The sequence below is a fragment of the Actinomadura sp. CNU-125 genome (assembly GCF_001942465.1).
In the GTDB taxonomy this organism is placed as follows: Bacteria; Actinomycetota; Actinomycetes; order Streptosporangiales; family Streptosporangiaceae; genus Spirillospora.
In genome coordinates, this window is the sequence record NZ_MKJY01000399.1 from 1 (window position 1) to 49,508 (window position 49,508).

General features: G+C 72.2%; 50 protein-coding genes and 4 pseudogenes. 20 read left to right on the forward strand and 34 right to left on the reverse strand.

All coding sequences use genetic code 11. The features are described from left to right. A partial coding sequence (locus BJF79_RS34765; protein WP_075903806.1) for a nitrate- and nitrite sensing domain-containing protein occupies positions 1–2,460 on the reverse strand: 2,460 nt, incomplete at its 3' end. A gap of 230 nt (positions 2,461–2,690) precedes the next feature. Here BJF79_RS34765 and BJF79_RS34770 point away from each other — a divergent pair. Next, positions 2,691–3,857 (forward strand): ABC transporter substrate-binding protein, encoded by a 1,167-nt coding sequence (locus BJF79_RS34770; RefSeq protein ID WP_075903808.1) that lies wholly within the window; start codon positions 2,691–2,693, stop codon positions 3,855–3,857. On the opposite strand, the gene BJF79_RS63020 is transcribed toward BJF79_RS34770, so the two are convergent. The 5 genes from BJF79_RS63020 to BJF79_RS34790 all read right to left on the reverse strand — a co-directional run bounded on the left by BJF79_RS63020 (position 3,743) and on the right by BJF79_RS34790 (position 9,033). Then, positions 3,743–4,375 (reverse strand): polyprenyl synthetase family protein, encoded by a 633-nt coding sequence (locus BJF79_RS63020; RefSeq protein ID WP_262403000.1) that lies wholly within the window; start codon positions 4,373–4,375, stop codon positions 3,743–3,745. The genes BJF79_RS34770 and BJF79_RS63020 overlap by 115 nt on opposite strands. A 10-nt stretch (positions 4,376–4,385) precedes the next feature. Further along, on the reverse strand, positions 4,386–4,964 hold the full coding sequence (locus tag BJF79_RS63025) for a polyprenyl synthetase family protein (protein WP_262403001.1): 579 nt from the start codon (positions 4,962–4,964) through the stop codon (positions 4,386–4,388). 109 nt (positions 4,965–5,073) lie between these two features. Continuing rightward, complete coding sequence (locus BJF79_RS34780; protein WP_262403002.1) at positions 5,074–6,459, reverse strand: family 2B encapsulin nanocompartment shell protein; 1,386 nt, start codon at positions 6,457–6,459, stop codon at positions 5,074–5,076. Between the two features lie 554 nt (positions 6,460–7,013). Beyond that, entirely contained in the window at positions 7,014–8,402 is a 1,389-nt protein-coding gene (locus BJF79_RS34785) for an MFS transporter (RefSeq protein ID WP_083734469.1), read from the reverse strand. Between the two features lie 64 nt (positions 8,403–8,466). Further along, positions 8,467–9,033, reverse strand: a complete 567-nt coding sequence (locus BJF79_RS34790) for a hypothetical protein (protein WP_075903812.1) — start codon at positions 9,031–9,033, stop codon at positions 8,467–8,469. A gap of 197 nt (positions 9,034–9,230) precedes the next feature. On the opposite strand from BJF79_RS34790, the gene lpdA reads away from it, so the two are divergent. Then, entirely contained in the window at positions 9,231–10,634 is a 1,404-nt protein-coding gene (gene lpdA, locus BJF79_RS34795) for a dihydrolipoyl dehydrogenase (protein ID WP_075903814.1), read from the forward strand. Positions 10,635–10,709: 75 nt separating this feature from the next. Here lpdA and BJF79_RS34800 read toward each other — a convergent pair whose 3' ends face one another. The 4 genes and pseudogenes from BJF79_RS34800 to BJF79_RS67685 form a co-directional block, all read right to left on the reverse strand. Further along, positions 10,710–11,564 carry a phosphorothioated DNA-binding restriction endonuclease gene (locus tag BJF79_RS34800; RefSeq protein ID WP_075903816.1) on the reverse strand — a complete coding sequence of 285 codons (855 nt, stop codon included), beginning with the start codon at positions 11,562–11,564 and terminating at the stop codon, positions 10,710–10,712. Positions 11,565–11,578: 14 nt separating this feature from the next. Beyond that, positions 11,579–11,710 carry a hypothetical protein gene (locus BJF79_RS63030; protein ID WP_262403003.1) on the reverse strand — a complete coding sequence of 44 codons (132 nt, stop codon included), beginning with the start codon at positions 11,708–11,710 and terminating at the stop codon, positions 11,579–11,581. A 171-nt stretch (positions 11,711–11,881) separates the two neighbouring features. Further along, a pseudogene (locus BJF79_RS67680) lies at positions 11,882–12,559 on the reverse strand (hypothetical protein); the annotation flags it as partial. 143 nt (positions 12,560–12,702) lie between these two features. Further along, a pseudogene (locus tag BJF79_RS67685) lies at positions 12,703–12,852 on the reverse strand (hypothetical protein); the annotation flags it as partial. Positions 12,853–12,941: 89 nt separating this feature from the next. Between BJF79_RS67685 and BJF79_RS34815 the strand changes: the two are divergent. From BJF79_RS34815 to BJF79_RS34835, 5 genes are all read left to right on the forward strand, one after another. After that, the gene (locus tag BJF79_RS34815; RefSeq protein WP_075903870.1) at positions 12,942–13,805 is read left to right on the forward strand and encodes an NAD(P)H-binding protein; all 864 of its coding nucleotides are present in this window, start codon (positions 12,942–12,944) and stop codon (positions 13,803–13,805) included. 71 nt (positions 13,806–13,876) lie between these two features. Further along, a complete protein-coding gene (locus BJF79_RS34820; protein WP_075903872.1) occupies positions 13,877–15,757 on the forward strand; it encodes a Na+/H+ antiporter NhaA in 1,881 nt (626 codons plus the stop codon). Between the two features lie 98 nt (positions 15,758–15,855). Next, a complete protein-coding gene (locus BJF79_RS34825; RefSeq protein ID WP_075903818.1) occupies positions 15,856–16,707 on the forward strand; it encodes an SDR family NAD(P)-dependent oxidoreductase in 852 nt (283 codons plus the stop codon). Positions 16,708–16,738: 31 nt separating this feature from the next. Then, positions 16,739–17,635 carry an RNA polymerase sigma-70 factor gene (locus tag BJF79_RS34830; RefSeq protein ID WP_075903820.1) on the forward strand — a complete coding sequence of 299 codons (897 nt, stop codon included), beginning with the start codon at positions 16,739–16,741 and terminating at the stop codon, positions 17,633–17,635. Positions 17,636–17,778: 143 nt separating this feature from the next. After that, entirely contained in the window at positions 17,779–18,735 is a 957-nt protein-coding gene (locus BJF79_RS34835; protein WP_075903823.1) for an NAD(P)-dependent alcohol dehydrogenase, read from the forward strand. 6 nt (positions 18,736–18,741) lie between these two features. On the opposite strand, the gene BJF79_RS34840 is transcribed toward BJF79_RS34835, so the two are convergent. Further along, positions 18,742–19,470 (reverse strand): class I SAM-dependent DNA methyltransferase, encoded by a 729-nt coding sequence (locus BJF79_RS34840; RefSeq protein WP_075903825.1) that lies wholly within the window; start codon positions 19,468–19,470, stop codon positions 18,742–18,744. 154 nt (positions 19,471–19,624) lie between these two features. Here BJF79_RS34840 and BJF79_RS34845 point away from each other — a divergent pair, with 154 nt between their 5' ends. Both BJF79_RS34845 and ddaH read left to right on the forward strand, forming a co-directional pair. Beyond that, positions 19,625–20,839, forward strand: a complete 1,215-nt coding sequence (locus BJF79_RS34845) for a hypothetical protein (RefSeq protein WP_075903827.1) — start codon at positions 19,625–19,627, stop codon at positions 20,837–20,839. Between the two features lie 201 nt (positions 20,840–21,040). After that, positions 21,041–21,880, forward strand: coding sequence for a dimethylargininase (gene ddaH / locus BJF79_RS34850; protein WP_083734473.1), 840 nt, complete (start codon positions 21,041–21,043; stop codon positions 21,878–21,880). Here the strand turns inward: ddaH and BJF79_RS63040 are convergent. Both BJF79_RS63040 and BJF79_RS67690 read right to left on the reverse strand, forming a co-directional pair. After that, positions 21,877–22,449: pseudogene (locus BJF79_RS63040) on the reverse strand (FAD-dependent oxidoreductase); the annotation flags it as partial. The gene ddaH and the pseudogene BJF79_RS63040 sit on opposite strands and share 4 nt — an antisense overlap. A 160-nt stretch (positions 22,450–22,609) precedes the next feature. After that, positions 22,610–22,954, reverse strand: a pseudogene (locus BJF79_RS67690) (FAD-dependent oxidoreductase); the annotation flags it as partial. Between the two features lie 50 nt (positions 22,955–23,004). Between BJF79_RS67690 and BJF79_RS34865 the strand changes: the two are divergent. Continuing rightward, positions 23,005–23,568, forward strand: a complete 564-nt coding sequence (locus tag BJF79_RS34865) for a TetR-like C-terminal domain-containing protein (protein ID WP_075903831.1) — start codon at positions 23,005–23,007, stop codon at positions 23,566–23,568. Here BJF79_RS34865 and BJF79_RS34870 read toward each other — a convergent pair. Together BJF79_RS34870 and BJF79_RS34875 are read right to left on the reverse strand one after the other, a co-directional pair. After that, on the reverse strand, positions 23,527–24,840 hold the full coding sequence (locus BJF79_RS34870; RefSeq protein WP_262403006.1) for an MFS transporter: 1,314 nt from the start codon (positions 24,838–24,840) through the stop codon (positions 23,527–23,529). The two genes, BJF79_RS34865 and BJF79_RS34870, sit on opposite strands and share 42 nt — an antisense overlap. A gap of 16 nt (positions 24,841–24,856) precedes the next feature. Then, complete coding sequence (locus BJF79_RS34875) at positions 24,857–25,432, reverse strand: helix-turn-helix domain-containing protein (RefSeq protein WP_075903833.1); 576 nt, start codon at positions 25,430–25,432, stop codon at positions 24,857–24,859. Positions 25,433–25,467: 35 nt separating this feature from the next. On the opposite strand from BJF79_RS34875, the gene BJF79_RS34880 reads away from it, so the two are divergent. Both BJF79_RS34880 and BJF79_RS34885 read left to right on the forward strand, forming a co-directional pair. After that, positions 25,468–26,430 carry an NAD(P)/FAD-dependent oxidoreductase gene (locus tag BJF79_RS34880; protein ID WP_075903835.1) on the forward strand — a complete coding sequence of 321 codons (963 nt, stop codon included), beginning with the start codon at positions 25,468–25,470 and terminating at the stop codon, positions 26,428–26,430. Positions 26,431–26,440: 10 nt separating this feature from the next. Next, on the forward strand, positions 26,441–27,466 hold the full coding sequence (locus BJF79_RS34885; protein WP_143220645.1) for a transcriptional regulator: 1,026 nt from the start codon (positions 26,441–26,443) through the stop codon (positions 27,464–27,466). Here the strand turns inward: BJF79_RS34885 and BJF79_RS63050 are convergent. Further along, a complete protein-coding gene (locus tag BJF79_RS63050; RefSeq protein ID WP_262403007.1) occupies positions 27,444–27,899 on the reverse strand; it encodes a WSD1 family O-acyltransferase in 456 nt (151 codons plus the stop codon). The genes BJF79_RS34885 and BJF79_RS63050 overlap by 23 nt on opposite strands. Beyond that, the gene (locus BJF79_RS34890; protein ID WP_262403008.1) at positions 27,896–28,924 is read right to left on the reverse strand and encodes a wax ester/triacylglycerol synthase domain-containing protein; all 1,029 of its coding nucleotides are present in this window, start codon (positions 28,922–28,924) and stop codon (positions 27,896–27,898) included. The genes BJF79_RS63050 and BJF79_RS34890 overlap by 4 nt, the downstream gene beginning before the upstream one ends. 244 nt (positions 28,925–29,168) lie before the next feature. Here BJF79_RS34890 and BJF79_RS34895 point away from each other — a divergent pair, with 244 nt between their 5' ends. Further along, positions 29,169–29,846, forward strand: a complete 678-nt coding sequence (locus BJF79_RS34895; RefSeq protein WP_075903839.1) for a uracil-DNA glycosylase — start codon at positions 29,169–29,171, stop codon at positions 29,844–29,846. A gap of 27 nt (positions 29,847–29,873) precedes the next feature. Here the strand turns inward: BJF79_RS34895 and BJF79_RS34900 are convergent, their stop codons facing one another. After that, positions 29,874–30,734: a hypothetical protein gene (locus BJF79_RS34900; RefSeq protein ID WP_075903841.1), complete on the reverse strand. Its 861-nt coding sequence runs from the start codon at positions 30,732–30,734 to the stop codon at positions 29,874–29,876. Positions 30,735–30,866: 132 nt separating this feature from the next. Here BJF79_RS34900 and BJF79_RS34905 point away from each other — a divergent pair, with 132 nt between their 5' ends. Further along, a complete protein-coding gene (locus BJF79_RS34905) occupies positions 30,867–31,637 on the forward strand; it encodes a lysophospholipid acyltransferase family protein (RefSeq protein WP_075903843.1) in 771 nt (256 codons plus the stop codon). Positions 31,638–31,743: 106 nt separating this feature from the next. Next, positions 31,744–32,937 carry a DUF5925 domain-containing protein gene (locus BJF79_RS34910; protein ID WP_083734470.1) on the forward strand — a complete coding sequence of 398 codons (1,194 nt, stop codon included), beginning with the start codon at positions 31,744–31,746 and terminating at the stop codon, positions 32,935–32,937. On the opposite strand, the gene BJF79_RS34915 is transcribed toward BJF79_RS34910, so the two are convergent. Together BJF79_RS34915 and BJF79_RS34920 are read right to left on the reverse strand one after the other, a co-directional pair. Then, complete coding sequence (locus BJF79_RS34915) at positions 32,934–34,115, reverse strand: trans-sulfuration enzyme family protein (protein WP_075903845.1); 1,182 nt, start codon at positions 34,113–34,115, stop codon at positions 32,934–32,936. The genes BJF79_RS34910 and BJF79_RS34915 overlap by 4 nt on opposite strands. A 298-nt stretch (positions 34,116–34,413) precedes the next feature. Continuing rightward, positions 34,414–35,019 carry a DUF2470 domain-containing protein gene (locus BJF79_RS34920; RefSeq protein ID WP_187357100.1) on the reverse strand — a complete coding sequence of 202 codons (606 nt, stop codon included), beginning with the start codon at positions 35,017–35,019 and terminating at the stop codon, positions 34,414–34,416. On the opposite strand from BJF79_RS34920, the gene BJF79_RS57540 reads away from it, so the two are divergent. Both BJF79_RS57540 and rpsD read left to right on the forward strand, forming a co-directional pair. Beyond that, complete coding sequence (locus tag BJF79_RS57540; protein WP_187357101.1) at positions 34,996–35,178, forward strand: hypothetical protein; 183 nt, start codon at positions 34,996–34,998, stop codon at positions 35,176–35,178. The two genes, BJF79_RS34920 and BJF79_RS57540, sit on opposite strands and share 24 nt — an antisense overlap. A 219-nt stretch (positions 35,179–35,397) precedes the next feature. Further along, positions 35,398–36,003, forward strand: a complete 606-nt coding sequence (gene rpsD / locus BJF79_RS34925) for a 30S ribosomal protein S4 (protein WP_075903847.1) — start codon at positions 35,398–35,400, stop codon at positions 36,001–36,003. 56 nt (positions 36,004–36,059) lie between these two features. Here rpsD and BJF79_RS34930 read toward each other — a convergent pair whose 3' ends face one another. From BJF79_RS34930 to BJF79_RS63065, 13 genes are all read right to left on the reverse strand, one after another. Next, positions 36,060–36,548 (reverse strand): MarR family winged helix-turn-helix transcriptional regulator, encoded by a 489-nt coding sequence (locus BJF79_RS34930; RefSeq protein ID WP_143220647.1) that lies wholly within the window; start codon positions 36,546–36,548, stop codon positions 36,060–36,062. 96 nt (positions 36,549–36,644) lie between these two features. After that, complete coding sequence (locus BJF79_RS34935; RefSeq protein WP_143220649.1) at positions 36,645–36,887, reverse strand: hypothetical protein; 243 nt, start codon at positions 36,885–36,887, stop codon at positions 36,645–36,647. A 62-nt stretch (positions 36,888–36,949) separates the two neighbouring features. Continuing rightward, complete coding sequence (locus tag BJF79_RS34940; protein WP_075903850.1) at positions 36,950–37,678, reverse strand: hypothetical protein; 729 nt, start codon at positions 37,676–37,678, stop codon at positions 36,950–36,952. Positions 37,679–37,691: 13 nt separating this feature from the next. After that, entirely contained in the window at positions 37,692–39,014 is a 1,323-nt protein-coding gene (locus BJF79_RS34945; protein ID WP_075903852.1) for an MCE family protein, read from the reverse strand. After that, a complete protein-coding gene (locus BJF79_RS34950) occupies positions 39,011–40,126 on the reverse strand; it encodes an MlaD family protein (protein ID WP_075903854.1) in 1,116 nt (371 codons plus the stop codon). Before BJF79_RS34950 ends, BJF79_RS34945 begins: the two co-directional genes overlap by 4 nt. Continuing rightward, a complete protein-coding gene (locus tag BJF79_RS34955) occupies positions 40,126–40,944 on the reverse strand; it encodes an MCE family protein (RefSeq protein WP_262403009.1) in 819 nt (272 codons plus the stop codon). Before BJF79_RS34955 ends, BJF79_RS34950 begins: the two co-directional genes overlap by 1 nt. After that, the gene (locus BJF79_RS63055) at positions 40,941–41,183 is read right to left on the reverse strand and encodes a hypothetical protein (protein ID WP_262403010.1); all 243 of its coding nucleotides are present in this window, start codon (positions 41,181–41,183) and stop codon (positions 40,941–40,943) included. The genes BJF79_RS34955 and BJF79_RS63055 overlap by 4 nt, the downstream gene beginning before the upstream one ends. After that, positions 41,183–42,211 carry an MCE family protein gene (locus BJF79_RS34960; protein ID WP_075903856.1) on the reverse strand — a complete coding sequence of 343 codons (1,029 nt, stop codon included), beginning with the start codon at positions 42,209–42,211 and terminating at the stop codon, positions 41,183–41,185. The genes BJF79_RS63055 and BJF79_RS34960 overlap by 1 nt, the downstream gene beginning before the upstream one ends. Further along, entirely contained in the window at positions 42,211–43,290 is a 1,080-nt protein-coding gene (locus BJF79_RS34965; RefSeq protein WP_075903858.1) for an MCE family protein, read from the reverse strand. Before BJF79_RS34965 ends, BJF79_RS34960 begins: the two co-directional genes overlap by 1 nt. After that, positions 43,287–44,405, reverse strand: coding sequence for an MlaD family protein (locus BJF79_RS34970; RefSeq protein ID WP_075903860.1), 1,119 nt, complete (start codon positions 44,403–44,405; stop codon positions 43,287–43,289). Before BJF79_RS34970 ends, BJF79_RS34965 begins: the two co-directional genes overlap by 4 nt. After that, positions 44,402–45,256 carry an ABC transporter permease gene (locus BJF79_RS34975; protein WP_075903862.1) on the reverse strand — a complete coding sequence of 285 codons (855 nt, stop codon included), beginning with the start codon at positions 45,254–45,256 and terminating at the stop codon, positions 44,402–44,404. Before BJF79_RS34975 ends, BJF79_RS34970 begins: the two co-directional genes overlap by 4 nt. Continuing rightward, on the reverse strand, positions 45,257–45,769 hold the full coding sequence (locus tag BJF79_RS63060) for an ABC transporter permease (protein WP_262403011.1): 513 nt from the start codon (positions 45,767–45,769) through the stop codon (positions 45,257–45,259). It lies immediately after the preceding gene. Next, a complete protein-coding gene (locus BJF79_RS63065) occupies positions 45,766–45,981 on the reverse strand; it encodes a hypothetical protein (RefSeq protein ID WP_262403012.1) in 216 nt (71 codons plus the stop codon). The genes BJF79_RS63060 and BJF79_RS63065 overlap by 4 nt, the downstream gene beginning before the upstream one ends. Before the next feature lie 417 nt (positions 45,982–46,398). Between BJF79_RS63065 and BJF79_RS34985 the strand changes: the two genes are divergently transcribed. From BJF79_RS34985 to BJF79_RS34995, 3 genes are all read left to right on the forward strand, one after another. Beyond that, positions 46,399–46,935 carry a MarR family transcriptional regulator gene (locus BJF79_RS34985; RefSeq protein ID WP_075903864.1) on the forward strand — a complete coding sequence of 179 codons (537 nt, stop codon included), beginning with the start codon at positions 46,399–46,401 and terminating at the stop codon, positions 46,933–46,935. Between the two features lie 484 nt (positions 46,936–47,419). Next, complete coding sequence (locus tag BJF79_RS63070) at positions 47,420–47,947, forward strand: lytic transglycosylase domain-containing protein (RefSeq protein ID WP_262403013.1); 528 nt, start codon at positions 47,420–47,422, stop codon at positions 47,945–47,947. A 105-nt stretch (positions 47,948–48,052) separates the two neighbouring features. After that, entirely contained in the window at positions 48,053–48,670 is a 618-nt protein-coding gene (locus BJF79_RS34995; protein WP_075903866.1) for a TetR/AcrR family transcriptional regulator, read from the forward strand. 11 nt (positions 48,671–48,681) lie between these two features. Here the strand turns inward: BJF79_RS34995 and BJF79_RS56230 are convergent. Further along, on the reverse strand, positions 48,682–49,508 hold an 827-nt coding region (locus BJF79_RS56230; protein ID WP_158079381.1), incomplete at its 5' end, for a hypothetical protein.

The following is a 49,508-nucleotide window of genomic DNA, read 5'->3' on the forward strand; positions in this document are numbered from 1 at the left end:
CCCCTCGGAGTGCGAACCCTCCGAGCGCCGCCCTCGGAACCCGAGCCCTCGGAGTACGGCCCCTCGAAGCGGTCCTCGGAACCCGAGCCTCGGAACCCGGGCCCTCGGAGTGCGGGGTTTCGGGGCGTGGACCTCGGGACGCGCCCCTTCGGACCACGAGACTTCGGGGCGCGGGCCTTCGGCTTGCGGGCCCTCGGGGGTCGGGAAGGCGGGGTAGGAGACTTCGGCGCTCGGGGAGTCGGAGGGTGCGGCGCGGCGGCGGCGGGGCAGCGGCGTCTTGCGGGGGGCCGCGGTCGGCGTCGTGCGTCCCGTCCGTGCCGAAGGTGTCCGCGTCGACCATCGTGGCGGGGAGGCGGAGGACGGAGCCGCGGTCCTCGGCGGGGAGCGGCGGGGCGGCGACCGTGCCCGCCGGGACGAGCGCCTCCTCCGCGCGGCGGGTGGTGATGGCGGGCGGCCGTCGGGGTCGTCGGGGTCGTCGGGGCGGACGACCAGCTCCTCGGGGATGAGGACGATCGCGGTCATGCCGCCGTACGGGGAGGTCCGCAGCGTGACCTTGACGCCGTGCCGGCGGGCGAGGCGGCCGACGACGAACAGGCCGAGGCGGCCGCTGTCGGACAGGTCGAACTCCTCGGCGGTCGCGAGGCGTTCGTTCGCGGCGGCGAGCGAGGCGGCGTCCATGGACAGGCCGCGGTCCTCGACCTCGATGCCGTAGCCGTGCGCGACGGCCTGGCCGTGGACCTGCACGGTCGTGTGCGGCGGCGAGAACACGGTGGCGTTCTCGATCAGTTCGGCGAGCAGGTGGATGATGTCGGCGACGGCGGGGCCGACGATGGCGGCGCCGGCCATCGGGGCGACGTTGACGCGGGTGTAGTCCTCGACCTCGGACGCGGCGGCGCGCGCGACGTCGACGACGGCGACGGGGGTGCGCCAGCCGCGGCCGGGCGGCCGCCCGGACAGGATGATGAGGCCTTCGGCGTGCCGCCGCATTCGGGTGGCGAGGTGGTCGACGCGGAAGAGGTCTTCGAGGTCGTCGGGTTCCTCGATGCGGCGCTCCATGGCGTCCAGCAGCTTGAGCTGGCGGTGCAGCAGCGTCTGGCTGCGGCGGGCGAGGTTGACGAACACCTCGCCGACGTTGCGGCGCAGCGTCGCCTCGGCGACGGCCTCCTGGATGGCGGTGCGGCGGGCGGCGTTGAACGCCTCGCCGACCTCGTCGATCTCGCGGGCGGCGAAGGCGAGCGGCGGGGCCTCGGCGGCGACGTCGACCTCCTCGCCGCGGCGGAGCCGGGCGACGACGCCGGGCAGCCGGACGTCGGCGAGGTCGATCGCCTCGCGGCGCAGCCGGGCCAGTTCGCGGATGATCGAGCGCGCCACCCACACGGCGATGACCAGGGACGCGACGACGGCGAGGACACCGAGCAGCCCGGCGAGGACGACCCGCGTGATGATCTCGTCGGAGATCGGTTCGGCGCGTTTCTCGGCGCCCGCGGCGAGCGACAGTTCGAGTCCGCGCATCCGGGTGAGGTTGGAGTCGACGGTGGTCTTCCACAGCCGTCCGGCCTCACCGGCGTTCGCGACGGCCTTGCGCGACCCGACGAAGTGCTCTTCGAGCGCGTGCAGCCGCCGGTACGCGGGGAACTGCACGACGCGTTCGTAGTACGCGCGCTCGTCCGGGCGCAGGTCGGCCGCCGCGTGCGCGTACAGGGTGCGCTGCGCGCCGACGAGCTGGACGAACGTGGAGTGCTCGCCGCTCGTCATGCCCCCGGCGGCGAGGGCCCCGGCGAGCCACGCGTTCTCCTGCGCGAGCGCCTCCCGGGCCTCGGACAGTTCGGCCTGGCTGCGCGCGTCCTTGGCGACCTCGGCGTTGTCGAGGGTGACGAGCGAGCCCTGCAGTGCGCCGACGTCGCCGAGCAGCGCGGTGTAGTCGGCGAACGCGCGCCGCCGGTCGATGGTGCCGGAGTCGATGGCGCGGCGCCGCTCGGCGAGGCCGTCGAGGGTCTGCAGGATCTTGTCGGCGAGCCGCCGCGTCCGTCCCGGCACGTCCTCCTCGTGGACGGCGAGTTCGCGGAACAGGTCGGCCTGCCGGTCGGTGACGAGCCGTCCGGACTCCATCGCGGCGCCGGCGGTGGTGTCGCGCCCGCCGAGGTACACCATCGAGAGCCGGCGTTCCTCCTGCAGTGCGCTGCCGAGGGCGCCCGCCGGGTAGGCGTAGTGGTCCTGGACGGTCTCGACGTGCCGCAGGTTCAGTCCCTCGCCGAGCGCGATGTTCGCGGCGAACGTCCACAGGAGTGCGAGCGAGACCACCGAGACGGTGACCATCAGCACGACCTTGAAACGGATGGAGCGGAACCGCGCGGCCTTGGGGCCGCGCCGCTCCGGCGCGGCCGGGGTCGTCTGTTCGGCCTGGTCGGACGGCTGGACGGCGGGGACCGCGGGGGCCGCGGAACGGCCTCGATGTGCCACTTTCAGGGGAACTTTCGGTTGTGCGGGATCTTGGGGGGAGCGTCAGGAGAGCCTAGGACGCGGCGGGCCGCGTGTCGAGATCATCACGGTAGGTATGTACGGACGCCCGAAAATACCTCTACGATCATCCGGCGTGATGCCCGAAATACCCCGCGAGTCCCCTACGCACCGTCCGAACGTCCGGCCGGCGCGCCCGTCCCGTCAGGCCCCGGCGCCGCCGCGGACGGTCCGTGCTCGCCGCGGGCGCGCTGGCGATCGTCGCGGCTGACGGCGCGTGCGTCGGCGGCGACGACGCGGCCGTGACCCCGTCGGCGCCGCCCGACCTGCCGATGCGGCAGGACATCGGCGAGGGCGAGGGGCGGCTCGACCTGGTGGTGTGGGCCGGGTACGCCGAGGACGGGTCGCACGATCCGAAGGTCGACTGGGTGACGCCGTTCGAGAAGGCGACCGGCTGCCAGGTCAACGCGAAGATCGCCGACACGTCCGACGCGATGGTCGCGCTGATGGAGACGGGACGCTACGACGGGGTGTCGGCGTCCGGGGACGCGAGCCTGCGGCTGATCAACGGGGGCCTCGTCGCGCCCGTCAACACCCGCCTTCTCCGCAACTATGGCGACATCGCGCCGTATCTGAAGAACCAGCCGTACAACTCCGTCGACGGCCAGATGTACGGCGTCCCGCACGGGTACGGCGCGAACATCCTGATGTACCGGACGGACAAGCTGCCGCGGCCGCCGGAGTCGTGGAGCGTCGTGTGGGAGGAGGACTCGCCCGCCGCCGGGCACGTCGTCGCCTACGACTCCCCCATCTACATCGCCGACGCGGCCCTCTACCTGAAGGCGCACCGGCCCGAACTCGGCATCGAGGACGTCTACGCGCTCGACGAGGAGCAGTTCGCGGCGGCCGTCGACCTGCTCCGGCGGCAGCGGCCGAACGTCAACCAGTACTGGCACAACTACCTGGACGAACTCCAGTCTTTCGAGATCGGCTCGAACTACGCGGGGACGGCCTGGCAGGTGACGGCGAACCTGGCGAAGGCGCAGAAGATCCCGATCGCGACCACCATCCCGAGCGAGGGCGCGACCGGCTGGTCGGACACCTGGATGCTGTCCTCGAAGGCCGAGCATCCGTCCTGCGCCTACCAGTGGATGAACTGGGTCACGACGCCGAAGGTGCAGGCGCAGGTCGGGCAGTGGTTCGGGGAGGCGCCGGCGAACCCGAAGGCGTGCCGGTACACCGCCGCGGGCTTCTGCGAGACGTACCGCGTCGGCGACCGGGAGTTCTACGACCGCATCGCGTTCTGGCGCACGCCGGTCGAGCAGTGCGGCGACGACCGCGGCGACGAGTGCGTCCCGTACGACCGGTGGACGCGGGCATGGACGGAGATCAAGGGCTGACCCCGTCGGGGAGACGCGGCCGACGCCGCGTCCCCTGACCGGCGCGCGGACGACGCGTCAGTGGTCGCGGTGGGTGAGCAGGTGCGCCAGGGCGCCGAGTTCGGCCGCCGCGGTCGGGGCGGGGTCGGCCGCGTCCAGGTCGGTGAGCGCGGCCGCGCAGAGGGCGTCGGCTTCGCGGGCCGCCCACTCGCGCGCGCCCGCGCTCGACGAGCGCGGCGAGCGGGCGGCGTCGCGTCGGCGAGCGGGGCGTCGCGGCGGTAGATCTCGGCGAGTTCGCCGCCCGCCGGGGTGCCGGACTCCAGCGCCGCGACCACCGGCAGCGACTGCTTCCGGTTGCGCAGGTCGGAGTGGACGGGTTTGCCGGTGACGTCCGGGTCGCCCCAGATGCCGAGCAGGTCGTCGGCGAGCTGGAACGCCAGCCCGACGCGTTCGCCGAACGAGCCGAGCAGCTCGGCCCGCCGGGCGGCCGCCTTCCGCGCCCGGCTGCGGCGCCGCCGTGCACGGCGCCGAGCGCGCACGCCGCACCGATCAGCGCGCCCGTCTTGCGGCCCGCCATCGCCAGGCATTCGGCGAGCGGCACCGCCGCGCGCCGCTCGAACGACAGGTCCTCGCCCTGCCCCTCGACCAGTTCGAGGACGGCGCGGCCGAGGGTCCGGACGGACGACGCCGGGGCGGGCCGCCCGCCAGGTTCGAAGGCGCGGCGAGCAGCGCGTCGCCCGCCAGGATCGCGGCGTTCGCACCGAACACCGTCCAGGCGGTCGGGCGGTGCCGCCGGGTGGCGTCGCCGTCCATCACGTCGTCGTGCAGCAGCGAGAAGTTGTGCGCCAGCTCGACGGCGACGGCGGCGGGCAGCGCCGCGGCGGCCGTCCCCCCGACGGCCGCCGCGGACAGCAGCGCCAGCGCCGGGCGGACGGCCTTGCCCGCGTCGCCCGCCGCGGGGCGGCCTTCGGCGTCCCGCCAGCCGAAGTGGAACTCGGCGATGTCGCGGGTCGCGTCGAGCAGCTCGTCGATCGCCGCGCGCAGCGCCGGATCGAGCAGCGCCCGGCTCCACGCCAGCACCTCGGCGGGCGGTCGCGGCGGCGCGTCGTTCCAGGAAGAGACTGACATGACGGGCCTTCCCTCGGCGGGGCGTGGGGGGCGCCGCGGATGCGCGCCCCTGTAGCGCACCCGCGGCCGGGACCGCGGCGTCCTCCGGCCGGGGACGCCCGGGCGGGCGTCAGGCTCCGTGCGCGATCTCGACGGACTCCAGCATCGCGAGCGCGTCCGGCACCAGGACGGCCGCCGAGTAGTAGGCGCTGACCAGGTACTTGATGAGCGCCTTCTCGTCGATGCCCATGAACCGCACCGACAGCCCCGGCTGGTACTCGTCCGGCAGGCCGGTCTGGTGGAGGCCGACGACGCCCTGGGCCGCCTCGCCGGTGCGCATCAGCAGGATCGAGCTGGTGCGGCGGCTGCTCACCGGAAGCTTGTCGGAGGGGAAGATCGGCACGCCGCGCCAGGCGGGGACCCGCTGGCCGAGGACGTCGACGTGCTCGGGGTAGACGCCGCGGGTGCTGCACTCGCGGCCGAACGCGGCGATCGCCTTCGGGTGGGCGAGGAAGAACGCCGGTTCCTTCCAGACGAGGGTGAGCAGCTCGTCCATGTCGTCGGGGGTGGGCGGGCCGCTGCGGGTGTGGATGCGCTGCGACAGGGCGGAGTTGTGCAGCAGCCCGAAGTCGCTGTTGTTGACCAGCTCGTGCTCCTGGCGTTCCCGCAGCGCCTCGATGGTGAGCCGGAGCTGCTGCTCCACCTGGTCCATCGGCTGGTTGTACAGGTCGGCGACGCGGGTGTGGACGCGCAGGACCGTCTGCGCGACGCTCAGCTCGTACTCGCGCGGCGCGGCCTCGTAGTCGACGAACGTGCCGGGCAGCGTCGGCTCGCCCGCGTGACCGGCCGACAGGTCGATCAGCGCCTCACCGTGCGCGTTGTGCGCGCGCGCCGGGGTGTTGCGGTATTCGTCGAGGTGGGCTTGGAGGGTCGGCGACTGCCCGAGCGTCTCCTGGAAGTCGGTCACGCTCATGGTGAGCAGCGTGCAGGATGTGACCGCCTTGACCGTGCTGTCCCATTCGGGCGATTCCTCCTCGCCGAGGAGGGCCTGGTCGCCGAAGAAGTCGCCGTCGGCGAGCGTCCCGTGCACCGCCTCGGTGCCGTACTCGCCCGCCGTCGTACGGCTGAGCTTGCCGTGCGCGACGAGGACGACCTTGTCGACGGCCCGGCCCTCCTCGACGATGACCTCGCCGGGCTCGTACTCGTGCTGGACGAACCGTCCGGCGAGGGCGTCGAGGGCCAGATCGTCGTCGTAGCCGCGCAGCGGGGGCAGTTCGCACAGCTCGCGGGGGATGACGCGCACGTCCGCGCCCGTCGTCACGAACGTCACCCGGCCGTCGCCGAGCGTGTAGGTGAGCCGCCGGTTGACCCGGTAGGCGCCGCCCTTGGCCTCCGTCCAGGGCAGCAGCCGGAGCAGCCAGCGGGAGGTGATGCCCTGCATCTGCGGGACGGTCTTGGTCGTGGTCGCCAGATTCCGTGCCGCCGAAGTGCCGAGGCTCAACTGCTGTTCCGTCACGTGCACACCACCGATTCGTCGCCGTTCGCTTCGGAAATGGTCGAACGGACATGGAAAGACGGGGTCGATGTTCGACCCGGTCTTTCCGCTGGCACCGTCCGCCCTGCCAACGGTGACGCTACCGACGGTAACGGCTTGGGCGCAACGTGCGATCACCTTCACCCTTGCTTTACCCCGGGGTCACAGGAGTCGAACCCCGCCGTGATGGCGTCCCGCCGGACGCTCGTCCGGACGTCCCGGCGAGCAGCGCGACGACCACCGGTTTTTACGATTCGCTCAGGTTTCGCCGCAGGTCAGGGCTCTCCAAAGTGGGACAAATCACCGGTTTCAACGGCCGTAGCACGGAAACATGGGGCGCATCCTGTTGTTGAGACTGGATGCGCAGCGGGTTCCGGCGAGAGGGACCCGGTGGAACCGAGAGGAGGCCCCCAGTGATCGTGTGGACCGCACTCGTAATGGAGACCGTCGCCGGCCTGGTGATCGCCGGCTCGCTGGTGGGCTGGGCCCGCCGGCATTTCGCCCGCTGACAAAAGCGGTAGATCACAAGAGAATGGTCATTTCACCCCGGAACTTTCGAGTTCCGGGGTGTCCTCGTTCCCGACCCGGTCGATCGGCACCCGCGCCGTCTCCGGGATCTTCAGGATCGGCACGAACGCCACCGCCGCCGCGAGCATCAGGTAGAACGCGGGCACGTAGTTCGAGTCCGTCACGCTGATCAGCGAACCGACCACGACCGCGGTCGTCCCGCCGAACAGCGACGTCGAGATGTTGTAGCCGATCGCGAACGCCCCGTACCGCACGTTCGTCGGGAAGATCGCCGGGAACGTCGAGCCGATCACCGCCAGCATCAGCACCAGCAGCCCGCCGACGATCGCGTACCCGGCCAGGACGCCCAGCGTGTCGTTCGTCTGCATCAGCGCGAACGCGGGCCAGGCCAGCACGAAGAACCCGACCGCCGCCGCGATCAGCAGCGGCTTGCGGCCGATCCGGTCCGACAGCGCGCCCAGCGGCACGATGAACAGGATCATCACCGCCTCTACCCCGATCGTGACCAGCTGCGACGACGTGTCGTCGTAGTCGAGGTAGTCGATCAGGTAGGACGGCATGAACGTCAGCATCGTGTAGTCCGCGATGTTCAGCAGGAACACGATGCCGATCAGCAGGAGGATCCGGCGCTTGTAGTGCTGCAGCGTCTCCTTCAGCGGCGACGCGGCCTTCTTGCCCGCCTCCTCCATGTGCTGGAACGTCGGGGTGTCCTCGATCCGCGTCCGGACGTACAGGCCGACGATGCCGAGCGGCAGGGCGACCAGGAACGGGATCCGCCAGCCCCAGTCGCGCATCGCCTCGTCGCCGAGCACGACCGTCATCAGCAGCACCAGGCCCGCGCCGAGGATGTAGCCGACCAGCGTGCCGAGCTCCAGGAAGCTGCCGTAGAACCCGCGTTTGTTCGTCGGCGCGTACTCGGCGATCATCGTCGCCGCGCCGCCGTACTCGCCGCCCGTCGAGAACCCCTGGATGAGCCGGACGCCCAGCAGCACCAGCGGCGCGGCGATGCCGATCACCGCGTAGCTGGGCAGGATCCCGATCACGAACGTCGCGCCGGACATCAGGATGATCGTGGTGGCCAGCACCCGCTTGCGGCCGAGCTTGTCGCCCATCGGGCCGAAGAACAGCCCGCCGAACGGACGGGCGAGGAACGCCGCCGCGATCAGCGCGAACGACCGCAGCGTCGCGCTGCCCGCCGAATCCTCGGGGAAGAAGACCTCCCCGATGATCGCGGTCATGACCCCGGCGCTGAACACGCCGAAGTCGAACCACTCGATGCAGTTGCCCATCGCGGAGGCGATCACGGCCTTGCGCACCGCCGCCTCGTCGACCTCCGCTTCGCCGCCCGCCGATCCCGGTTCCGGCTCCGCGGGCGCCGCTCCGGACTCAGAGCTCATCGGCACCTCCCGGCCCTGGACCCTGCCCGAAGATCGACAAAGCTAACTCCGGGGGGCGGACCGGTCACCCTCTGCGCGACTCCTCGATCGCTTCTTCGAGGTCCGCGGTGTCCCCGGCCGGGTCCGCGTCGCCGTCGAGGCCGTCATCGAGGTCGTCGTCGAGGTCGTCGCCGTCACGGTCGCGGTCGCCGTCGCCGTCCTCGCCCATGCCGAGCAGCTCGTCGGTCAGCTCGGGCAGGCTCCAGGTGCGCTGCGGGTCGTCGGACGCGTCCAGCAGATCGTCCTCCGGGATCGGGACGATCGCCTGCGTCTCCACCGCCTCCCGCGTGATCACTCCGCTGGCCATGACGTTGTACCGGTGCCGCAGCGCCCCGTTCTCGCGCAGCAGGTCGTCCACCTCGCGCCGGGCCCGCGCGACCCGCCGCGCCATCCGGCTGTGCATCATGTAACCGCCCGCGGACGCCCCGAGGACGAACCCCGCGACCGGCAGGCCGACGGCCGGCGGGACGAGCGCCGTCACCAGCGCCACGAGGACGAGCACCAGCACGACCAGCACGAACACGATCGCGAGTGCCCGCAAGTGCTGCTCCATCCAGTCCAGGACGGCGTTGACGCGCTTGGGGATCCGCACTCGTCTTCTCCTCCGGTTCCGGGCGGGACGAACATCTGCCGACAACGACCGGGTGGGCTCGCCCTGTTCCACACCGCCGGCGAGACAACAGTACGTGACCGTACCGTCCGCTCGGCGACGTCTCCCTCCCCACCGGGGGCCGTCTCACGCGCGACCAGGATGCGAGCACCGCCCGCGGCGGAATATCGTCAGTGGATATGAGCGAACACTTTGATGTCGTGGTCCTGGGCGCGGGCCCGGGTGGATATGTCGCCGCGATCCGGTCGGCACAGCTCGGGCTGAAGACGGCGATCATCGAGGAGAAGTACTGGGGCGGGGTCTGCCTCAACGTCGGCTGCATCCCCTCGAAGGCGCTGCTGCGCAACGCCGAGCTCGCGCACATCTTCACCCAGGAGCAGAAGACCTACGGGATCAACGTCGAAGGGCAGGTGTCCTTCGACTACGGCGTCGCCTTCCAGCGGAGCCGCCAGGTATCGGACAAGCTCGTCAAGGGCGTCCAGTTCCTGATGAAGAAGAACAAGATCACCTCCTATGACGGCCGGGGCACCTTCACCGACCCGAACACCCTGCAGGTCGCGAAGGCGGACGGTTCGTCCGACACCGTCACCTTCGACAACTGCATCATCGCCGCGGGCGCGCACACCAAGCTGCTGCCCGGGACGTCCCTGTCCGAGCGGGTCGTCACCTACGAGGAGCAGATCCTCAGCTCGGAGCTGCCGGAGAGCATCGTGATCGCGGGCGCCGGGGCGATCGGCGTCGAGTTCGCGTACGTCCTGCACAACTACGGCGTCAAGGTCACGATCGTCGAGTTCCTCGACCGGATGGTCCCGAACGAGGACGCCGACGTCTCCAAGGAGCTCGCCAAGCGTTACCGCAAGCTCGGCATCGACGTCCTGACCTCCACCCGCGTCGACTCCATCGACGACTCGGGCGACAAGGTCAAGGTGTCGATCACCGGCAAGGCCGGCGAGCAGCAGGTCATCGAGACCGACAAGGTCCTGCAGGCCATCGGCTTCCAGCCGAACGTCGAGGGCTACGGGCTCGACAAGGCCGGGGTGGGGCTCACCGAGCGCGGCGCGATCGACGTCGACGGCCGCTGCCGCACGTCCGTCCCGCACATCTACGCCATCGGCGACGTCACCGCCAAGCTGATGCTCGCGCACGCCGCCGAGGCCATGGGCATCGTCGCCGCCGAGACCATCGCCGACGCCGAGACGATGGAACTCGAATACGTGATGATCCCGCGCGCCACCTACTGCCAGCCGCAGATCGCCTCGTTCGGCTGGACGGAGGCGCAGGCGAAGGAGCAGGGCTTCGACGTCAAGGTCGCCAAGTTCCCCTACAGCGCCAACGGCAAGGCGCTCGGGATGGGCGAGGGCGACGGCTTCGTGAAGGTCATCAGCGACGCCAAGTACGGCGAGCTCCTCGGCGCCCACCTGATCGGCCCGGAGGTCACCGAACTGCTGCCGCAGCTCACGCTGGCCCAGCAGTGGGACCTCACCGTCCACGAGGTGGCGCGCAACATCCACGCCCACCCGACGCTGGGCGAGGCCGTCAAGGAGGCCGTGCACGGCCTCGCGGGGCACATGATCAACATGTGAGCGCGCGGGCGTGTCCGGCCGCCGGGCACGCCCCGCTCAAGCCGTCCCGGCCGGCGTCCCGGTCAGGCGGCCCGGTCACGCGGCCCGCGGCTCGCCGCGGAAGACCTCCCGCCCGTGCCACGCCACCCGCTCGGCGGCCACGGCCGGGAACGCCGCCTGCGGCGGGATCACCGGACGGCCCGCGAGCGCGAAGACCTGCGCCCGCGCGGCCTCGCCGCGCCCCACGAACATCGTCGACACGGTGATCCGGCCGTCCACGGTCATGCCGAGGACGCCCTTGTCGAACAGCTTGTGGTGCAGCGTGCACAGGCACACGCCGTTGGCGACGTCGTCGGGCCCGTTGAACGCCCACCACTGGACGTGCGCGGCGTCGAGCCCGACGGCCGTCCCCTCCAGGGCCCCGTCGAACCCGCAGAACGCGCACCGGGACTCGTAGGCGATCAGCACGAGGTTGCGGAAGTCCCGGTCGCGCCTGCGGGCCCCGTCGACCGCGAGGCCCACCTGCGCGCACAGCTCCTCGTGCAGCGACGGCTCGAAGTTCGCATCGAGGATCGCGCGGCCGAGCCGGGCGGCGAGGCCCGGATCGTCCCGCAGGTCCCGCACCAGTTCGTCGGTGAACCTCCCGGCGGCGTTCGACCGCCGCAGCGGCCCCACGTTCGGGCCGGGGCTGCCGCCGCCGTCGTCGGTCCGGACGTGCCACAGCCCGTCGTTCGTCAGGTGGTGGAACGGGTACGCGGGGCTGCTGCCTTTGCGCCAGAACTCGTCCAGCATGTGCCCGAGCCGGTCTTCGGCGTCGCGGTAGACGATCGGTTCGTCGCCGTGGTTCTGGAAGTGCCCCAGCGCGTACAGCAGCAGCAACGGCTTGTGCGGCGCTCGCGTGTCGCCCCGCCGCCACTGGTTAAGATTCGTGACCCGCTCCACCCAATCCACGGCGGAACATACTGTCAGTCGCGCTTGCGGTCGGGCCAGAGCGCGTAGGAGAGCAGGACGGCGGCCCAGATGGCGAGCGGCACCAGCGGCCAGTAGAACTCCCACTGCCCGTCGCGGACGGCGTCGACGGCCCAGATCGTCGTCATGATCAACGCGCCGCCGCCCCAGTAGCCCCACTCCTTGCGCCACTCGCGCTTGTCGGCCTCGGCTCGGGCGGCCTCGCGGGCGGCGGTCCGCCGGGCGAGCGCCGCCCGCGAGACCGGCAGGTCGGCGGTGAGGGGCCGCAGGTCGCCGACGGTGACGGCGGACGCGGCCCGCTGCAACCGGCGGTCGTACTCCGCCGTGTCGAGGGCGCCTTCGGCGAGGGCGTCGCCGAGGCGTTCGAAGCGCGTCGCGGTCGCCGTCGGACGCCCGCAGGTCCGCGCGCTCGGTATCGGGGACGGGTCGTGATTCCATCGTGGCTCCCGTGGAGTGCTGGTCTCTCCAGGGTCGCGGGCGGGAGGGCGCCCGTTCGTCCTCCACGGTGACGATCCCGAGTACATCGTTCGCACGATCCCGGCATCATCCGTCCGCGGCGAGGCGGTCCAGCCATTCCCGGAGCAGCAGCCGCTCGGCACGGCTGAGGGACGTCCGCTCGGGCAGCGCGGCGCGCAGCGCGGGCGGCTCCGGCGGCGCCCGCCTCCCGGACGGCCGGCCGTTCGGTGGTGACGGCGGTGACCATCGACTCCCGCAGTGCCGTCAGCAGGGCGGGGTCGCGGCGGTCCTCCGGCAGGGACAGCCAGGTCAGCACCGCGCCGCGCGCCGTGGCGTGGACGATCGTGGCCGCGAGGTCCTCGCCGACGCGGAGCCGCCCGGCGGCGGCGATGCGCCGGATCCGGCCCTTGAGGATCTCCATGCCGGTCTCGAAAGCGGCCGAGCCGGTTCTCGTGGGCTCGCTGTACATCACCGTGTACAGGGCGGGGTTGTCCAGGCCGAACTCGACCGCGAGGTCCCATCCGGCCGCCAGGTCCGCGACGGGGTCCGGCGGGGCGGGGTCGACGCGCTTGGCGGCGAGGAACGCGGCGAAGCCGTGCTCGGCCACCGCGTCCAGCAGCCCGTCCTTGTCGCCGAACAGCCGGTAGATGGCCGGTGGTTGCAGGCCCGCCGCGTCCGCGACGGCGCGGGTGGTGACCGCGTCGCGTCCGGCGCGCGCCAGCAGGTCGATGGTGGCCTCGATGACCCGCAGGCGGGTCTGCTCGCGCCCCGGGGGCGGGGAGGCGGGTTCGTCGCCGCTTGCACGTGGTGCCATGTATCAACGATATCGCGTTTGGAGTTCCAACGTTAATATCAGTGTTACGCTCAAACTGGTTCCACTGGAAACAACCGTTGGAGTACATCGTGATCATCGTGACCGGAGCCACCGGACGGCTCGGCCGGCAGATCGTCGAGAATCTGCTCGCCCGCGTCCCCGCCGACCGGATCGGCGCCAGCGTCCGCGACCCGCGGAACGCGCAGGAGCTCGCCGACCTGGGCGTTCGGGTGCGAAAGGGCGACTTCGCCGATCCGGCGGGCCTCGCCCACGCCTTCGAGGGCGCCGCCCAGGTGCTCATCGTCTCCGTCGACAAGACGGCCGACGAGGCCGTCCGGCTGCATCGCGCCGCGATCGGCGCGGCCGTCGCGGCGGGCGCCCGGCGCGTCCTCTACACCAGCCACATGGGGGCGAGCGCCTCGTCGCGCTTCCAGCCCTGCCGCGACCACGCCGCCACCGAGGACGCGCTCCGCGCGTCCGGTGTGCCGTTCACCGCGCTGCGCAACGGGTTCCACGCCGACAACGCGGTGCGGTTCCTCGAACCCGGGCTGGAATCCGGCGAGGTCGCGCTCCCCGCGGACGGGCCGGTCTGCTGGACCGCGCACGCCGACCTCGCCGCCGCGGCCGCCGCCGTCCTGGCCGACGAGGGACGCTTCGACGGCCCCACCCCGCCGCTCACCGCGGCGCGGGCGCTCACCTTCGACGACCTCGCCCGCATCGCCACCGAGGTCACCGGCCGCACCGTCACCCGGGTCGCCGCGCCCGACGACGCGTTCCGCGCCGGGCTGACCGGACGCGGCGTCCCCGCCCCGGCCGCCGACCAACTGCTGGGCATGTTCGCCGCCGCCCGCGACGGTGAGTTCGCCGCCGTCGATCCGACGCTGGCCGCGCTGATCGGCCGCGCGCCCGTCGGCATGGACACGGTGCTTCGGGGGCACATCTCCGGCGGCTGACCACCGCACCGCGTCCGGGGGCCATGCGGGCGACCCGGACGTCGACCGACCGCTCGAATGAGTACCCGACCATGGCCTTCGAACCCGCCGACTTCACGGGGCGGACGCAGTGCGGCAGCGGTTCGCGTTCACCGCTGCGCGACTTCCTGCGCACCGAGACCGGAAGCGCCGCCGTCCTCGTGGCGGCGGCGCTCATCGCGCTCGTGTGGGCGAACGCGGCGCCGTCGGCGTACGAGTCGTTCTGGGGAACCCACCTGTCCCTCCGGCTCGGCTCGCACGGGATCTCGCTCGACCTGCGCGAGTGGATCAACAGCGGCCTGATGACGCTGTTCTTCTTCGTCGTCGGGCTGGAGGCGCGCCGCGAGTTCGACATCGGTGAACTGCGCGAGCGCCGGCGGCTGGCCCTGCCGCTCGCCGCGGGCCTCAGCAGCATGATCGTGCCCATCGGTATCTACCTCGCGATCAACGCGGGCCACGGGACGGAGCAGGGCTGGGGCGTCGCGATGTCCACCGACACCGCGTTCGCGCTGGGCCTGCTGGCCGTCGTCGGCCGCCGGATGCCGCCCGGCCTGCGGATGTTCATCCTCACGATGAGCGTCGTCGACGACTTCCTCGCCCTCGGCGTCATCGCCGTCGCCTACGGCGACCGGCTCGCGGTGCCCGCCCTGGCGGTGGGCATCGCGGCGTTCGCCGTCATCCTGCTCGTCCGACGACTCGGCGTGCACGCGGGCGCCGTCTACGCGCTGCTGGGGGTCGTCATGTGGGCGGCGCTGCTCGACTCGGGGGTCGACCCCATCGTGACCGGCCTGGCCATGGGGCTGCTCACCTACGCCTACCCGGCCGGCCGCGCCGACCTGGAGCGGGCCAGCGGCCTGTTCCGGCTGTTCCGCGAACAGCCCACCCCCGAACTGGAGCGGCACCTGCGCGCCGGCATCGCCTCGACGATCTCTCCCAACGACCGTCTGCAGCGCATGTACCACCCGTGGACCAGCTACCTGGTGGTCCCGGTGTTCGCGCTCGCCAACACCGGCATCGACGTGGGCGGCGGCCGGTTGGCCGAGTCCTTCGCCTCGCCCATCACCCTCGGCATCGTCGCGGGCTACGTCGTCGGCAAACCGCTCGGCGTCGTCGCCGCGTCCGCGCTGACCACCGCCGCCTCGCGCGGGCGCGTCCGGCTCCCGGTCGGCTGGGGCGCCCTGACCGCCGGGGGCACGCTGTCCGCGGCGGCCTTCACCGTCTCCCTGCTCATCGCGACGCACGCCTTCGAGGGCGCGGAACTGGCGGACGCCAAGATCGGCGTGCTCAGCACGCTGCTGCTGTCGTTCCTGACGTCCCGCCTGGTCACCGCGGTGATCGCCGTGCTGCCGCCGTCGCTCCGCCGCCGGGCGCTGCTGGGCAAGGCGGAGACGATCATCGATCTGGCCGCCCCCGTCGACCCCGACGAGGACCACGTGCGGGGGCCGAGACACGCGCCGGTGACCATCGTCGAATACGGCGACTACGAATGCCCCTACTGCGGACGGGCCGAACCGGTCGTCCGCGAACTCCTCGCGGACTTCGGGGACGTCCGCTACGTCTGGCGCCACCTGCCGCTGACCGACGTGCACATCAACGCCCGGCTCGCGGCCGAGGCCGCGGAGGCCGCCGCGCGCCAGGGCCGGTTCTGGGACATGCACGACCTGCTGCTCGGCCACCAGGACGCCCTGCGGTTCGACGACCTGCTCACCTATGCGTCCGACCTCGGCCTGAACGGCCCGCGTTTCGAACGGGACCTGAACGAACACGCCGGCGCCCCGCGCGTCGCCGCGGACGTCGAGTCGGCCGATCTCAGCTCCGTGGCGGGCACGCCCACCTTCTTCGTCAACGGACGCAGGCACCACGGCGCCTACGACATCGCGAGCCTCTCGGCAGCGGTCCGCGCCGCCCGCGAGCGAGCCGCCCTCACCGAGTAGCGACCTGTGGCGCGGGTCACGGAACGGCGCCTGTCACAGGGAGCGGATCGCCGGTGTCTCGTGTTCGACAAGCGACAACGAATGAGCGGGAGATCAGCATGAGCAAGGTCTGGTTCGTCACGGGTTCGTCGCGCGGCCTGGGCCGCCGTTTCGTCGAGGCGGCGCTCTCGCGCGGCGACAGGGTGGCCGCGACCGCCCGCGACACCGGCGGTCTCGACGACCTGGTCGCCGCCCACGGCGACGCGGTGCTTCCGCTGCGGATGGACGTGACCGACAGGACGGCCGTCTTCGAGAGCGTGCAGCGGGCCGCACGGCACTTCGGCCGTCTCGACGTCATCGTCAACAACGCCGGGTACGCCCAGGTCGGTGCGGTCGAGGAGCTGACCGAGCGGGAACTGCGCGACCAGATGGAGACCAACCTGTTCGGGGCCGTCTGGGTGGTCCAGGCCGCGCTGCCCCACCTGCGCGAGCAGCGCTCGGGGCACATCGTCCAACTGTCCTCGGCGGCCGGGCTCATCGCCATGCCGCTGGGCGGCGCCTACCACGCCTCCAAGTGGGCGCTGGAGGGCCTGAACGAAGCCCTCGCCGGCGAGGCCGCGGCCTTCGGCGTCAAGGTGACGATCGTCGAGCCCGGCGGGTTCGCGACGCGGGACGGCAACAACCCGGACCCGCTCGCCAACGGCCACATGGCCGACACGAACCCGGCCTACGACGGTCTCCGCCGGCGCCTGGGCGAGGTCGCCGGAAAGCAGCCCGCCGGGGACCCGGCCGCCGCGGCACGGGCTCTCCTCAAGGTCGTCGACTCCGAGAACCCGCCCCTGCGGATCCTTTTCGGGCAGGGCTTCTACCCGATGGTCCAGCAGGCCTACGCCGACCGGCTCCAGACCTGGGCCGACTGGCAGGATCTCTCGGCGGAGGCTCACGGGGACCCCGCGCCCGCGGGCCGATGACCCCCGGACCGGCCGCACAGAGGACCGAGGAATGAACGACGGCACCGTCAACGCGGCGACGGAGGCGTTCGCCGCCGACCGCAACCTGCTCTTCACCGTCGCGTACGAGATGCTCGGATCGGCCGCCGACGCCGAGGACGTCCTCCAGGAGACGTGGCTGCGATGGGTCGAGGTCGACCTGGCGCAGGTGAGGGACCGGCGCGCCTATCTGGTCCGGATCACGACCCGGCAGGCGCTCAACCGGTTGCGCACGCTGAAGCGCCGCAAGGAGTCCTACGTCGGCCCCTGGCTGCCCGAGCCGCTGCTCACCGCGCCGGACGTCGCCGAGGAGGTCGAACTCGCCGAGAGCATGTCGATGGCGCTGATGCTGGTCCTGGAGACGCTGTCGCCGACCGAACGCGTCGTCTTCGTGCTGCGCGAGGTGTTCGACGTCGGCTACGACGAGATCGCGGCCGCCGTCGACAAGAACCCCGCGGCCGTCCGCCAGATCGCCCACCGCGCCCGCCGGCACGTCGACGCCCGCCGCCCGCGCCAGGCGGTCTCCCCGGGCGAGACCCGGGCCGCCGTGGAGGCGTTCCAGCGCGCGCTCGAAACCAGGGACCCGCAGGACCTCCTGGACGTGCTCGCCCCCGAGGTCGTCCTCGTGGCCGACGGCGGCGGCCTCAAGCAGGCCGCGCGGCAGCCGGTCACCGGCGCCGAGAAGATCGTCCGCTACATGCTCCGCGGCATCGGCAAGCACGCGCCCACGCTCACCGGAGAGATCACCGTGGTCAACGGCAACCCGGCCCTCGTCGTCCGCCTGGACGGCGAGATCGACGGAGTCATGGCGATCCGGGTCGAGGACGCCCGCATCACCGGCCTCTACTACGTCCGCAACCCCGACAAGCTGACCCGCGTCGGAGCCGAAACCCCGCTCACCCTGCGCTGACCCCCGCCGCCCCCGCAGAAGGACACGGGCGTCCGGCCGTCCGCCACCGGGGTCGGGAAGGTCGTGTGGGCGCTCATCCTGTGAGCGCGCGCCGCGAAGCGGTTACCCTCCACTCGGGCGATGCTTCCAAGTCGGGAGGCCAGATGCGGGCGGTCGTCTACGACCGGTACGGCTCGACGGATTCGCTCCGGGTGGAGGACGTGCCGACGCCGTCGCCCGCGCCGGGGCAGGTCCTCGTTCGCGTGGTGGCGACGTCGGTCAATCTGTCGGATTGGGAGACCTTGCGCGGCGCTCCGCTGTACTCGCGGATCGGTGGGCTGCGGAGGCCGGCGCGCAGGACGCTCGGTTCGGACATCGCCGGACGGGTGGCGGCCGTGGGCTCGGCTGTGACCCGCTTCCGCGCGGGAGACGAGGTGTACGGCGACAATCTCGATCTGAAGGGCGGCTTCGCCGAGTTCGCGGTGGCGCCGGAGTCGGCCCTCGCCCGCAAGCCCGAGCGGTTGTCCTTCGCCGCGGCGTCGACGATTCCGCAGGCGGGCGCGATCGCACTGCAGGGCACGGCTCCCGCCGGTACGGGGCACCGGGTGCTGATCAACGGGGCGGGCGGCGGCACGGGTTCGTTCGCGATCCAGTTGGCCAAGCTCGCCGGTGCCCACGTGACCGGTGTCGACAACGCCGCCAAGCTCGACTTCATGCGGTCGCTCGGCGCCGACGAGGTGATCGACTACCGGGAGCAGGACTTCACCCGGACGGGCGAGCGGTACGACCTCGTGCTGGATCTCGTCGCCACCCGCTCGCCAATCGCGTGCGGGCGGGCGCTGGCGCGCGGCGGCCGCTACCGGTGCGTGGGCGGGCCCGTGCCGGTGCTGCTCGGCATCGCGACGGTCGGCTCGATCGCCGCCCGGCTCACCGGCCGGAGGTCGGGGGTCCTCGTGGTGCGGCCGGGGCCCGGACGGTTCGGGCCGCTCGCCGACCGCTGCGTCGCGGGCGAGGTCGCCGTGCACATCGACCGCACCTTCGCGCTCGACGACGTCCCGGAGGCGCTGCGCCACGTCGGCGAGGGGCACGCCCTCGGCAAGGTGGTCGTGACGATCCCCTGACGCTCGTCAGCCGGGCTTGCGCCAGACGGAGACGTGCTTCTCGCTCTCGTTCGTGAACGGGTCGCGCGTCCACGTGGACCAGCGGTCGCGCAGTTCCATTCCGGCGATCCGGGCCATCAGGTCGAGTTCGGACGGCCACACGTACCTGAACGGGATCGAGCGGTACCGGCCGCGGCCGTCCTCGACGGCGACGTAGTTCGAGCTCATCGACTGGGTGGCGACGTCGTAGCGGTCGAACGCCCAGTCCGTCCGGCCGACGTGGAAGGGGACCATCGTCTGGCCGGGCGGGAGGCGGCGGAGGTCGGGGACGCCGACCTCGATGACGAAGTGCCCGCCGGGTCCGAGGTGGGCGGCGGCGTTCTCGAAGCACGCCACCTGCGCGTCCTGCGTGGTCAGGTTGCCGATGGTGTTGTAGACGAGGTAGGCGACCGCGAACGTGCCGTCCACGCGGGTGGCGGCGAAGTCGCCGATCGTCACGCCGACGGCGTCGCCGCCGGGCTTGGCGCGGAGCCGGGCGACCATGGCGGGCGAGAGGTCGATGCCGTGCACCGGGACGCCGCGGCGGGCGAGGGGCAGCGCGATGCGGCCGGTGCCGACGCCGAGTTCGAGGGCGCGGCCGTCTCCCGCGAGTTCGGCGAGGAGATCGACGGCGGGGTCGACGGCGTCCGGGGCGAACATCGCCGCCGACGTCTCGTCGTAGGCGGCCGCGACGTCCTCGCCGAAGTGATCGTCCATGTTCGGGACGGTAGCCGCGCCCCTGGGGCCGCGGCCAGGGATTTCCTTCCGAAATTGCCAACAAAGTTCGCGAGAAAGCTAATAGACCTCAATACCGGACATTGGCGACCGTCGTCACCATCGGTACCGATTCGTACCTTTGGAAGGAGTCGTCATGAGACTCAGGCGCAGGCTGGCGGCCCTGGCCGTCGGGGTGGCCGCGCTGCTGCCGGGGACGGTCGTCGCGTCCCCGGCGCAGGCGCTGCCGCCCGAGATCGTTCCGGCGGTGGGGGCCGACACCGGACGGTTCAAGCTGCCGATCGGCTGCACGATCACGCTGGGCGGCATCCCGGTGTTCTACCTTCCGACGGACGTCGACGTGCAGGGCGTCGCGCCCGTCCAGTTGGGGCCGGGCCAGGAGTTCTGGCTGACGCAGGGGTCCGGCAGCATCACGTTCCCGTCGTGGCTGACGTCGCTCGCACCCATCCTCGGGCTGGAGTCGGCGGACGCGCGGGTCACGAACCTCAGCATCGGCGCGACGAACGCGACGCCGGAGTCGATCAACATCGCCGACGGCGACCCGTTCGTGATCGACGACATCCCGATCGAGGCCGGAAAGCCGCTGAAGGTCGGGCTGCCGCTGGACGGGACGTTCGACGTCGGGCCGTACACGGCGCCGGACGACGGCGCGGTGACGTTCCGGTTCGACGGGGCGGTCGCGGAGGTCGACCTGAAGTCGTCCGCCGGGTTCACCATCCCGATCAAGGCCGACTGCAAGGCGAGTCGGGGCAACGCGCTGCTGCGGGTCGGGGTCGGCGGGGCGGCGGGGCAGCCGCCCGCGAAGATCCAGGGCGCGCCGCTCGACTTCGCCGAGCCGGACTCGAACGAGGTCATCGGCATCGTCAACGCGCCGTACGAGTGCAGCCTCGACGGGACGCCGCTGGACGTGGGCATCGCGGTCGGCGGCAACTTCCCGCTGTCGATGAAGCGCGGGTCGAGTTTCTCGTTCACCGACGCGTCCGGGGCGCTGACCATCCCGGCGGGGACGGTGAACCGGCTGATCGACATGGGGTACACGAGCGCGTCCGGTGAGGTGACGAAGCTCGATCTGAACGTCGAGGGCGGCTCACCGGCCGTCGACAACGTCGCCGAGGGGGGCATCGAGATCCCGACCGTGGAGCTCGTCCGCGATCAGAAGATCGTCCTGTCGCTGCCCGCGGACGGCGCGCTGACCGCGGGGCCGTACTCGGCGAACGCGGGCGCGGAGTCGGTGGCGGTGTCGATGGGCGACGCGGCCGCGAACTTCACGTTCGACGGCGCGACGACGGCGACGGCCACGTGCGAGACGCCGTCCCCGACGGTGTACCTGGTCGACACCCCGGTGACCTGACGGCGATGACCGGACGGCCGCGCGCCTCGCCCGGGCCCGGGAGGCGCGCGGCCTCGGGCGGACGCAACGAATCGCGCGTCCGGCGGGTCAAGGAGCAACGAAACGCCAGGTCAGCGCAAGGTTCGCGCATTGGATCGCAGGCTCGGTCTTTCTAAGCTTTCGATTAGTCGATCCTCTTTCGGAAGCCCTGTGGAGACGCGCATGACCGTCATGCCGGCGATGGAGCCAGCACCCGCGCGGACGGCGCTGCGGCGGCACTACCTGATGTGCCGCCCGGAGCACTTCGCCGTCACGTACGCGATCAACCCGTGGATGGATCCGGCGGCGGGCGCCGACGCCGGGCGGGCGGTGGCGCAGTGGGAGGCGCTGCGGGCCGCGTACCTCGGCCTGGGGCACGAGGTGAGCCTGATCGAGCCCATCGCGGGGCTGCCGGACATGGTGTTCGCGGCGAACGGCGCGCTGGTCGTCGGCGGGCGGGCGTACGGGGCGCGGTTCACGCACGCGGAGCGGCGGGCCGAGGGGCCCGCGTACGCGGCGTGGCTGCGGGCGAACGGGTTCGGGCAGGTGCTCGAACCGGAGCATGTGAACGAGGGCGAGGGCGATTTCCTCACACTCGACCACGTGATCCTGGCCGGGACGGGTTTCCGCACGCGGCTCGCCGCGCATCAGGAGGCGCAGGAGTTCCTCGGACGTCCGGTGGTGACGCTCCGGCTCGTCGACCCGCGCTTCTACCACCTGGACACGGCGCTGTTCCCGCTGGGCGGCGGCAACGTGGCCTACTATCCGGGCGCGTTCTCGCCGGGGAGCCGCGCGGTGCTGGAGCGGCTGTTCCCCGACGCCGTCGTGGCGTCCGGACGGGACGCGGCGGTGCTCGGGCTGAACGCCGTGTGCGACGGCCGGAACGTGGTGATCGACGCCGGGGCCGAGGGGCTGATCGGCGAGCTGCGCGCCCGTGGCTACGAGCCGGTTCCGGTGGATATGTCGGAGCTGCGCAAGGCCGGTGGCGGCCCGAAGTGCTGCACGCTGGAGTTGCGGGCCTAGAGGTAGTCGCTGGCCGAGACGAGCCAGTTGATGTAGGAGCGGGTCGAGAAGGCGTCGGGGACGAGTCCGGTCAGGGGTCCTTGGCGGGCGGGCATCTCGGCGGCCACCGTCCGGGCGACCCGGCGGACGGTCCCGGCGCGGGCGCGTTCGTAGGCGCGCGGGTCGCCGGGTGAGCGGGCCAGCGCCCAGGCGTCCTCGATCGCCTGGGCTGCGCCCATCGCCATGGCCGGGGGCATCGTGTGGGCCGCGTCGCCGAGGAGGGTGGTGGGCCCGCGGCCCCAGGTCGCCGGGACGCGGTGCAGGTGGTGCGGGTAGAAGTCGAGGGTTTCGGCGTGTTCGAGGAGGGTCGGGAACGGTTCCGGCCAGCGGCCGAAGCGGGCGCGCAGCCGGTCCGGGACGTCCGGCGCGTCGCTCCAGAAGCGGCTTCCGGGCTTGGCGCGCAGGTCGAACCACCACAGCGCGCGCCCGTGCCCGGCCGGGGCGACGCTGCCGAGCGCCCGCCCGCTGGAGATCATCATCGTCCGTCCCGCGTCGATGATCTCGGTGGGCAGGGTGCTGAACGCCTGCCAGGTGACCCAGCCGTTGAGCCGCGCCGCGCCGAGTCCGAGGGCGCGCCGGACGGCCGAGCGGCGCCACGGCGCCGACGAGCAGGTCGCCGCGCGCGGCCGTCCCGTCGGTGAAGGTGATCTCCGCGCGGTCGGGGTCGGCGGCGGCGACCTCGTGCCCGTAGCGGACGGGCACGCCGTCGGCGAGGCGCCCGACGAGTTCGCGCCTGGCGATGTGGAGCGAGGGCAGTCCGTCGAAGCGGCGTTCGACGGCGGTGAGGTCGATGGTGCCGAGGCGGCGGCCGCGCGTCGAGCGGCTCACCATCGCCTCCAGGCGGCGGCCCGCGCCGTCGAGGTCGACCTTGAGCTCGTGGAGGATTCCGGTGGTTGCGGGCCAGATGGAGATCGAGCCGCCTTCGGTGCGGAACTCCGGCGCCGCTTCGTACACCTCGACGTCGTGCCCTGCCATGGTCAGCGCGCGCGCCGCGCTCAGTCCCGCGACACCTGCGCCGACGATGAGTACTCTCATGTTCGACACCCATTCTGAGACTTGAAGTATCTGATACTAGGAGTATCACAATGACGGCTCGGGGACGCAAGCCCGATCCCGCGGTCGACGCGCGCATCAGGCGGGCGGCGGTGGAGCTGCTGGTGAGCAAGGGACCGTCGTTCACCGTGGACGAGGTGGCGGCCGCCGCCGGGGTGGGCCGGGCCAGCGTCTTCCGGCGCTACGCGACCAAGCGCGACATCATGCTCGACGCGCTCCGCCTCGCCATGGACGCCCAGGTGCCGGCCGTCCCCGACACCGGCTCCCTCGAAGGCGACCTGCGCGTGATCGTCACCGAGACGCTCGCCGCCTGGAACTCCCCCGAGATCGCCGAGCGGACGCGCGAGACGTTCGGCGAGGCGGGCCGGGACCCGGCGGTCGGCGAGATCCTCCGCACCGCCATGCGCGACCGGATGGCCCGGAGCTGGGCGATCTACGACCGGGCGATCGCGCGGGGCGAACTGCGGGCGGACGCCGACCTGTGGCTGCTGTCGGACATGTTCGTCGGCCTGGTCGTCTACCGCGGCCTCATCGACGTGCCGCAGCCCGACCCGTCAGGCGTGGTCCGCGCGCTCCTGCACGGCTTCGGCGGCTGACCGGCCGAGTTCGCGGCGGGCGAGGCGGCGGGTGCGCAGGACGCCGGCGACGCCGACCGTCCAGACGAGGGCCTGGACGGTCCAGGCGACGCGGAACGCCTCGGGCGTGTACTCCCGCCCGGACGATACGGCGTCGAGGACGACGCCGATCAGCAGGATCGTGACGAGCGCGCCCACCGAACCGCCGACGTTGACGATGCCGGTCGCGGCGCCGTGCCGTCCGGGCGGGTTGAAGGTGCGGACGTAGTCGAAGCCGATCATCGAGGCGGGGGCACCGAGCGCGACGCACAGGACGAGGATCACCAGCAGCCACGCGGGCGCGGGCGGCGGCCAGGCGAGGGTCGCCGCCCAGGCCCCGGCGTTGAGGCCGACGATGCCGAGGACGAGCCACGAGCGGCGCAGCGGGTGCCGCGCGACGAGCCGTCCGATGTAGGGGCCGGACACCATGTTGGCCAGCACGAAGACGGTGAGGAGGGTGGAGGCGGTCGAAGGCTTCATGCCCTGCCCGGACACCAGGTACGGATACCCCCACATGAGGGCGAAGGTGTTCGAGGTGAACTGGGTGACGAAGTGGGTCCAGAGGCCGAGGCGGGTGCCGGGCTGGCGCCACGCGGCGACGAGGTCGCGGCCGATCTGCCGCGCCGTGGGGGACGCGGGACGCGTCGCGTCCGGCGGGGCGTCGCGCAGCAGCGCCAGGGCGAGGACGCCGACGAGCACGCCGAGCGCGGCGGCGGACCCGAACGCGGTCCCCCAGCCGGGTCCGCGCAGCAGGGCGACGAGCGGGATCGCGCTGAGCACCTGGCCGACCTGGCCGAGCAGGCCGGTGAGCTGGGTGACGACCGGGACGCGCGCGGGCGCGAACCACGCGCCGACGATGCCGAGGACGCTGATGAACGTCATGGCGTCCCCGGCCGCGACGACGACGCGGGCGGCGACGGCGAGCGGGACGGACGTCGCGACGGCCATCAGCGCCTGCCCCGCGGCCATCAGCAGCGCGCCGCCCGCGATCATCCGGCGGGGGCCGACGCGGTCGAGCAGCAGCCCGACGGGGATCTGCAGCCCGGCGTAGACGAGCAGTTGGACGACGGTGAACGTGGCGAGGATCCCGGCGGACGCGTCGAAGCGGTGCAGGGCGTCCTCGCCGGTGACGCCGAACGACGTCCGGTGCAGGATCGCCGCGACGTAGGCGGCGATGCCCACGCCCCAGAGCGCCCACGCGATCGGGGCGGTCTTACGTTCGTCTACTTCCTGGGGGGTTTGGGCGGTCTGCACGGATAGTCAATGTATGTCACTTCCGTCGGGGCTGCGCGCGCATGTGCATGCGCTCGCCCTGCGGCCCCATCAGGCACAGCACCTCGGCGGACCCGCCGACCCCGGCGAACCAGTGCGGCAGCCGGGTGTCGAACTCGGCGGCCTCGCCCGGCTCCAGGACCAGGTCACGGTCGCCGAGGATCAGCCGCAGCCGCCCGTTCAGCACGTAGAGCCACTCGTAACCCTCGTGCGATTTCGGCTCGGGCTTCCCCGGACGTTCCGGGTGGATCATCTTGAACGCCTGGATTCCGCCCGGACGGCGCGTGAGCGGCATCACGATCAGGTCGCCCCGCTTCTGCGGCTGCAACCGGACGCGCGGGTCGCCGACCTCGGGCGCGCCCACCAGTTCGTCCAGCGGAACCTGGTACGCCTGCGCGAGCGGCAGCAGGAGCTCCAGGCTCGGCCGCCGCTTGCCGGACTCCAGCCGCGACAGCGTGCTCACCGAGATGCCGGTGGACTCCGCCAGCGCGGACAGCGTCACCTCCCGCTCCCGGCGCAGCCGCCGGAGCCGCTCGCCCACCCCCGCCAGCACGTCCTCGATCGGTTCGCTCATGCCCTCATTGCAGTTTCGGCAACGAGGTTTGTCAAATGCGCGAAGCGTCGCGCATCCTCGGCGACATGAGCGAACACCTGGGAAGCGAGCAGCGAGAAGTACTGATCATCGGCGGCGGCCCGGCCGGGCTGAGCGCGGCCCTCGTGCTGTCGCGGGCCCGCCGCAGCGTGACCGTGATCGACTCCGGCGAGCCGCGCAACGCGTCCGCCGGGCACATGCAGGGATTCCTGACCCGCGACGGGATGCCGCCCGAGGAACTGCGGAGGATCGGCCGCACCGAGGTCCGCGGCTACGGCGGCGAGATCATCGACGGCACCGTCGAGCGCACCGAGCGGACCCCGGACGGCTTCGCGGTCACCCTGCGGGACGGGACCGTCCTGCGCGGCAAGCGCCTCGTGGTGACCACCGGCGTCGTCGACGAACTCCCGGACGTCCCCGGCCTGCGCGAACGCTGGGGACGCGAGGTGCAGATGTGCCCGTACTGCCACGGCTGGGAGGTCCGCGACCAGAAGATCGTCGTGCTGGCGACCGGCCCCATGTCGGTGCACCAGGCGCTGCTGATCACCCAGTGGTCGAAGGACGTGACCCTCGTCGCCGCCGAGGCGCCGCAGGGCGCCGACGCCGACCGGCTCGCCGTGCGCGGCGTCACCGTCGTCGCGGACGAACCGGCGCGGCTGGTCGTCGAGAACGACCGCGTCACCGCCCTCGAACTGGCGAGCGGCGGCACCGTCGCGTGCGACGCCGTCTTCCTCGGCCCGCGCATGGTCTCCCGCACCGGCCCGCTGACCGACCTCGGCTGCGAGCTGGACGAGGACGGTTCCGTGCGGACCGACCAGTTCGGGCTGACCAGCGTCCCGGGCGTGTGGGCCGCCGGGAACGTGGCCAAGCAGCCGGGCCAGGTGATCACCGCGGCCGCCGACGCCGTCTGGACCGCCGGGCTGGTCAACATGGACCTCATCGAGGAGGAGATCGAGCGCGGCCTCGCCGCCCGTCCGTAGGGTGAAAGGCATGGTCGACACGGCGCGGTGGCGGGACGAGCGGGCGGAGCTGAACGCGGCGCGGGCGCGGCTCGGGGAGGTCGCGGACGGCCTGTACCCGGACGTCCCGCGCGTCGCGGGCACGCCGCTGCGGTGCGCGGACGGGTGGGTGCCGGACGCGCCCGTCCCGCTCGGCGACGTCCGGCTGGAGTGGGACCCGGCGCCCGCGCCGCCCGCCGTCGCCGACCCGCCGGACGGCCTGCCGCCGGGCTATCGGACCTACGCGGAGGCGATGGTGGCCCTCGCGCGTCCGAAGGTGTTCGAGAACCGGCCCGCGTACCGGCTCGTCGATGCCGGGCCGCCGTCGGTGCTGCGGCTGGCGCCCGCGCGATACTTCGACGGCGTCAACGTCGGCGAGTCGGTCGCGCACGAGCTGGCGGCGGGACGGTACGCGCTGCGCGAGCGGATCGGCGACCCGTGCGACCTCGCCCGCCGGACGGTCCTCCCGGCGATCACGACCGTGACCGTGACGGCGTCCGGCACGTACCTGCTGCACCGGCGGGACGCGGCGAAGGTCGCCCACGCGGGCGGCCTCTACCAGGTGCTGCCGGTCGGGGTGTTCCAGCCGCTCCGGGCGGCCGACGAGCGCCGCGACCTCGACCTGTGGCGCTGCATGGTGCGCGAGTACGCCGAGGAGGTGCTCGGCCGCCCCGAGGACTACGGCGACGGGTTCGACCAGGACGCGTGGCCGTTCCACCGCGCGCTGACCGGCGCCCGGCGGGACGGGCGGGTGCGCGCGTACCTGCTCGGGCTCGGCGTCGACCCGCTGACGTTCGCGCTGGACGTCCTCACCGCGGTCGTGTTCGACGACGACGCGTTCGCCGGGCTGCTCGGGGACGCGGTGGAGGCGAACGAGGAGGGCGAGGTGTCGCGGGCGCCGTTCGACGGGACGGTCCCCGAGCCGATGCAACCGGCGGGCGCCGCCGCGCTGCGGCTGGCCTGGCGGCACCGCGCGACGCTCGGGATCTCGCCGGTCAGTCCACGGTCAGGGCCCTGAGCTCGTCCAGTGCGTCTTCGAGGTGGTCGATGATCTCGGCCGGGTCGGGGACGAGGTCGCGGCAGGCCACGATGCCGATGTCGACGCGGCCGTCGTAGGAGAAGACGGTGATGTTGAGCCCGCCGCTGACGTCGGTGACCACGGAGATCGGGTAGTAGCCGAGGACGCGCGCGCCGCACAGGTAGAGCGGGAACTGCGGGCCCGGCACGTTCGAGACCACCAGGTTGATCGGGCGGAGCGAGACGGCCGCGCCGGCCTGCAGGACGAACCGCGTCAGCGGCCCGGCGACGGGCGCCGGAACGAGGCCGCTCAGCTCCCGCACCCAGTTGCCGGACGTGACGGCGAAGCGCCGCTTGACGAGGTCCATGTCGCGGCGGACGGCCGTGTACCGGACGGCCGGGTCGGGGACGTGGGTGGCGAGCGGCGCGGTCATGATCGAGACCTGGTTGCACGCGTCGGTGGACGACCGGCCGCCGCGCAGCGACACCGGGACCCCGGCGACGAGCGGGCGGTCGGGCAGTTCGCCGCGCTTGTCGAGCCACTGCCGCAGCGCGGTCGCGCACAGCGCCATGACGACGTCGTTGACGCTGCCGCCGAGGCCCCGCCCGATCTTCTTGATCTCGTCGAGGGGCAGTTCGCCGCAGGCGACGGCGCGGCGCGGCCGATGGGGCGGTTGAACGGCGTGGGCGGCGCGCTGGAGCGGGGCACGCGCGGCAGGCCCTCGCGGCGGAGCGCGCCCTGGACGAACGCGGACGCCAGGCCCACGCCGGGGATCGCGGCGACGCCCGGGATCTCGTCGACGTGCGGGACGGCCCGGGCCATCGACAGCGCGGCCTTCAGCGGGTGCAGGGCGGCCTTGAGCAGGCCGGTGCGGAGCATGTCGGCGGGCGCGGGCGCGCGCTCGGGCGTCCGCTCGACATCGGCTTCGGCGCCCGCTTCGGCGCCCCCGTCGGCGTCGGCGTGGACGTCGCGCGGTTCGGGGGTGAGGTCGAGCAGGGCGGCGAGGGTCTCGGCGGCCATGACGCCGTCGGTGGCGGCGTGGTGGACCTTGGCGTAGACGGCGGCGAGGCCCCCTTCGAGCCCCTGCACGACGACGATCTCCCAGAGCGGACGGGCGCGGTCGAGCGGCCGTTCGTGGAGCATGGCGACGACGTCGGCGAGCTGCCGCCGGGTGCCCGGCGCGGGCAGCCCGATCTCCGAGATGTGCCGTTCGGGCACGAAGTCGGGGTCGTCCTCCCAGTACGGGTGGTCGAGGGAGAACGGCACGTGGACGAGCCGCTGCCGCAGCGGCGCGGCGAGGTGCGCGCGCTCGCGGATCAGCGCGGCCACCAGCGGGACGGTGAGCCGCCCGCCGGGGCATCCCGCGGGATCGACGATGCCCACCCCGGCGATGTGCGCGTGGGTGTTCCCCGTCTCGGCGTGGAGGAAGGTCGCGTCCACGGTGGTCAGCTGCCCCATGCTCTGGTCCCGTCCGGTCGTCGTGCGACTGCCTACTTCTAGGAGTTATGTGCTTTCCGGGCGGCGGGTCAACATTGTGAGCGAGAAGAAATAAGGACTTAACCGAGCATTCCGCCCAATCGTCGGGGTGTTTTGAGGGCGTTTTTGGAAAGTTTTGATGGTCTTCCGTTCGACCCACGTCAGGAATGGTCACCCGGCCCATCAAGCCGCGAGGTGTCGGACCCGCTCGCTAAGGTGAGGCGCCATGACGGCACGCCCCCTCTCAGAAATCGTCGAATCCGGCTGGGCGAACGCGCTGCAGCCCGTCGCCGGAACGATCGCCGCCGCCGGGGACTGGCTGCGCGCCGAAGTCGCGGCCGGCCGGCGCTACCTCCCCGCCGGGAACCTGGTCCTGCGCGCGTTCACCCAGCCCTTCGACGACGTCCGCGTCCTGATCGTCGGGCAGGACCCCTACCCCACCCCGGGGCACGCGGTCGGGCTCAGCTTCTCGGTCGCGCCGGACGTGCGGCCGCTGCCTGCCAGCCTGGTCAACATCTTCCGCGAGTACTGCGACGACCTCGGCCACCCCGAGCCGTCCACCGGCGACCTCTCCCCGTGGGCCGACCAGGGCGTCCTGCTGCTGAACAGGGCGCTGACCGTGATGCCCGGCAAGATCCGCTCGCACAGCGGCAAGGGCTGGGAGCAGGTCACCGAGCAGGCCATCCGGGCGCTCGCCGCGCGCGGCCGTCCGCTGGTGGCGATCCTGTGGGGCCGCGACGCCCGCGACCTCAAGCCGATGCTCGGCGGCATCCCCTGCATCGAGTCGCCGCACCCGAGCCCCCGCTCGGCCGACGGCGGCTTCTTCGGCTCGCGGCCCTTCAGCCGCGCCAACGAGATCCTGCAGAAGCAGGGCGCCGCCCCCGTCGACTGGAAGCTGCCTTAGGGGGCGGAAGTTCTTGGGGGCGGGGGGCTAGTCCTCGTCGGGGAGGCGGCGCAGCAGCGCGGCGAACTCGTCGGAGCCGGACGGCGTGATGCGCGGGTCCAGGGGGGTGAGGCGGCGCTCGCCGTGGCTCCAGTAGACGCCCGGCGCGCACGGGTCGTCGGCGTCGTCGTGCATCTCGCGGACGACGTCGGCGAACACCGGCAGCACCTCCAGCACCGCCGTCGAGGTGATCGGGTAGAGCAGCAGCGTGCTGTGGCACGGGACGCCGACGAGCGCGCCGTGCTCGTTCGGCCACGGCAGGAACTGGTCGACCTCGCTGAGCAGCGCCGACACGTACCGGCTGCCCGGCTTGGCGACAACGCGGACGTCCCGGCCCGGCAGCAGCGGCTGCACCCTGACCTCGACGTCGGCCAGCTCGCGGTCGTGCGTGTTCGTCATCACGTAGCCGAGCTTGTGCAGGCCGAGCAGCCCGGCCCGCGCCTTGGTGAGCGGCCCCCCGTAGCGCGGGTGCTCGATCATCACCATCGCGTCGAAGTGGTCACCGGCGGGGACGACGACGAGGCCCTCCCGCTCGCGCGGTGCGAGCTTCGGCACGATCCGCAGCCGCAGCAGCTCGCGGACGTCCCCGAACAGCTCCATCTCGCCGACCGCGAGGAACGCGCGGTCCCCGACCTCGCGCACCCACTCGTCCACGACCTTCGGCCAGGCCGAGCGCGGCTCGCGGGCGCAGCGCTCCAGCACCGTCCAGCTGGAGGCGCGCGCCTCCGACCGCCCGACCGGCAGCACCACTTCCGAGGTGCCGGGATCGAACCACGCGGTCGGCGCGAGGTCCGGCAGCACGTCGCGGATGAGCGCGTGCACGTCCGCCGCCGCGTCCAACGGTTCCATTGCTCATCCCCTTCCACGGTTCACGGGATCACGTCACACCACAACCTTCTCAGAGACGGGCCCGGTTGTGCGATGCATCGCGGTTCCTCGCTCCGGCTCGCTGATCATGATGACCTCAAGTACGGTGCTGACATGGCCGAACACGTGTACCCGCCGGTGATCAAGACGGCTAAGGGTGTCTTCAAGGCACTGAACATCAAGTTCCGTCTGGAGGGGACCGAGCAGATCCCCGAAACCGGGGGCGCGGTCCTGGTCAGCAACCACGTCAGCTACCTCGACTTCATCTTCGCGGGGCTCGCGGTGCACCCGGCCGGGCGGCTGGCGCGCTTCATGGCCAAGAAGGAGATCTTCGACAACCGGATCGCCGGGCCGCTGATGCGCGGCATGCATCACATCCCGGTCGACCGCGAGGCGGGCGCCTCGTCGTACGCGGCGGCCCTGAAGGCGCTCAAGGGCGGCGAGATCGTCGGGGTGTTCGCCGAGGCGACGATCAGCCGCTCGTTCACCGTCAAGGAGATCAAGAGCGGCGCGGTGCGGATGGCGGTGGCGTCCAAGACGCCGCTGATCCCGATCGCCCTGTGGGGCCCGCAGCGGCTCTGGACCAAGGGCCGCAAGCGCCGCCTGTTCCAGCGCAACGTGCCGGTCACGATCCTGATCGGCGAGCCGATGTACCCCAAGCGCGGCGACGACTACGACGCGGTGACGGCCGAGCTGCACGCCCGGATGTCGGAGCTGCTGGAGAAGGCGCAGCGCGAGTACCCCGACGTCCCGAAGGCCGACGAGCGCTGGTGGCAGCCCGCGCACCTCGGCGGGACCGCGCCGACGCCGGAGGAGGCCGAGAAGCTCGACCTCAAGGAGGCCGAGGACCGCAAGGCCGCCCGCGAACTGCGCGACGGCTCCTGACCCCCGCGCCCCGGCCCGTGCCCCGACCCGTGCCGCGGCGGGACGATCCGGTCGGTTCGGCTAATTCGGTGGACGGCGTCCGCCGCGGGGCTCGATCATCGAACGCATGACCACGTCGCACGAGCCGTCGCAGGAGGTCGTCCACCTGATCAAGCCGAGGGAGCCCGGGAAGAACGTGAGCGAATCCGGGGCGGACGCGGCGATGCCCGTGGTCTTCCACCTCAACGACGGCAACTCCCCCGCCGACGTGATGGACGTGCTGTCGCTGCGGCCGTTCGCGTCCGGCGAGCAGCCGTGGTCGCGGTCGACGCGGCTCGCGCACGTCCGCCCGGAGGCGCCGCTGCGCCCCGACGACGCCCGGCTGGTGCGGGTCGCGCACGAGAAGGGCAAGGAGTCGGTGCTCGCCGAAGGCGACGGGTGGACGCTGCTCAGCAACAAGTGGACCAGCGGCATCGCCTACATCGCGGTGTCGGCGGTGAGCGACGAGCTGGCCGAGTCCGTCCTGGAGCGGTCGGTGCGGGACGCGACCGACCCGCCGAAGACCGACGAGACCAGCGTCGAGATGGGCTTCTGGCACCAGGCGCCGCACGGCCCGGTCCGGCAGGAGCGGGCCATCTCGGCCGATCCGTGGGACGAGATCCGCGCGAACTACACCGCGGCCGTCGCCGACCGCCTCGACGAGGTGATGAAGCTCGGCGCGGACGACGTGTCCGGACGGCTCCTCCTGCTGCACGGCCCGCCCGGCACCGGCAAGACGACCGCGCTGCGCGCCCTCGCCCGCGCGTGGAACGACTGGTGCGACGCCGACTGCGTCCTCGACCCCGAGTCGCTGTTCGGCACCCCCAGCTACCTGATGAAGGTGACGGTCGGCGAGGACGACGACGAGAGCCGGTGGCGGCTGCTGATCCTGGAGGACTGCGACGAGCTGATCCGCGGGGAGGCCAAGCAGTCCGCCGGGCAGGGCCTGTCGCGGCTGCTCAACCTCACCGACGGGATGCTCGGGCAGGGCCGCAACGTGCTCGTCGCGATCACGACGAACGAGGACCTCGCCAGGCTGCACCCCGCCGTCGTCCGTCCGGGCCGCTGCCTCGCGCAGATCGAGGTGGGCCGGCTGACCCGGGACGAGTCGGCCGAGTGGCTCGCCGGACCCGACGGCGCGGGCGACCCGGACGGCGCACTCGCGGCGGAGGTCGGCCCGGAGGGCGCGACGCTCGCCGAGGTCGCGGCGCTGCGCAAGGGCGAGCGCCGCCCGTCCGACCAGGACGGCCCGACCGGCACCGACACCGGCTTCTACCTCTAGGACGCTTTGGCGAGCGCCTGCTCGATGTCGGACCACAGGTCGTCCGGCGCCTCCAGGCCCACCGACAGGCGGACGGTGCCCTCGCCGATGCCCGCGGCGGCGAGGGCGGCGGCGTCGAGCTGCCGGTGCGACGTGCTCGCCGGGTGCATGACGAGCGACGCGACGTCGCCGAGGGACGGGCCGAGCGAGATCAGCCGCACCGCCTCGCTGAAGGCGCGGCCCGCGTCCCGTCCGCCGGTCGGTTCGAACGACAGGACGCCGCCGTGGCCGTCCGGCAGCAGCCGCTTCGCCAGGTCGTGCTGCGGGTGGTCCGGGACGGACGGGTGGTGCACGCGCGCGACGGACGGGTGCGCGGCGAGGCGTCCGGCGAGGTCGCGGGCGGTCGCGCTCTGCCGCGCGATGCGCATCGGCAGGGTGGCGAGGCCGCGCACCGCGAGCCACGCGGCGAACGGGTCGGCGGTCGAGCCGAGTTCGACGGAGTGCTCCCACACGCGGCGGTGCAGTGCGGCGTCGGCGAACACCGCGGCGCCGCCGAGGATGTCGCCGTGCCCGCCGATGTACTTCGTCGTCGAGTGGATCACGATGTCGGCGCCGTGGGCCAGCGGCGCGAACAGCAGCGGCGCGAACGTGTTGTCGACCACGGTCGCGACACCGGTGCCGTCGAGCGCGGCGGTGAAGGCGGGGACGTCGGTGACGTGCGTGGTCGGGTTGGAGATCGTCTCCAGGTAGAGCAGCCGCGTCGTGGGGCGCAGCGCGGCGCGCACCTCGGCCGGGTCGTCCCCGCCGACGCGCGTGACCTCGACGCCCCACCGGTCCGCGAGGTCGGTCAGCAGCGCGTGCGTCCCGCCGTACAGGGAAGCCTGCGCGATCACGTGGTCGCCGGACCGCAGCAGCCCCGTCAGGACCGCGTTGATCGCGCCCATCCCCGACGCCGTCGCCAGCGCGCGGGCACCGCCCTCCAGGTCGGCGACGGCCTCCTCCAGCGCCCGCACGGTCGGGTTGCCCATCCGCGAGTAGAAGAACGCCTCGTCCGGCCCCTGGAACGCGGCGGCGAGCTCCGCGGCCGAATCGAACCCGAACAGGTGCCCCTGGTAGATCGGGACGCCGAGCGGGCGGCTCCCGGCGGGAACGGGGACGGGCGGGTGGACGGCGCGGGTCTGCGGGTCGCGTGCGGTCATGGTCCCAGCGTGCGGGCCGCGCCCGCGCCCCGGTAGGGCCAATCGGACCGAGTGGCCCGGACCGCCGTGGAGGAGAGGCGGTCGCGGGCGCGCCGGCACCCGGGAGACCCCCGGGGCGGACGGCCGTCGCCCGCCCACCCACCCCGCGAGGACGGGCGGGCGATCGGATCCGCCCCCGGCCGGACCGCGTTCCCGCAGCTCCCGACCGGTGCTTCGAGCATCACCCCGTTCCGGCCCGTCCCGCATCCGGGAGACCACTGCCATCGGTACGGGTTCGCGGTGTACGGGGTGGCGGCGACTACGGGTTCGCGCGGGCGAACAGGGTGCGGTAGGCGTGCCGGAGACCGTGGATATCCCTGACGGGCTCGGGGAACGGCAGCCGCAGATCGCAGGTCACGGACCCGTCCGCAACCGGCATGCGGCAGCGCAGCCACAGCCCGTGCCGGTCGAGCGCCAGCGGACGGACGGCGTCGCACGGCCCCGTCGCGTCCGGTTCGTCCCCCGCCGGTTCGTCCCCCGCCGGTTCACCGTCGCCGGGCAGGACGGACTCGGGCAGCAGGCCGGTCAGCTCGGCGCGGTGGCAGGAGTCGAGGTGGGTGAGCATCCCGGCCTCGATGGCGACGAACGGGTCCGGCGCGGCGTCCGCGTACTCCTCGGGTTCGAGGGTGGCGCTGCCCCACGCGTCCTGGATCTCGACCTGCGCGACTTCGAGGGCGAGGATCGTCCACTCGCTGCCCTCGTCGGCCTCGCCGCCGCCCGCCGCGTCCCGCTGCGGGGGGACGGGCGCGGCGAGGTCGAGCAGTTCGGGACGCGGGTGCGGCCGCGACAACCGCAGCGCGGCGGCGCGCAGTTCGGCGGCGGGGACCTCGGTGAGCCAGCCGTGCAGCCAGGCGCGGCCGCGCACCCGGTCGGGCAGCGGGACGGGCCGCGACCGTCGCAGATCCGCAGCGTGGCGGGCAGGTCGGGTTCGCCCGCGAGCGCGGCGACGATCGGCGAGGTCGCGGGCAGGAGCAGCAGCGGCCGCCCGTCGAGGTCGGTGGTGTGCGCCGGGACGGGCGCGTAGGGGACGCCGGGCGCGACGAGCACGCCGTCCGCATGCCGTAGGCGAGGGTCCGCGCCCGCTCCGCCGGGGTGGGCCCGGACGGGGCCCCGGCATCGGCGGCGCCGGTGCGGCGTGGAACGCCGGTCTCCTGCTGGTCGGTCTCCGCTCGTCGCACCATGCCTCCTTGCTATGTTGGTTAGGCTTGCCTAACTTAGGTCTACCTAACCACTTGGAGCCGCCATGAACAACCCCCGTCCGAAGGTCCGGATCTCGCGGGCGCTCGGCATTCCGCTGACGCCCAAGGCCGTGAAGTACTTCGAGGCCCGCCCGTACCCGCCCGGTGTGCACGGGCGCGCGCGCAAGAACGAGTCCGACTACAAGGTGCGGCTGCGCGAGAAGCAGCGGCTGCGGGCGCAGTACAACATCCGCGAGGCGCAGCTGCGCAACGCGTTCGAGAAGGCCGCCAAGTCCGGGGGCAAGACCGGCGAGGCGCTGCTGGTGGACCTCGAACGGCGGCTGGACGCGCTCGTCCTGCGGGCCGGTCTCGCCCGGACGATCTACCAGGCGCGGCAGTTCGTCGTGCACCGGCACGTCCTCGTGAACGGGCGCCGCGTCGACCGTCCGTCCTACCGGCTGAAGCCCGGCGACGTCATCACGATCGCCGAGCGGAGCCGCACGATGGACGCGTTCCGCATCGCCGCCGCGGGCGGGCACACCGAGAACGTCCCGCCCTACCTGGACGTCCGGCACGACGCGCTCGTCGCGCGGCTCGACCGGCTGCCGGAGCGGCGCGAGATCCCGGTCGTCTGCGACGAGCAGCTCGTCGTCGAGCACTACTCGCGCTGAGCACGGCGGCGGCGCCGGACGTCACGCCGGACGTCACACCGGACGCGCGGCGGACGTCAGCGCAGGTCGAGTTCCGCGCGGGCGTGCTCGCGGAGCGTCCGCAGCGACTCGACCAGGTCGCGGCGCCCGTCCTCGGGGAGCGGCCCCGCGAAGTGGCGCCGCAGCGTCTCCGCGTGCACCCGCATGGCCTCGTCCAGCTTCGCCCGGCCGGCGCCGGTCAGCTCGACGCGACGGCCGCGCCGGTCCCCGGGCGCGGCGCGGCGCGCGACGAGCCCGGCGTCCTGCATCCGGTCGACCAGCCGGGTCATGCCGCCGCTGGTCAGGATCAACTCGTCGGCCAGCTCGCCCATCGAGACGGGCCGGTCGGCGGCCGACAGCCGCAGCAGCACCTCGAACGCGGCGTGCCGGATCCCGCAGCGGCGCTCCAGCTCGCGGCCCGCGATGCGCTCCAGCAGCGTGACCGTGCTCAGCAGGACCCCGAAGTCGCCGAGCACCCCGTCCGGCGCCTCGGGGAGGCCCGGCTCGCTCGTCCGCGGATCCGTCATCGCCGCCATCATGCCCGCCTTCGTCCGTTTTCTCAGCAGAACGCGCCGCGCCCCGCCCGGCTTCCGCCGTGCGGGGCGCGTGCGCGATCGGACGTTCTAGTTCCCCGGCTTCTCGCTCGTGTCGGGGCTCGGCGCCTTGGACGAGCCGCCGCCCGCGCCGCCGGACGTGCCGCCCGTGGGGGTGCCCGTCGGGAGCTGCCCGGCGGTCGAGTCGTCGGTCCCCGAGGCGTACTGCTTGGTGACCTTCCACTCGCCGTCGATCTTGCCGAGGGACAGCCGCAGCAGCGTGCCGGGCGCCGCGGTCTGGCCCTCGCTCGTGGTGATGTCGATGTCGACCATCACCACCGCGGTCGCGAAGCGGCCGTTGACGCTGCCGACGAACGTCTGGTTCGTCTTGGAGGTCAGCGCCAGCTTCGGGTTGTCCTTGAAGGTGTTCCCGAGGTTGGGGAGGGTGCTCTCTGCTTGAAGCTCTCCAGCAGGTCGCCGCCCATGAGCTTCTGCGCCTTGTCCATCTGCGCCTGGTAGTTCGTCGCGTTGTAGTTCAGCGCGACGTCCCCGTACGCGGACGCGACGTCCGCGACCTCCGCTCGCTCGTCCGCCTCGGACGCCGCCCCGCTCGCGCTGCGCCACTGCCAGATGGCCAGGGTCGCGAGCAGGGCGACCAGGACGACGACCACGATCAGCGGCGTCCGGCGCATGCCGAGGTACGTCGGCTCGGCCGGGTCCGCGGCGGCGGGCTTGCGGAGGCTCGGCTTGGCGCGGGGCTTCGCCGGTTCGTCGTCCGCGACGGCGTCGTCCGTCTCGTCCGCTTCGTCCTCCGGGGGTTCCAGCCGGGCGGGACGCGGCTTCGGCTTCGGCTTGGTCGCCGCGGACGCCTTGGGCTTCGCCGGTTCGGCGGACGCCTCGTCGGCGTCCTCGACCTCGACGTCGGCGTCTGCGTCGGCGTCCCCGGCGTCCTCGGCGTCGAGGGCGTCGAGCACCTCGTCGAGGTCCTCGTCGTCGATGACCTCGATGACCCGCACCCGCCGCTTGCGCTTGCCCGGACGCGCGGCCGGACGTTCCGTCCGCTCGTCCTCCGCGGCCTCCGGGGCCTCGTCCGTGCCGACCTCGTCGACGTCCCTGCTGGACATATGGGGTAACTCCTTAGGCTCTCAGTCCTTGTCCCGGCGGCGCAGCCGGGACAACCGGGACACTACGGGCACCGAGCCCGCCATGACCCTGATCAGCACCATCAGCGCGATCACCGGAGGGATGTACATCAGCCACGGCGGCGGGCCGCCGCCGGTGTCCTCCCGCGCCGCGGCCTGCTGCGCCTTCAGCTCTTCCTCCCGGCCGATCGACGTCGTGCGTCGGGATCGTCTCCCCGGGGTCCTTCGCCTTGAAGGGCGCCTGCTCGGTGTCGGCCGGCATCCGGCCGCCCGGGCAGGTCGGGACCTTGTTCACCACCGGCTGCGGCAGGGGGTACTTGTACTCCAGCGCCGCCTGCTTCTTCACCGTCAGCATGAAGATGACGTTCAGGATGGGCGCCTCTTCGGTCCCGCCGATGATGTTGTCCAGGACGACGCCGAGCTGCGGGGCCTTCGCGAGGGTCTCGTTCAGGTCGGAGAGGATCGCGGGGTTGTGCCGCTTCAGGCCCCAGTCGCCGAGCGACTGCATCGTGCACTCGAAGTCGGGGCCGGTCTTCTCCAGCAGCGTGTTGACGGTGTCGAGCAGGACCGGGCCGCGGTCGCGCAGCTCGGCGATCTCACCCTTCACCTGCCCGAGCGCCGCCGTCAGCGCGGCCAGGTTGTCGACGCCCGCGCCGAGGCTCCCCCGGTTCTGGTTCAGCACGTCGGTGATGCGGCCGAGGTCCTTGGTGAGACCGTCGAGCAGCTCGCTGTTCTGCTGGAACGTGGTGGTGAGCTGGTCGGAGCCGTTGATGATCTGCCGGAGCGAGTTCTCCCGGCCCTGCCACCCGGCGGCGAGCTCGGAGGTGAGGACCTTGGCGTCCTGCGGGTCGACGGCCTTGAGCGTGTCGATCACCGACGCGAACAGGTCGCTGTACTTGGGCGGCACCGACGTCTGCGACACCGGGATCACCGCGCCGGACTCCAGCGGCTTCGCGGCGGCCGACTTCGGGCCGGGCGTCAGCTCGACGACCGGCTCGCCGACCGCCGACTTGCGGGCCGCCGCCGCCGTGACGCCCTCGGGGACGTCGACGTCGCGCTCGATGTCGAGCTTGACGACGACCTTGTCCTCCACCAGCTCCACCGAGTCGATCTTGCCGATCCGGACGCCGAGGTAGTCGACCTCGAAGCCCGGCTGCAGTCCCGGCGAGGACTCGAACTCCACGGAGATGTTGTACGGCCGCTCGATGAAGTCGAACTTCACGACGTTGCCGAACGCCCACACCACCATGACGACGGCGAGGACGGCGAACGCCAGCAGGTTGACCGTGACGCGGTTGAACGCGAAGCGTCTCTTCATCGCTGCGGCTCCAAGAGCTTCTTGAGGTCCGGCAGCACGCCTTCGAGCCCTTCGGGCAGCTGCGGGGAACCGGCCTTCTTCTCGTTCCCGCCACCGGCGGAACCGCCGCCTCCGCCACCGCCGCCGCCGGACGAGCCGGAGCCGCCGACGCCCGGGATCACCGGCGTCCCGTCCGGCCAGACGACCTCCAGCAGCGGGTACAGCAGCAGCTGGCCGTCATAGGTCGCGAGCGGGATCTTCGTCTCGAACTCGACCATGCCGTCCACCAGGTCGGTCAGCCGCCGGCGGCTGCTGCCGAGCTGCGCGAGCACCGGATCGATGTCCTGCAGCAGCTCGCGGAACCGCCCGATCCGTCCGACCAGCACCTTGTTGTTCAGCTCGCCGGCGGCCTTCGTCAGCTCGTCCACCGCGCTGATGATCTTCTCTTTGTTCTCGTCCAGCAGCCGCGTCGTCCGTTCGATCTGCCCGGGGGCCTCGCTCAGGACGTCCTCGCGCTCGGCGAGGTCACGGCCCAGCTTGGCGAACTGGTCCACCGACTGCGCGAGCGCCCGCCGCTGGTCGGCGAACACCTGCACCAGGTCGGACGCCTGCGCGATCGTCTTGTTCAGCTTCTCGCCGTTGCCGTCGAGGGCCGTCGCGCCCGCGTTGACCACGGTCGCCAGGTCGTCCCCCGCGAGGGCCTTGATCAGCGGCCCGGCCTGCCCGACGACGTCCTCGAACGCCGGCTGCACCCGGGTGTCGCCGATCTTGCCGCCGTCGGCTAGGAACGGCCCGGCGTCCATGCTCGCGCCCGGCGGCATCTGCAGGTCGACGAAGTTCTCGCCGAGCAGCGACGTCACCTTGATCTCCGCGCGGGTGCCCTGCGGGATCCGGTAGGCGTCCTCGATCGACAGCGTCACCTCCGCCCGGTATCCCTCGACGAGCTCCACCTTCACGACGCTGCCGACCTTGATGTCGGACATCTGCACGCTGTGCCCGGCCACCAGGCCCTGGACGTCGTCGAACCGCGCCGTCAGGGTCAGGTCGCCCTTCGGCGCGCCCGCCGTCCGGTACGAGCAGCCGGACACCGCGACCGCGACGACCGCGGCGAGAACGAGGATCAGCCGGCGCATCAGTTGCCTCCCCCGTTATCCCAGGGACAGTTCGAGTTGGGCGCGGGCAGCGGGCAGCCGACCTCGTCGGTGTCCATGAGCCCCTTCAGCCAGGTCCGCAGGAACGCGTCCGTCGCGAACCGGATGTACAGCGCCTTCGTCTCCGGGTCGTAGCCGCCGATGAGGGCGTCGCTGATGCCCGGCAGGACGTTCACGAGCTGGGCGATCTCCTTGGAGTTGCCCTTGAGGACGAGCGCCGCCCGGGTCAGCACCGCCAGGTCGTACGGAAGCTGGCCCTTGTACTTGTCGAGGAGTTCCTGGCCGTTGTCGGCGAGCACCAGCATGCCCTTGATGAGCTCCTGCAGCTCGCCGCGCTCGGAGCTGAGCACCCGCGTCGCCTCGCCGAAGTTGCGGATCAGCGTGCCGAGCACCTGCTCGCGTCCGCGCACCACCCCGGCGAGCCGGTCGAGGTTCTCGGCGACCTCGATCAGCTCCTGGTCCTGCCCGGCGACGTTCTCCACCAGGCGGGCGCTCTGCTCCAGGGTGGCGTTGAACTGGCGGCCGTTGCCCTGGACGGTCCCGGCGGCGGTGCCGAGCGCCGACTGCATCTTCGTCGGGTCGAGCGCGTCCGCGAGGTTCGTGAACGCGCTGAGGGCGTCGTCCACCTCCACCGGGACGTGGGTGCGCTCGATCGGGATCTCGTCGGCCTGCTCCTTCGGCTGCCCCGGCGTCCACGCCGGATGCAGGACGAGGTTGCGCTCGCCGATCAGGTTCAGCGGGACGATCGACGCCTGCACCCCCTTCGGGAGCGGGACGTCGTCGCGGATCCGGAACGTCACCTTGATCTTGTCGCCGATGTTCTGGACGGTCTCGACCCGTCCGACGTCGCGCCCATGACCTTGACCTTCGACTCGGGGTAGAAGGAGCGGGCCTTCGGGAAGTAGACGGTCATCGTGCGGTCCTCGCCGGGCCCGGGGGCGAGCGAGCAGCCGCCCGCGGACGCGGCGAGGGTCAGGCCGAGCACGGCCGCCAGCGCCTTGCCTCTGGCGAGGACGGATCGGGGGAAGCGGCGGGACATCAGTTGCCTCCCTGGCCGGCGGGCCGCCGGGTGGAGATCGGCCCGGGCGGCTGGATCGGGCCGAGGCCGGTGAGCAGCCCCTCGATCCACCGGCCGTCGCCCTTGAGGTTCGCGACCTGCTGGAACGTGGGCCCGAGCAGCGAGAAGTCGGCGTTCAGGGCGTCCATGTTGGGCGCGAGCCGGGTGGTCAGCAGGTGCAGGTCGTCCAGCAGCTTGTCCAGTTCCTTCTGGTTGCTGTCGATGACGTTCGACAGCGTCCGGACGGTCCGGCTGCCCTGCCCGATCGTCGCGGCCAGCTCGTCGCGGCGCCGCACCAGCGTCTGCAGCAGCACCTGGCTGGAGTCGATGATCTCCCGGAGCTGCTGGTCCTTGCTCGCCAGCGTCCCGGTGATCTTCTTGCTGTTGTCGATCAGCTTCTCGATCTGCGGCGCCTGGTCGTTCAGCATCTGCGACACGTCCCGGAGGTTGACCAGGATGCGGTTCAGCTTCTTCGCGCCCGGCGACTCGATCTCGTTGATCTGGGTGAGCAGCCTGTCGATGTTCTCCGGGTCGAGGCTCCCGACGATGTCGTGCGCGCCCTCCAGCGCCTCCGGGACGGTGAACGGGACGCTCGTGCGCGACTGCGGGATCCGCCGCTGCGACTCCGGCAGTCCCGACAGGTACGGCTCGGCGACCGGGCCCGACAGCTTCAGGTAGCGGCCGCCGAGCAGCGTCGTCGTGGTGACCTCCGCGCGGGTCTGCTTGCCGAGGTCGATCCCGGCGTTCACGTGCCAGGTGATGATCACCCGGCCTTTGCCGAAGTCGGGTTCGACGCCGGTGACGCGGCCCGCCTTCACTCCGGCGACCCGCACGTCGTCGCCCGTCTTGATGCCGGCCACGTCGGCGAACTCGCCGCTCATCGTGTAGCCGCGGTCGAACAGATGCAGCTGCCCGACGGCGAACGCGAACGTCACCGACGCGCCGAGCACCGCGAGCGTGACGATCGCGACGAGCTTCTGGTTGATGTCCCGCAGCGACTTCAGTGCCATCAGTCGCCCCTCTTCGTCAGCATCGCCTGCAGCTTGTCGAGCTCCTGCTGCGTGGGCTCGTCCGTTCCGGGGGCCTTCGGCAACTGCATCTCGAACGGGCAGGGCCCGATCTGGATGTTCAGGCAGAGCGCGTTGGTGCGCAGGAAGTGCCCGCCGTTGGCGGCGGAGAACAGCTGCCGCAGCGTCAGCGGGAGCTTCTGCACCATCTGTTCGAGCTGGTCGACGTTCAGCCGGAACGTCTCGCTCAGCTCGCCCAGGTTCCGGATGATCCGCGCGAGCTGGGCGTCGTTGCCGCCGAGCACCCGGTTCAGGTTGGTGGTGACGCCCGAGATCTGCACGGTCGCGTTCTCCAGCAGCGCCCGGTTGTCGGCGAACACCTTCACGAGCGATTCGAGGTTGTCGATGCTCGCCGCGATCTGCTTGTCGCGGGTCGAGACCGCACCGCTGACCGTCTCGTAGTCGTCGATCATCTTGCTGATCGTGTCCTTGCGGGACGCGAACGTCTGCAGGAGCACGTCCAGGTTGTTCGTCAGCACCGAGATGTTCTGCTCGTTGCCTTCGAGCGCCTGTGAGAACGAGAAGAGGATCTTGTTGAGCTGCTCGGGGTCGAGGTTGCGGGTCAGCGGCCCGAGGCTGTTGACGATCGCGCCGAGGTCCACCACCGACTGCGTGTGCGGCACCCGGTCGCCGTCCTTGAGCATCTCCTTGCTCGCGCCCGGCTCCAGGTAGATGACCCGCTGGCCCATCACGTTGCGCCAGCGGATCGCGGCGGCCGAGTCCTTCGGGATCTTCAGCTCGGTGTCGACGGCCATCTCCACGACGGCCTTGCCGCGCACCACCTCGATGCCCTCGACGCGGCCGACCGGGGTCCCGGCGACCTTCACCTGGTCGCCCTCGACCAGGCCGGTGACGTCGTCGAACTTCGCCGACAGCCGGTACCGGTCGGCGAACGACGTGCCGAGGATCTGCTGCCCGATGAAGAACGTGAGGACGCCCGTCACGGCGACGAACACGACGAACTTCAGCAGCGTCCGGTAGTCCGGCCCGCGCGCGGTCTTGCCGCGCAGCAGCCCGCTCACGGCTGCCTCCCGTTCGTCCCGTTGGTCTTGTTCGCGCCGTTGGTCTTGTTCGTGCCGCCGGTGCCGTTCGACGCCCCGCCGCCGAACGACGTCTCGAACGACGTCGTCGGGCACAGGTCCCGGATGATGCCGCAGATGTCGAGCGGCAGCCGGTTGGACGCCTGCGCGATCATCGTGCCCTCCGGGCCCGGGATGCGGATGATCTGCGCGAGCAGCCGGAAGAACCCGTTCAGGCTGTCGATCATCACCGGCACGTTGCGCAGCTGCCCGTTCGCGACGTCGGCGACGTCCGCGGCTCCGTCGATGACGTCGCCGACGTTGCCGCCCTGCCGCTGCAGCGTTCCGCCGACCCGGTTCCCCAGCTCGCTCGCCTCGTCCAGCAGCCGCGTCACCTTGTCCGGCTTCGCGTTGATCACCTCGGACAGCTCGTTGAAGTCGCCCGCGACGCCCGTGACCTCGTCACCGCGCGTGCCGAGCGTCTGCGAGACGCCCGTGAGGTCGTTCAGCAGCGACCGGATCACCTCCCGGTTCCGGTGGGTCGCGTCGATGATCTTCGCGCCGTTGTCGATCGTCCGGCGCAGCGCCGGGCCCTGGCCCGACAGCCCCGCGCCGAACGTGTGCAGCAGCGTCGCGACGTCGTCCGGGTTGATCGCCTGCGTCAGCTCGTAGGTCGGCCACGCCGTGTCGGCGAGCTCCTGCGGGTCGTGCGTCTTGGCGATGTGCCCGCCGTCGTCGAGGTAGGGGCCCGACAGCTCGTGCGCGCCGAGGTTCAGGGTGAGGTCCTTCGGCCCGAACACCGACACCGGCTCGATGGACGCCACGGTCGTGTCGGGGATCTCCACGCCCTCGTCCAGTCTGAGCCGCACGCTCACCCGGCCGTCGTCGCGCAGCTCCAGCGAGGCGACCGTGCCGACCTCGATGCCGCGGATCTTCACTTCGGACTTCTCGGGGTCGAGCCCCTGCCCGGCCGTCCCGAACTGCGCGGTGTAGTAGGTCGAGCCTTCGTGCGACTGCGTGGCGCCGACCGCGATCAGCGCCGCGGACGCCGCCAGGACGCCCGCGCCGACCAGCCCGAAGATCGTCCGGGAGCGGGCGGAGAGTGTCTCGTCGCTCATCCGGTCAGCTCCACCGTGCTCCCGTGGCCCCAGAAGATGTACGACAGGACCAGGTTCATGAGGATCATCAGGATCGTGGACTCCCGGATCGCGCGGCCCGCGGCGACGCCGACGCCGACCGGGCCGCCGGCGGCGTAGTAGCCGCGGTAGCAATGGACGAACATGATGATGAACGCGAAGATCGCCACCTTGACCACGCTGTAGAACACGTCGATCGGCGGCAGGTAGAGGTGGAAGTAGTAGTCGTAGATGCCGGGCGAAAGCCCGAAGTACTGGATCGTGATGAACCGCGTGGCGAAGAACGCCATGAACAGTGACACCAGGTAGAGCGGGACGAGCGCGATCACGCCCGCCGCGACCCGGGTGCACACCAGGTAGGCGAGGGAGTTGATCCCCATGACCTCCAGCGCGTCGATCTCCTCGGAGATCCGCATCGCGCCGATCTCGGCGGTGAAGCCGGTGCCGACCTGCGCGACCAGCGCCACCCCCGCGATGATCGGGGTGACCTCGCGGACGTTGGAGTAGCTGGAGATCAGCCCGGTGAACGCCTCGGCGCCGATGCGCTCCAGGCCCGGGTAGCCCTGCAGGCCGACCATCGCGCCGGTCGCCAGCGACATCGTCGCGATCACGAAGATCATGCCGCCGCCGATGACGAGCGCGCCGACGCCGACGGTGATGTCGCTGACGTGCTTGGCGAGCGTCTTGCCGTACTTGCGCTTGAGGACGATGTCGAAGAACAGGTGGTAGAGGACCCGGCCGAGGAAGACCGGCAGGGCGGCGGAGGCCGTGAGGCCGGCCGTCCGGACCTGCACGGCCCGGCCCAGCTTGCGTACGGGGGAAATGGCGACCATCTAGAACTTCCGGGGGACGAGGACCTGGTAGACCATCTCGACCACGTAGTTGATGGCGAACACCACGATCGAGGTGACCACCACCGCACGGTTGACCGCGCGGCCGACGCCGACGGGTCCGTAGTCGCAGTTCATGCCCATGTAGCAGGCGACGGCGGCGGCGACGAAGCCGAACACCCAAGCCTTGAACAGGGTCACGACGAGGTCCGAGAACTGCAGGAGGGTCGTGGCGCCGTCGAAGAAGGCGCCGGGGCTCACGCCCTGCTGGATCACGTTGAAGTAGAAGCCGCCGAGGACGCCGGCCAGGATCACCACCGAGCACAGCAGCGCCGAGACGGTGCTCGCCGCCCACAGCCTCGGGGTGACCAGGCGGTGGATGGGGTTGATCCCCATGACCTCCATCGCCGCCAGCTCGTCGCGGATGTTGCGGGCGCCCATGTCGGACGTCATCGCCGATCCGCCCACGCCGGAGACCAGCAGCGCCGCCGCCAGCGGCGCGACCTGCTGGATCATGGCGGCGACGAGCAGCGCGCCGGTGCCGGACGCGGCGCCGAGCTGCCGCGCGATGTCCCGACCTGCAGCGAGATCGTCGCGCCGAGCGGCACCGCGATCAGCATCACCGGCACGGCGGTCACCCGCGCGAGGAACCAGCACTGCTCGATGAACTCGCCCCACCACTGGCGCAGGTCCCAGGTGCGGCGCAGCCCTCCAGGAGGGTCACGCACAGCAGCCCGGTCTCGTCGAGGGTGCGTTCGACGCGTCTGCGCGCCAGATCCGGAGCCCGGGTAAGACTCAGGGCCATCAGCCGGCGACCTCCCCCTGGGGGGCGGGGCGAAGGGTCATACCAGCCTCCTTCGTTCTCGGACGTCCGCGCTCATCCGATACGTCGGCTCTCCGCCGTCCCGGAATTGGGCGCGCGACATCCAGTTCTCCGTACGCGCGCCTTCCGATCTCGGCCGAGATCCGGTACCACAGGGGGCACGCACGGCTCGTGAGAGCACGCAGGCACCGCCTGTGATCTGGAGCACTCTATTAGAAGAAGGTCTAAGAAGCGAGTACTTACATGGGTCTTTGTCCGAAGATACGATCACCGGGTGCGAAACCCGCCACATCAGGACACAGACGCGAACGGGAGTGACGGCGTGGACCCGCTGGTCACCGGCATCAGGGACCGCTGGGACGGGCAAGGTCTCCGCGGCACCCCGGGCCCATTCATGACGATCTGCTCGGTGGAGCGCCTGCACCAGTTGCTGAAGAAGGCGCTGGACGAGGAGCTGGGCAGGTTCGATCTCAACCGCACCGGCTACACGATCCTCACGGGCCTCACGCTCATCGCCTCGGGCCGGGCCAGCCTGAGCACGCTCGGCCGCTGGCTGCTGGTGCATCCGACCACCGTCAAGCTCGCCGTCGACCAGTTGGAGGACGACGGCCTGGTGGAACGCATCCCGCACCCGACCGACCGCCGCACGACGCTCGTCCGGATCACGCTCGGCGGCCGGGAACGTGCCAATGAGGCCAACCTCGCCCTGGAAGCCCCCGGCGGCCCCTTCGCCGGGCTCGCGGGCGGCGGCCAGGACAACCTGCTCAGGTCGCTCCAGTCGGCGCGCCTCGCGGTGGGCGATCTGGAGTTCTTCGGCCCCGTCGAGGACGCTGATCCACACGGCGCGGCACACCCGTAAAATCGACGAACCGGACACAATCCTCCGCCGATAAGGCAGTCTTCTCCTATGCCCCAGAGTCACGGCACCCGCAGACGCCCCAAGCAGTCCTCCCGTTTCGCCCGTGGGAAGCAGGGCGAACAGGCGCGACCGGACGAGCCGCAGTACGGTCCGCAGGCCCCCGCTCCCGACGTCCCGTACGGCGCGGAGCCCCCGGCGGAGTTCTCCCCGGACTTCCCCGCGGACTCCCCGGCGGACTTCCCGGCGGACTCCCCGTACGGGCCCGACGGCGCCCCGCCGTCCGGACCGGCGCCGGCGGCGCGACCGTCCGCCGAGCGGTTCAAGCCGAGCCGCGGGACGGTGGTGCGCGTGCTCACGAGCAACCTCACCATCACCGCGGTGTGCCTCGGCGCGATCGCGGCCTTTCTCGTGTTCGTGCCCATCGGCGGCGACGACGAGCGGCGCGCCGCCGGAGATCGCGGCCCAGGGCATGTCGGCCAACGAGATGCTCGAGATGATGCGCGGGTCGGAGATGGACCCGGTGGCCGCCGACGCGATGGCGACCGCCAAGAAGCGCGCCTACGAGAAGCAGCAGGCGGAGGCGAAGCAGAAGAAGGCGGAGAAGGACAGCGAGGAGTCCGCCAAGAGCAGCTTCGACAAGCCCGAGCCGGAGGCGCCCGCCGGTGGCGGCGGCGCCATCCCGGACGCGCCCGCGGGCGGCGGCGACACGTCCGTCTCGCAGAACAAGGCCATCGGCAAGCGGATGAACGCGCTGAAGGGCTGGAGCGGCTGCTGGTCCGCCCTGGAGAGCCTGTGGACGAAGGAGAGCGGCTGGAACGAGCGGGCGCAGAACCCGTCCAGCGGCGCCTACGGCATCCCGCAGTCGCTTCCCGGCACCAAGATGGCCAGCGCCGGATCGGACTGGCAGACCAACGCCGCCACCCAGATCGCGTGGGGGCTGAACTACATCGACGCCCGCTACGGCACCCCGTGCGAGGCGTGGGGGCACTCGCAGAGCGTCGGCTGGTACTGAGCCGTCCACCAACGGGCGCGCGGGCGACGGCGCCCGTGCGCGACGCGGCGCGGGCGCCCGCCTGGCACCATGGGTGCATGCGGACGAGCAGGGCGCGGCAGGCCGGTGACGCCGGCGGCGAGAGTTCGGGCGGCGGCCGGCAGTGGGCGCGCGGACGCGACCCGCCAGGCGCTGCTGACGGCCGCCCAGCAGGTCTTCGCCGACCGCGGGTACGGCGACGCGGGCATCGCCGAGATCGTCGAGCGGTCCGGGATCAGCGTCGGCAGCCTGTACCACCACTACGGCGGCAAGGCCGGCCTGTACGTGGCGCTGTGGGAGGAACTCACCGGCGAGCAGGAGCGGCGCGCGGCGCAGGCCGTGTCGGCCGCCCGCGACGACGGCGAGAACGACCCGATCGCCCAGTTCATCGCGGGCGCCCGCGCCTACCTGCGGGTGTGCTGGGAGCGCCGCGAGGCGGCCCGCCTGTTCCTCGGCGGCGAGGGCCCGCCCGGATCGTCCCTCATGCGCCGCAGCCGCACCCAGCGGTGGGTCGCGCGGAACACCAAACTGCTGCGCGGCCGCACCGGGCCCGGCGCGTCCCGGCGCGCCGACGAAGTGCTCGGGCTCGTGCTCACCACCGTGATCGGCGAAGCCGGGCGGGAGATCGCCACGGCCGAGAACGAGACCGAGGCCGGCGAGATCCTCGAAGAGGTCTGCCGGATCCTCATCCGGCTCGCGCGCTGACCCGCGCGTGCTCAGGGCCGCGGGCGGGGCGGCTCGGCGGGCAGCAGCGCCACGCGCATCCCGTGCTTGGACGGGCGTCCGCGCGAGTCGACGGGCCCGTACGTCCGGCCGTACACGCGGCGCGGCGGCGGGCCCGAGCGGCGCGACAGCCGGATCCGCAGCAGCGCCAGCGTCACCGCCGACCCGAGCGCGGCGAGCACCCCCGCCTGCAGGGCCCCGAGTTCCTCGATGGGGGACGCGTCGTCCGGCAGGGCGCGCAGGTTGGACATCGGCACGACCGCGTCCGACAGCGGCGCGACCCGCGGGGACGAGACGGGCGGGAGCGCGATCTGCGGGGCCTGGATCTCGCCGAGCAGGCCGGGCACCGACGACGGCAGCCCGGAGACCACGCCCGGCGGCGGCGACACCGGCGGCAGCGACCCCGACGCCAGCGCCGCGAGGTCGGCGGGCACGCCGCCCGACGGGTCGGTGACGACGAGGGTGAATGAGCGCGACGCGGCCTTCACGCCGGAGGCGGACACCTTCACGGTCACGCGGATCGCGCGCGGGTCGGCGCCCGCGGGGACGCTGACGGTCACCGTCGAGTTCCCGCCGCCGGAGCCGAGCGTCCCGATGTTCCGCTTCGCCGGGCTGACGGACGCGCCCGGCGCCGACACGGTCAGGACGGCGCCCTTCGCGGTCGTCCCGAACGCCCAGTAGTGCGCCGTCACCCGGATCGAACCGCCGGGCCGCACCTTCGTCGCGGTCGCCGACAGTTCGACGGCCAGCCGCTTCGGTCCGCTCGGCTCGCCCGGATCGGTGGGCGTCGGCGTCGTCGGGGTCGGCGTCGGGGTCGGGG

Bases quoted from the DNA above. Each gene is read 5' to 3' on its own strand.
- BJF79_RS34785 (WP_083734469.1), bottom strand. From the start codon at position 8,402: ATGAGCTCTGAGTCCGGAGCGGCGCCCGCGGAGCCGGAACCGGGATCG.
- BJF79_RS34915 (WP_075903845.1), bottom strand. From the start codon at position 34,115: ATGACCGCACGCGACCCGCAGACCCGCGCCGTCCACCCGCCCGTCCCC.
- BJF79_RS34890 (WP_262403008.1), bottom strand. From the start codon at position 28,924: ATGGGGCAGCTGACCACCGTGGACGCGACCTTCCTCCACGCCGAGACG.
- BJF79_RS63030 (WP_262403003.1), bottom strand. From the start codon at position 11,710: ATGACGACGATCTGGGCCGTCGACGCCGTCCGCGACGGGCAGTGGGAG.
- BJF79_RS34840 (WP_075903825.1), bottom strand. From the start codon at position 19,470: ATGGACGATCACTTCGGCGAGGACGTCGCGGCCGCCTACGACGAGACG.
- BJF79_RS34970 (WP_075903860.1), bottom strand. From the start codon at position 44,405: ATGAGCGACGAGACACTCTCCGCCCGCTCCCGGACGATCTTCGGGCTG.
- BJF79_RS34865 (WP_075903831.1), top strand. From the start codon at position 23,005: ATGACGGCTCGGGGACGCAAGCCCGATCCCGCGGTCGACGCGCGCATC.
- BJF79_RS34910 (WP_083734470.1), top strand. From the start codon at position 31,744: ATGACCACGTCGCACGAGCCGTCGCAGGAGGTCGTCCACCTGATCAAG.
- BJF79_RS63055 (WP_262403010.1), bottom strand. From the start codon at position 41,183: ATGTCCCGCCGCTTCCCCCGATCCGTCCTCGCCAGAGGCAAGGCGCTG.
- lpdA (WP_075903814.1), top strand. From the start codon at position 9,231: ATGAGCGAACACTTTGATGTCGTGGTCCTGGGCGCGGGCCCGGGTGGA.
- BJF79_RS34930 (WP_143220647.1), bottom strand. From the start codon at position 36,548: ATGACGGATCCGCGGACGAGCGAGCCGGGCCTCCCCGAGGCGCCGGAC.
- BJF79_RS34845 (WP_075903827.1), top strand. From the start codon at position 19,625: ATGAGACTCAGGCGCAGGCTGGCGGCCCTGGCCGTCGGGGTGGCCGCG.
- BJF79_RS34830 (WP_075903820.1), top strand. From the start codon at position 16,739: ATGAACGACGGCACCGTCAACGCGGCGACGGAGGCGTTCGCCGCCGAC.
- BJF79_RS34820 (WP_075903872.1), top strand. From the start codon at position 13,877: ATGGCCTTCGAACCCGCCGACTTCACGGGGCGGACGCAGTGCGGCAGC.
- BJF79_RS34895 (WP_075903839.1), top strand. From the start codon at position 29,169: ATGACGGCACGCCCCCTCTCAGAAATCGTCGAATCCGGCTGGGCGAAC.
- BJF79_RS34905 (WP_075903843.1), top strand. From the start codon at position 30,867: ATGGCCGAACACGTGTACCCGCCGGTGATCAAGACGGCTAAGGGTGTC.
- BJF79_RS34945 (WP_075903852.1), bottom strand. From the start codon at position 39,014: ATGAAGAGACGCTTCGCGTTCAACCGCGTCACGGTCAACCTGCTGGCG.
- BJF79_RS34900 (WP_075903841.1), bottom strand. From the start codon at position 30,734: ATGGAACCGTTGGACGCGGCGGCGGACGTGCACGCGCTCATCCGCGAC.
- BJF79_RS63070 (WP_262403013.1), top strand. From the start codon at position 47,420: ATGCTCGAGATGATGCGCGGGTCGGAGATGGACCCGGTGGCCGCCGAC.
- BJF79_RS34975 (WP_075903862.1), bottom strand. From the start codon at position 45,256: ATGGTCGCCATTTCCCCCGTACGCAAGCTGGGCCGGGCCGTGCAGGTC.
- BJF79_RS63050 (WP_262403007.1), bottom strand. From the start codon at position 27,899: ATGACCGCGCCGCTCGCCACCCACGTCCCCGACCCGGCCGTCCGGTAC.
- BJF79_RS34875 (WP_075903833.1), bottom strand. From the start codon at position 25,432: ATGAGCGAACCGATCGAGGACGTGCTGGCGGGGGTGGGCGAGCGGCTC.
- BJF79_RS34880 (WP_075903835.1), top strand. From the start codon at position 25,468: ATGCGCGAAGCGTCGCGCATCCTCGGCGACATGAGCGAACACCTGGGA.
- BJF79_RS34885 (WP_143220645.1), top strand. From the start codon at position 26,441: ATGGTCGACACGGCGCGGTGGCGGGACGAGCGGGCGGAGCTGAACGCG.
- BJF79_RS34960 (WP_075903856.1), bottom strand. From the start codon at position 42,211: ATGGCACTGAAGTCGCTGCGGGACATCAACCAGAAGCTCGTCGCGATC.
- BJF79_RS34835 (WP_075903823.1), top strand. From the start codon at position 17,779: ATGCGGGCGGTCGTCTACGACCGGTACGGCTCGACGGATTCGCTCCGG.
- BJF79_RS34935 (WP_143220649.1), bottom strand. From the start codon at position 36,887: ATGGTCGACATCGACATCACCACGAGCGAGGGCCAGACCGCGGCGCCC.
- BJF79_RS63025 (WP_262403001.1), bottom strand. From the start codon at position 4,964: ATGTCAGTCTCTTCCTGGAACGACGCGCCGCCGCGACCGCCCGCCGAG.
- BJF79_RS63060 (WP_262403011.1), bottom strand. From the start codon at position 45,769: ATGATCCAGCAGGTCGCGCCGCTGGCGGCGGCGCTGCTGGTCTCCGGC.
- BJF79_RS34825 (WP_075903818.1), top strand. From the start codon at position 15,856: ATGAGCAAGGTCTGGTTCGTCACGGGTTCGTCGCGCGGCCTGGGCCGC.
- BJF79_RS34940 (WP_075903850.1), bottom strand. From the start codon at position 37,678: ATGTCCAGCAGGGACGTCGACGAGGTCGGCACGGACGAGGCCCCGGAG.
- rpsD (WP_075903847.1), top strand. From the start codon at position 35,398: ATGAACAACCCCCGTCCGAAGGTCCGGATCTCGCGGGCGCTCGGCATT.
- ddaH (WP_083734473.1), top strand. From the start codon at position 21,041: ATGACCGTCATGCCGGCGATGGAGCCAGCACCCGCGCGGACGGCGCTG.
- BJF79_RS34950 (WP_075903854.1), bottom strand. From the start codon at position 40,126: ATGCGCCGGCTGATCCTCGTTCTCGCCGCGGTCGTCGCGGTCGCGGTG.